The sequence below is a fragment of the Polynucleobacter sp. MG-27-Goln-C1 genome (assembly GCF_018881905.1).
GTDB lineage: Bacteria > Pseudomonadota > Gammaproteobacteria > Burkholderiales > Burkholderiaceae > Polynucleobacter.
The window spans coordinates 737,484-785,841 of the sequence record NZ_JACVPM010000002.1; the positions used below are offsets into that span (position 1 = coordinate 737,484).

Below are 48,358 nucleotides of genomic sequence, written 5' to 3' on the forward strand. Positions count from 1 at the left end.
TGTGACTCACCACGCTGGAAGACAGAGGGTTATTGGTCTGATCGAATCTGTAACGTGGGTAATATTCAAAATCCGCCAAGCATTCAAGAAGTTCTTGATGCATCCTTAAAGCTTCTACAGCAAGCTTAACTTCTACAGTTTTTAGCGCAGTAAAGTATTGATGGATATCAGATCTTCATCTGATAGTGCCGCGGCATGTGCCTTCAACTTGATGGCATTCAGAATGGTGTTGTAGCGTGCTTGCTGTAATTGCGAGCGAGTAGTAATTACGGTATCTAATGCGATCAACACATCGATATTAATCAAGGTCCCCACCTGAAATCCCAGCTTACTGGATTCAAGTGCTGAGGTGGATGAACGCTCTGCAGCCTCATAGGCTTTAACACTTGCCAGGCCGCCGTAGAAACCAGTAAATGCTGCACGAGTGCTTTGAGCTGCAGTACGGCGCGCATTGTCATAGTTTGCTTTAGCTGCATCTAGCAATGCAGCGTTTTGACGAATGAGTGAGCTGTTGTAACCGCCGGAGACCAAGGGGATGGTCATCTGCAGGGCAATGGTGTTGTTGTAAATATTGGTCTGTGACGGGGTTAAGCTATTAGCTGTTCCGTTAGACGTGTTGTAACCCGCCGTACCGACAAAATTAAGTGAAGGGTAGTTCAATGCTTGCGAAGCTTTATAAGTACTTTCAGCTAAGCTGACAGACAGCTGGCCAGCAAGTACGTTAAAGTTTGCAGTCTCCGCTTGGTTGATCCAGTCCTCTAGAGTTTGCCCTTTGGGTAACTGAGGATTAACGCTATCGGCAATCGGAATTCCATTGCTATCTTTGGACTTAGTCCGAGGATCTTTGAGAACGCCATCAATCTTGGCTTCTTTGACGAGTGGCTTTATAGCTCCTACAGGGCGACCCACCAATTGCTCTAAGACACCTCTTTTAACAATCAGATCTGCTTGGGCGGCAATTTCTTGAGAGTTTGCTAAATCAAGAGCAGCTTGTGCGGTATTAACGTCGACAATGGTTGCCAGTCCAGCATCAAACTTGGCCTGAGCAATTTCTAACTGCTGCTTAATTAAACCCTTTTTGTTGCGATAGAGCTCAACGTTGTCTTGGCTGGTAAGTGCATCAAAATAGGCTTGCGATACGCGAATGATGAGATCTTGCTGTGCCAAGTAAAAACGCATGTCAGCAATTTTGGTATTCAAATCACCCTGTTTAAAAGCCTCAAATGCTGCCACATTAAAAACAGGCTGAGTAAGGGTGACGGTATAGTTTTTTTGGTCATATACCCGCGAACCTGTATACGAGTTAGCTGGTTGATTGCCTGCTGTGTGTTGGTAGTAGCGAGTCCCACCAGGAACAGCTGTAGCCTGTGGCAATAAGAGGGATAAACCCTGCCAATAGAGTTCTTTACTGGCTTGATAGTTAAAGCGAGCAGCATTCAACACGGGATCGCTAAATGCCGCCTCTTGGTATAGGCGAATTAAATCAGTTGTTTGATTGCTTCCATTTGCTGCATTAGTGCCAAGATTGGATGGCGCTCCATTGTTCTGAATGGCTTGTCGAGGCAAGGGCGCCATCTGTGGCGGCATATCCAGACCTACTAGAGACTGTGCACTCAAAGGGGTTGGTAATGAAGGTTTAGCCCCATTAGCGCTTTGCGCTAACGCGGTCGACGAATGGATCCCGAGTCCGAGCGCCTGACCCAGGATTAAACCAAAAGCGGTTAACTGAGGGAGGCAAAGGCGGGTCGATGTCATCTAATTCGGGTACTTTTCAATATGCCATGAAGTTTAAGGCTTATTTAGCTCAAGCGCTGGATTTAGGCCTTATTTTGCCAAATCCTAGGATCTACTTCATCTATCTATAAAATTGCGCCTATGGATCTAATTTTGCTAGCTAAAGCGGTAGTGCTGGGGGTGGTGGAGGGCTTAACTGAGTTTTTGCCAATCTCCAGTACTGGTCACCTGATTTTGGTTGGCGACTTACTTAATTTCAATGATGAGCGCGGGAAGGCTTTCGAGGTCATTATTCAGTTTGGCGCCATCCTGGCAGTTTGCTGGGAGTTCCGCGAAAAGCTTTGGAAGGTTGCCTCTACAGTTCGCACGAGTCCCATCTCGCGTCGATTTGTCCTTAATCTATTGATCGCCTCCATACCGGCAATGGGTTTGGCTTTCATATTCGGCAAACATATTAAGGCGGTACTATTTGCCCCCATTCCCGTGGCTAGTGCTTTCATCGTGGGCGCTTTGATTATTTTTTGGGCAGAACGTCGCCAAACCAAACTCACTAACTCAGTAGGTAAATCCTACATTCAGTCAGTAGATGACCTTACTCCAATGGACGCCCTAAAAGTTGGTCTTGCCCAGTGCGCCGCTTTAATCCCAGGAACTTCTCGCTCAGGTGCAACGATTATTGGTGGGATGTTGTTTGGCTTACCCCGTGCAGTGGCTACAGAGTTCTCCTTCTTCTTGGCTATTCCAGTAATCGGTGGAGCAACCGCATATGAATTGCTCAAACTTTGGAAAAATCCAGTTTCACTTTCGGGTGATTTTGTTTGGGCCATTGTGATTGGCTTTATTGCTGCTTTTATTTCCGCTTTCGTTTGCGTGCGCTGGTTAATTCATTACGTTGCAGGACATAACTTCATTCCATTTGCTTGGTATCGTATTGTCTTTGGTGTGCTGGTTTTGTTAAGTGCATATAGTGGTTTAGTTGCTTGGTCTCATTGAGATAAATTTACAAACATAAAAAAGATCGACTGGAATTCCCATGGATGTCTCAATAGATGCAATTACCAATAATATTCAACTGGCCTTAGCCCCAGTATTTTTATTGACTGCTGTAGCCACATTAATCAATGCCATCTCTGCTCGCTTAGCGCGCTCCGTAGACCGTATGCGTGCTATTCAGCATCGCATTCAGGAGGGCGGCATTCAGGATCCAGAAATGCTGGCTCATATGATGACAGAGGCGAATGAGGCAAAGGTCCGGGGTCGTCTTTGTACGGCTGCGATTTTCTTTGACGTATTGAGCGGCGTCTTTATTTCCTTAACTGTTCTTGAGTTATTTTTCTTTCAAGCGGGGGCGGTGCGGTCATTGCAGGGCACGTATGTGATTTTGACATTTGTACTTGGCTTAATGTCATTCATGACATCGCTCTCAATCGTATTGGCCGAGGTCGTTTATGCCTATCGCTCGGCTGGTTGGAATACACCTTTTCCAAAGTAATTCTTCATAAAGATAAGTATTTCGTGAATATCTCAAGAACCGACCGTATTCGCTCTTTTGTTTTAAGGGCTGGTAGAACAACTGCTGGTCAACAACGCGCCATTGAGGAATTAGGTCCTCAGTTTTTGATTCCGTTTCAGGAATCTGTCCTAGATCTTCCGCAAACGTTTAATGGGTCTTTGCGCCCCAAGATATTAGAAATTGGTTTTGGTATGGGCGAGACAACTGCCAAAATTGCTGCCTCTCGTTCTGAAGACGATTTCTTGGCAATTGAGGTGCATCCTCCAGGGGTGGGTGCCTTGCTGAAACTGATTGGCGAGAATAATCTCACTAATTTACGATTGATTCGCCATGATGCTGTTGAGGTTCTGGAGAAAATGATTGCGCCAAATTCCTTGGATGGTATTCATATTTACTTTGCAGATCCATGGCATAAGAAGCGTCACCATAAACGTCGTTTGATTCAAGCGGAGTTCGTGCAGTTGCTGATTGCTCGTTTGAAGCCCAGAGCGTATTTACACCTTGCTACCGATTGGCATAACTACGCTGAACAAATGCTTTTAGTCTTAAATGCCGAACCCGCTTTAGAAAATACCTCTACTGAGCAAATGAGTATTGAAACTTTTTCAGCTGCTGATATTGCTAGCGAGAGTGAACTTACTAAAGAATCCTTTAAAGAATTCAAGCCGACCCTTGAGCAACTCGATGCCAAGCATCCTGGATACGTTGATAGACCTGCTTATAGACCAACCACGAAGTTTGAAACCCGCGGCATTAAGTTGGGACATGGTGTTTGGGACTTGGTCTACAAGAAAAAATAAAGTAGGGATTACAAAAATAAAGCCACTCTTTTAGCTTAAATGAGTGGCTTTATTAGTTTCTGATCTTGACTTACAAACCAAGGCAAACATATTTGAGCTCTAGATATTCATCCATACCGTAGACACTGCCTTCACGGCCCAGGCCGGACTGTTTAATTCCGCCAAATGGACCAACCTCATTTGAGATGATTCCAGAGTTGACGCCCACAATGCCGTACTCAAGGGCTTCAGCAGCCTTCCAGATACGGCCAATATCGCGGCTGTAAAAATAGGACGCTAAGCCAAATTGGCTATTGTTAGCTAACCTGATTGCTTCCTCATCGCTTTCAAATGGAATGATCGGAGCGACTGGTCCAAAGGTCTCTTCGTGGGTGATGAGCATGTCATTAGTGACATTAGACAAAATGGTGGGCTCATAAAAAGTACTACCTAAAGGAGAAGGCTTGCCACCAGCAACGAGTTTTGCACCCTTGCTAATGGCATCAGCTACATGTCTTTCTACCTTCTCTAGGGCGGCCTTTTCAATCAGTGGTCCTTGGGTGCTTCCAGCCTCCATACCATTACCCACTTTGATAATTTCAATGGCTTTCGCAAACTTTTTGACAAACTCATCGTGCACTTTTTTATGCACATAGAAGCGGTTCGCACAAACGCAGGTTTGACCGGAGTTGCGATATTTAGATGCCATTGCACCTGAAACAGCCGCATCAATATCGGCGTCTTCAAAAACAATAAAGGGGGCATGACCGCCGAGCTCTAGACCCAATTTTTTGACCGTGGGAGCGCATTGCGCCATTAAGATTCGTCCAACTTCGGTCGAGCCTGTGAATGACAGGTGGCGGACGGTTGGCGATGCGCAGAGTGTTTTACCAATCGCAATAGATTCATCGGCATCTGCGGTAAGAATGTTAATCACACCAGCTGGTACGCCAGCGCGCTGTGCGAGTTCTGCCAGTGCTAATGCACTCAGTGGCGTGAGTTCAGCCGGCTTGATCACAATAGTGCAACCTGCTGCCATTGCGGGTGCAATCTTGCGCGTAATCATAGCAATGGGAAAATTCCAAGGCGTGATGGCAACACATACCCCAATTGGCTGCTTCATAACGATCATGCGCTTATCACTCCAAGTTGTACTTGGAATGGATCCAGCAACTCGTTTTGCTTCTTCAGCAAACCACTCTACAAAAGACGCACCATAGGCTACTTCGCCAGCTGCTTCAGTTAATGGCTTGCCTTGCTCCAGGGTCATGAGGGTAGCTAGATCCTGGGTATTTTGAATAATCAGATCAAACCATTTGCGCATAACATGAGCACGCTCTTTTCCGGTTTTGCTCTTCCAGCTTTGAAAGGCATGCTCGGCAGCTTCAATCGCTCGCTCAGCATCTTTTGGCTCAAGATTGCTCACATCTGCAATCAACTCACCAGTAGCGGGATTGTGAACCGCAAAAGTTTTTCCTGAATTAGATTTAAACCATTCACCGTTAATGAAAGCCTCTTCTTTAAATAGACTTGGATCTTTGAGTAATTTGCGGATGTCAGTTGTCTGCATGAGGGCGTCTCTTTAGTAAAAAAGTTATTTTTATTTTATCCCTCAGTGTAATTTGGATTGCCTTCTAAGGCTATGCACAAAAATAAACCCCCTGGACCTCTTGGAGGCGCAGGGGGTCGAGTCTTGAGGATATTTTGTTAACTAGCTTGAACCTCAGTGCTACGTAACTGTTGAGCCAGGAGATCCAATACGCCGTTGACGTATTTATGACCATCAGTGCCGCCAAAAGTTTTCGCTAATTCCACAGCTTCATTAATAGCTACTTTGTAGGGAACGGCTAAATCAATAGCTAGTTCGTATGTGCCAATCAGGAGCGCAGCATGCTCTACGGGAGATAGTTCATTAATAGGGCGATCGAGTGCTGGGGTAATAAGGCCCTCTAGCTCATCGGTACGCTCTAGAACGCCAGCAAAAATACCTTGAAACAAATCAAGTTGGCAGCGGCGAAAGCCAGGATCTTCAGCTAACTGCTTGGCGATTGCCGCAGCATTAGGGAGGCTACCAGCGCGGCGCATAACTAGACTTTGATATACACCTTGTAAAGCATACTCACGGGCGCGACGACGTGGCGTGAGTGAGCGCTTAGGTGCGCTGGGTGCACTCGGTGTGCCAGGTACTACCTGTGGATTGGGGGCGTTCTTATTCATTTTGGAAATTACTCTTCTGAAGGATTGATTTCAAAATCAATGTCGGGAGTAAGGGCTAAAGCCAAGTTAGCCATTTCAACAACAGCTCTTGCGCAGTCCGCACCTTTTACCTGAACGCGTACCTGAGCTTGCTCATCTGTCTCGCAGGTGAGAACACCGTTGGCGATTGGCAATCCAGACTCAAGGCAAACGCGGGTAATCCCAGCACCAGATTCATTCGACACGAGTTCAAAGTGATAAGTCTCACCACGGATGATTGCGCCTAGTGCAACTAAGCCATCGAACTCACCTGTTTCAGCTAACTTTTGAAGTGCGAAGGGGATTTCAAGTGCGCCTGGTACGGTTACTAGTTTGATGTCACTTTGGGAGACACCTAGTTTGATCAACTCTTCAATACAAGCATTAGTCAGTGCAACACAATGCTCTTCATTGAAGCGCGCCTGCACAATACCTACGCGGAGATCTTGACCATTGAGATCGGTGGCGAGTACGCCTACTGCAGATTCGTCATTGCTTGTGTTCATATTTTTTGAAATTGCTTATTGATTAGATTCAAATGGGGTATAGCCGGTCACTTCGAGCTTGTATCCAGAAAGGCTTGGTACTGGGTTTGGATTGGCGAGTAAGCGCATTTTTCCAACGCCGATATCTTTGAGGATTTGCGCGCCAATACCATAGCTACGAAAATCAGTTTTGCGAGCCAATGGCTTTTCAGCTGCTTCAGTATGAGTGCCATTCAATTTATGAAACTGGGCTAACCAATCCGCATCATTAGGGGCTGCAATACCGGAAGCGTTCAATAAAACCGCCACTCCCGAAGGTGCGGCTGCCAACTTCTGCAAAGCTTGGGCCAAAGGCCAGGAGTGCGTACTGACATTCGAGTCCAAGAAATCCAATACTGTGACGGGCTCATGAACGCGTACTAACGTTTCTTCAGTCTCTGAAGGCTTGCCATGAACTAGGGCTATATGCATGCACGAGCTTGGTGTATCGCGGTAGATGATTCCCTGAAACTTACCCCAGGGAGTATCGAACTCGCGTTGACCTTCGCGAACCACAATACTTTCATGTTGGCTACGATATTGGATGAGATCAGCAATACTGCCGATTTTTAATTGATGTTCTTTTGCAAACTCGAGCAAGTCAGGCAGTCGCGCCATGCTGCCATCATCTTTCATGATCTCGCAAATGACGGCGGTGGGTGAGCAACCAGCCATCGCAGCCAAATCACATCCAGCCTCTGTGTGACCAGAGCGAATTAATACGCCACCGGGTTGCGCCATTAATGGAAAGATATGGCCCGGCTGGACCAGATCATTCGGTTTTGCGTTTGCAGCAACTGCTGTCTTGATGGTGTGAGCACGATCTGCCGCTGAGATACCAGTAGTCACACCGCTGGCTGCCTCAATCGAAACAGTGAAGTTGGTGCCCATGGAGGTGCCGTTATCTCTCACCATTAAGGGAAGGTTGATTTGTTGGCAGCGCTCACGCGTCAAAGTAAGGCAAATCAAGCCACGACCATGCTTGGCCATGAAATTCACCGCCTCTGGAGTGACGTGATCGGCAGCAAGCACTAAGTCACCCTCATTCTCGCGATCTTCTTCATCGACCAGAATGACCATCTTGCCGGCTTTGAGCTCAGCAACGATTTCTTCTGTGGAGGCGAGGTTATTTTGCATAGCCCTCTATTTTAAGCTGAGGAGGGGGTTTCGGGCTTTAGCCTGGCATACCGTGGTCAATATTGGAGCAATATCCAGTTTTTCTGACAGTGAGTGCCCATGAAAGGCCTATTTTTGCAGCTCCAGTCTCGAGAAAATGCCCTGTGCACTCTCGAATTCAAAAATCCCCAGGCCAGATTGATTTAAATCCGCGGGCGAATGGATTCATCTTATTGGAGGTTCTGGTGGCAATGAGTCTAGTTGCAAGCAGTTGGATGGGTTTGGGCAATACCTACCAGGGGATGATTTTGCGCTTAGGTCAGCTCCAGGAGAAAAGGGCAGAGCTTAGAAAAGAAATGGATCGGCACGAGCTCTCCATATTGAACGCTGCGCAGCTTAATAACCCAAACCAAATTTCACGAAAGCCAGCGAATGAATCTGTTGGAGTGTCTCGTCGGTCTCGCCCTATCCCTAATCTTAGTCGCACCACTCATCAAAAATAGTGGCGAGTTCATCGCTAAGCAAATTGAGTATGAAAAATCACAGTCTATGACTGCAGAAGCAGATCGCGCGATGGAATTAATCGGGCGTGCTATTCGGATGGCTGGTTATCAAAATGCTAATTCAGCGATTGCATCTGTAAGAAAAAATTTCTCCTCGAATCATTACATTCAGATTCAGAAAAATAGTGGATACCGAGGATCAGATTCGCTGATGGTGAAACAGGAGATTTCTCAAGGAGTGGATTTTGATTGCATTGGCAATACTTTGTCAAAAGAGCGCACTAAAAATAATTTAGCGCAGCAAGGATTTTTGGTAGATCGGCAAGCATCCGCACCAAAAGGTGCAAAGGTCAATGGCGGGTCGTTAATCTGCCAATCGCTTGATCGCCAGGGACGTATCCAAAACACAACCTTGATGAATGGCATTCACCATCTTTCCTTTGAGGTACTTCCAGCTAGTGCTGGCAAGGCTTTTAAGGTAATGCTGGAGATGACTGATGACACGTCTATTCACCAGAAGTTTGAGCGAACATTTACTGCCCGTAATCTGCTGTGAGTCTATTGTGATTATTGCTTGGGTCCTATCGCTATTGACGCTACTCTCAATGCTGGTCATTCAGTTGGAGCGCTTAGCTGCACCTGAAGTCATGAGTGTCAATACGTACGCGCAATCCCATAAAGAATTTATTGCTGCCGAACAAGCTCTAATTGAATGTGAGCAACATATTTCTAATATCACTGTCTTAGAAAATCCTACTTGCCAAATACAGTCTGTCGGTAAAAATCTTTGGTTGATATCAAGCAGGTCAAAACCTAGATTGGAGGTTCTCGTATTTCAAGATGAAAAAACCAATATTGCTACACGATTAAATTGGCGGCAGAAATTTGAGTAAGCAAGATCAAGGATATAGCTTGTTAGAGTTGATGGCTGTTGTGTTGATCATTGCCATCATTGCAATATCGACATTACCTTTATTGCATGAGCAAATGGCTGCACGAGAAATCGATAACATTGCGAGACGTTTTATTGCGCATGCTCAATTTGCAAGAGCTCAAGCATTTGTATTGGGTGCGCCTGTTCGCATTACTCCTTTGAATGGGGGTCTTTGGGAGGAGGGTTGGGTGGTTAAAAATGTTTGTGATGAACGTCAGCCAAAATCAACGTGTATTGAACGGCAGTGGATTTCCCAAGGTGATCTTGCGCAGGTCTATTTCAAGGGTGGGGGTAAGCAGTTTATTGACCCTCACACATCCAAGAGGGGCATTTTGTTTAATGCTGCTGGTGCCGCTAAAACGGCCCAAGGTGGCTTCGTAGCTAACCGCCTGATATTGGGTCACGACCGAGATTCTGGGCTCGAGCGGCACCTCATCTTAGGCAGTGGGGGTCGCTGGAGAATTTGCGATCCAAGCAAGGACTCCAAAGCCTGCAAGTAGGAAAGGCAAATTTGCCGCTTTTACCCACAATCGGTTTTAATAGACCCATGTATACCGCAGTCGACCATCAATTTATGAGCCAGGCCTTAGCTGAGGCTCAAAACGCCCTATACCTATCTAACCCCAATCCACGGGTCGGATGCATCATTGTGAAAGATGGAGAGGTAATTGGGCGCGGGCATACCCAAAGGGTGGGCGGACCCCATGCGGAAGTTCAAGCTTTAGTTGATGTGAGGTCAAAAGGATTGGATCCCGCTGGATCAACGATCTATGTCACTTTAGAGCCCTGTAACCACACTGGTAGAACGCCGCCTTGTGTCGACGCCTTAATTGCGGCCAAGCCAGTCTTAGTGATTGTGGCAATGGCAGATCCCAATCCCCTGGTTGGTGGCAAAGGTCTTGAGCGATTAAAGGCTGCAGGCATTGATGTACGTTGCGGTTTATTGGAGTCTGAAGCCCAAGCATTAAACCGGGGATTTATTTCTAGGATGACCCGGGGTTTACCTTGGGTGCGTATGAAGATTGCAGCCAGCTTAGACGGCAAGACGGCTTTACCTAGTGGCCAAAGCCAATGGATTACCGGTCCTTTAGCCAGGGCGGATGGCCATCATTGGCGTGCTCAAGCTTGCGCCATATTGACTGGTGTTGGCACCGTTAAAGAAGATGATCCAAGTCTCAATGTTCGCGATGTCAAAACTGAGCGCCAGCCTTGGAGAATTATTGTCGACTCGAAGCTCGAGACGCCTCTGAACGCGAAGGTATTGAATAACCCCAAATCATCAGGCGTTATTTTGGTTTGCGCCTCATTAGATTCTCGAGAGAGTCAAGATAAGGCGAAAGCATTTGAGGCTCTTGGCGTTGAAGTCATTGCGATGGCTAACGCTAATGGCAAGGTGGATTTACCAAAACTCTTTGCGTATTTAGCAAAAGAGCGTCACATGAATGAAATCCATGTCGAGGCTGGATTTAAGCTCAATGGATCTCTACTGAGGGAGGATTGTGTTGACGAGCTCTTGCTGTATTACGCACCCTTCTTTATAGGTGAGGGAATAGGCATGGCTAACATTTCTCCATTGACAGCCTTGGATCAACGTCAAGATTGGCAAGTCATCGATCAAAGTCTGTTTGGCTCTGATCTTCGTTTGCGCCTGAGTAAGAAATAGCAAATAAGAAGTAACAAGAAAAAACAAGAAGCAAAGATTCAAGAAAATTACAAAACCTATTTAAGATCTCACTATGTTTACTGGAATTATTACTGCAGTTGGCCAAATCAAAAGCGCTCAAGCCAAAGGCGACGGCATGCACTTGGTAGTTGAGGTGCCCTCTGGATATCTCGATGATGTTGCATTGGGAGATAGTATTGCTATTCAGGGTGCATGCATGACCGCTACTGAATTTACAGAGAATACTTTTGCTTTGGACATCTCACGTGAGTCTTTAAACAAGACTATTGGTTTGGACAAAGTGGGTCCAGTCAATTTAGAAAAAGCCTTGCGATTAAATGATCGCTTGGGTGGCCATTTGGTAAGTGGGCATGTGGATGGCGTTGGTAAGGTGGCGCATTTTGCAACTGTCGCTGACGATGCCTATGGCTCTTGGCTTCTACAAATTGAAGCCCCTAAGGCATTGGCGCCATTCTTGGCATACAAGGGATCGATTGTGGTGAATGGTGTTTCATTAACAGTTAATAAAACACAAGACAGTCAAGACGCTTGCTTGGTCGATATCAACATCATTCCCCATACCCTTGAGAACACAACTTTGGGCAAATTAAAGCAGGGTGATGCAGTGAATCTAGAGGTGGATTTAATTGCGCGTTATGTTGCGCGGATGCTAGAGACCCAGAATACTACTTCAGTAAAAAACTGAATTACTTCTTCTGGTAGCGTGTTGGATCGCCTAAGTTGGCTTGTTTGAAGCCTGCCTGTCTCAAACGGCAAGATTCACACTCACCACAAGCTTCACCTAAATCATTCGCCTGATAGCAAGAAACAGTTTGCGAGTAATCGACGCCTAAAGTCGTGCCAAGTTGAATGATTTCCGCCTTGCTCATGCTGATGATGGGTGCATGCACCCGAAAGCGATTCTCATTATTGAGCGCCTCAACACCGGCTTTGGTGGCTAGGTTCGCCATCGTCTCAAACGAAGCGACATATTCTGGGCGACAGTCAGGATAGCCTGAGTAGTCAACGGCATTAGCGCCGTAAAAAATATCCAATCCACCCAATGATTCAGCCCAGCCTAAAGCGAGGGATAGCAAAATCGTATTACGAGCGGGAACATAGGTAACGGGGATTTCTAGATCTTTACCCGGGGTAATTGGAATGTCGATGGATGAGTCTGTCAGAGCGGAGCCGCCAAAGCGCGTGAGGTCTAAATTCACGACCTCGTGACGCACAACTCCCATTTTCTTGGCAATGTGTTTTGCTGCCGCTAGTTCAGAAGAGTGGCGCTGACCGTAACCAACTGACAGAACATAGGGCGCGTAACCAAGATCTTTTGCTAAAGCTAGAATCGTGCTCGAATCCAATCCGCCTGAAAACAAAATGACGGCAGGCGCATTCGGTTTGCGTGGAGCGATGTTCTGAAAGGCAGCAGACAACGATGACATGGCGAAACGTTTCTTTACTTAGCTTATTGAATTACTTCGTTGCAGCGATGAGTTGCTGCGCGTCTTTTGCCGCTTCAGTATCTGGGTACTTGCTGATGATCTCGCCAAAGGTTTTCTTGGCAGCTGCTTTATTGCCACTTTCCAATTGCGCATTACCAAGCGTCAACATTGCTGACGGAATGCGTGGGTGTGTTGGGTAGCGCTTAATGAGACTTTGCAGTTGCGCAATCGCGCCGGTGTAATCCTTATTGGCGTACTTGCTATTACCACTCCAAAAGAGTGCTAGCGGCACGTATGGGCTCTTGGGGTAGCGGTTCACAAAGGCTGAGAAGCCTTCGTCCGCCTTCTTGAGATTGCCTGCTTGAAATGCTTTTAAGGCTTCGTCATAGGCTTTCTTTTCGCCGGGTTGCATTGTGCCGCTAACCCCTTCGATAGTCGCAGTACGAGGCTCAAAATTACCTAAGCGAGTATCAAGATCTTGATAATAGGTCTTCTGGCTGGTGCTGATATCTTCGCCTTGCTTCTCCAGATTTTCAATCTTCCCGCGAAGCTCCGCATTATCTGTCTTGAGTTTCTCAATTTGATTCTGTAAATCCATTTGTGCAGTCGCAAATGATTTACGTAAATCTAGAATGGCTTTGCGTGCATCATCATCTGCGAAGAGCGCCCATGCATTGCTGGAAGCACTTAAGCAAAGAGCCGCTGCACTTAAACAAAACGCTCGTGAGAGCGTTTGTTTAAAAGAGTGTGGAAGAGTGCGCATTAGTTAGTAATGTAAACAATGTCAGCACGGCGATTTTCTGCCCAAGCTGCTTCGTTGTCGCCTTCAGCCTTAGGCTTTTCTTTGCCAAAACTAACGGCTTCCATTTGGTCCTCAGAAACGCCCATCAAATTGAGTGATTTACGCACTGCATCTGAACGACGTTGACCTAAGGCCAAGTTGTACTCTGCGGTACCGCGCTCATCAGTGTTACCTTGGATGATGACTTTTTGCTTAGGGTTGGCTTTTAAGAAGCTTGCATGAGCAGAAAGTTGTTTTTGATATTTAGTTTGAACGGTGTATTCATTCAAATCAAAGTACACACTACGTTGGAAAAGTGGGCTGCTTGGATCATTCCATGGCTGTGAGCCAAAGTTACCGCTACCACCACCATTAGCGCCATCTACATCATCCAATTTGACGCTGGAGCAAGCGGCCAAAAATAATGCTGTTACACCAACGAGGGTGAGGGTTGCGGCACGACGTGCGATAGAAATCTTCATGATCTTTCCTTTTTCCTACAAACTAAGTAACTAAATAAGCTAATAGCCAATATTATGCCCCTAAGAGCCCAATATTGGCTATTTCGCCAGAAAGATCTGGCTGCCGAACCATTGCCTGGTGAGGCTTAGTCCATAAACGGACCCCAGGACGGCTGACGTACATCAGACCCTGGAATGCTTAATATCTGCTTAGAATTTCCGTCTACCGATACCGCTGCTAAGACCCGTTTGCCACCTACTTTGGTGGAATACAGGACATAACGACCGTTTGCCGCAAAAGATGGGGACTCATCAGTAGTGCCATCGGTGAGCGCCTGGGAGTCACCAGTAGCTAGATTGAGAATGTAGAGGCGGAATGCGCCACCAATATTGGCGATATAGGCCAGATACTTACCATCCGGTGAAATGCGTGGTGAGGTCACAAAACCTTGCTTGTAAGTAATGCGCTTAGCCCCTTCGACTTGCTCACCTTCAGCGCTCATCCGGTAAATCTGGGGATTGCCACCGCGATCACTCGTGAAGTAGATGGAGCGACCATCCGCTGAATATTGAGGTTCAGTGTCAATGGTGTAGCCACGGGTAAGGCGATGTAAGCCTGTTCCATCCGCATTGATGCTGTAGATCTGGGTATTGCCATCCTTAGAAAGAGAGATCGCAAGTTTTTTTCCATCAGGTGACCAGGCTGGAGCGCTGTTATTTCCTTTCTGGTTTGACAGGGAGATACGGCGACCAGTTGCCAGTTCGTGAACGTAAATAACTGGTTTGCGATCTTCAAAAGAAACGTAAGCTACTTTCTTGCCATCGGGTGACCATGATGGAGAGATAATTGGCTCTCCGCTATTCATGGCATTGCGAATATTTTGACCATCCGCATCGGATATCACGAGGCGATAGCGTTTACCTTCTTTGATAACGTAGGAGAGGCGGGTTGAGAAGATGCCGCGCTCGCCCAGTAGTTTGAAGATGATGTCATCAGCAATTTTGTGGGCTGCTGCGCGTAAATTATCTGCGCTGGAATTAAGATTCAAGCCACCAAGACTTTCAGATTTACGAATATCAAAAAGCTTGTAACGAATCTCAAACTGACCTGTGCCAGTCTGCACTACAGAGCCTACAGCTAAAGCATCTGCACCGCGAGCTGCCCAGGATTTGTAATTTGGTGTGCCTTCATCGCTTTCGCTGGCATTACCATTTTCAGTATTTTTAAAATATCCACTGCGCGCTAAGTCTTGGCGAATAATGTCAGTCACACTAGTCGGCAGCTTGTTCTCATCCTTAAAGCGCATTACGGCGATGGGATAGAGAGACTGACCTACGCCAGTAATTTGAATATTCATTTGCGCTAGCGCAAAAGAACTTAGGCCAGTCATGGACAGCATCATTACGAATATTGATGCCAACAATGAAGAACCTTGTTTATAGGCAATACGCTTAATCAATTTGGCTACTTGCAACATGCTTTAGTCCTTGGGTTTAAAGGTCAGCTTAACTTCTCTTTGAGGAATTTTGCCATTGTCGTCTTTCGGCAGGCTTTCTGCGCGAGTCAGTGCGAGTAGTACTGCGCGATCCCAACCGGCATTGCCGCTAGAGGTGACAAGCTCTGTACTTAAGATTGCACCATCTGGTGCAAGGTTTACTTTAACGACTGCCGCTGGATTGCCGCTGATAGATTCTGGGTTAAATACGATGAGCGGTTTTACTTTCTTCACCACTTTATCTGTCCAGCCAGGAGGCGCATTACCGCCACCGCCAACGCCGCTACCGCTAGTACCACCGCTACCACCTTCAGCACCAGCAGCTGCGCGTAAGCGCGCCAACTGATCTGCACGTACTTTTTCAGCGGCAGCATTTGCTTTGGTGTCTGCAGGAGTCGCCGCTTTAGGGGCCTCAACTTTTTTAGCAGGCTCCGTCTTTTTGGGCTTCTCTTTTTCCTTCTCCTTAGGCGGAGTCGGTTTTACTGGCTTAGGCATTTCCTTCACAACTTCTTTTTTAGGTGGCTCTTTCTCAACCTGCTTTTTCTTGATCGCGATGTCGGCCGCCTCTTCCTTCATCTCGGTTTTCACTTCAGGCTCCACCGGTGCTTCAACTTGTTGACTCGCATCCCAGAGCTCAACCTCAACACCGGAGGGTGTGGAATTATTCCAGCTAATACCGATGACTAAGAAGGCAAGCAAACCTAAGTGCGCAGCCAGTGAAAAACTAAAAGCACGTTTAGTGCTTTCGTTTTTAGTTGGGCGTCCTCGAGAAAAGTTCGAGTGAAAAGTTTGCGCGCTATTCATGTATGCGGTACAAAGAGGCTTATTGGCTCTTCACGGCAAGGCCAACACGTTTCACGCCATTTTCTTTGAGCTTAGACATGACTTCCATCACAACTTCATATTTGATGGACTTGTCTGCAGCAAGCACAACTGGTTGCTCGGCTGATTTTTCTGCTTGCGAGCGGGCAAATGCACCAAGCTCAAATTTATTTAATGTTTGAACAGGATCACCATCTTTACGAACAATGACATTCTCATTGGCATCGATCGTTAAAAAGACGGGCGGCAAAGATTGCACTTTTGCGCCACCGACAGTTGGCAGATTCACGACACCAGGATTGACCATTGGCGCTGTCACCATAAAGATTACGAGTAATACCAACATCACATCAATGTAGGGAACCACATTGATGTCGGCCATTGCCCGACGCTTTGAAGATTTTCTGAGTGAGCCGGCCATGCTTATTTGCCTGAAGCTTGACGTTGCAAGATGTTGGTGAATTCTTCGATGAAGGTTTCAAAACGAATTGCCAAACGATCCACATCAGTAGCGGCGCGGTTATAGGCAACCACCGCAGGGATAGCCGCAAACAAACCAATAGCAGTTGCGATCAGTGCTTCAGCGATACCAGGGGCTACTGCAGACAAGGTTGCGTTCTGGACGTTAGCTAAGCCACGGAAGGAGTGCATGATCCCCCAAACGGTGCCAAAGAGGCCGATATAGGGTGAGACTGAGCCTACGGAGGCTAAGAAGGGTAGATTGGCCTCCAGCATGTCCATTTCGCGCTGGTAGGTTGCCTTCATGGCGCGGCGGGCAGCGTCGATTTCACGGACTTTCATGAACTCCTGCATACCGGCTTCAAAGATGTGTTCTAAAACAGCATCGCTCCGGGTATTGCGCTGGGCGGCGTCCAAAAGGGTATTTAGGTCGCCCCCAGACCAAAAGTCCCGCTCAAAACGCTCGGTATCCCGTCTGACGCCCCGCAGAATGGCAGTTTTCTTAAAAATGATGGTCCAGGAGGCTACAGACATGCTGAGTAATAACAACATTACTAACTGTACTAATAGGCTGGCATTAAGGACTAGGGAGAGGAATGAGAGGTCTTGAGTAGGTGTCATGGTGGATTTTGTATGATGTAGGTTGATTTTACTAAGTTAATTCACTCAGCAATACAACTTCATCAGGATTATGACCATGTTTGACCGCCAAAACACCTTAGCTAAAACCGACCCAGAATTATGGGCAGCGATTCAGAATGAGAATAAGCGTCAAGAAGACCATATTGAGCTGATCGCTTCTGAGAACTACACCTCACCAGCAGTGATGCAGGCACAGGGCTCTCAGTTGACCAATAAGTACGCTGAAGGCTATCCAGGCAAGCGTTACTACGGTGGTTGTGAGTTCGTCGACGTCGCTGAGCAATTGGCGATTGATCGTGTGAAGGCTTTGTTTGGTGCTGAAGCAGCGAACGTTCAGCCGCATTGTGGAGCGTCTGCTAACCAGGCAGTGTTCTTGGCTTTCTTGAAGCCGGGCGACACATTCATGGGTATGAGTTTGGCTGAAGGCGGTCACTTAACCCACGGTATGGCATTGAACATGAGCGGCAAGTGGTTTAACCCAATTGCTTATGGCTTAGATAAAAATGAAGAAATTGATTACGAGCAGATGGAGCGTTTGGCTCGTGAGCACAAACCAAAACTGATTATTGCTGGTGCTTCTGCGTATTCCAAAAAGATTGATTTCGAGCGCATCGGTAAATTAGCAAAAGAAGTGGGCGCGATTTTCATGGTGGATATGGCGCACTATGCAGGTTTAATTGCTGCTGGCGTATATCCAAATCCAGTGCCACATGCTGACATTGTTACTTCCACAACGCATAAGAGTTTGCGCGGTCCTCGTGGCGGCATCATCTTGATGAAAGCCGAGCACGAGAAAGCAATTAACTCTGCAGTATTCCCAGGCCTACAAGGCGGTCCTTTGATGCACGTGATTGCTGGTAAGGCTGCAGCGTTTAAAGAAGCCCAAGAGCCTGGCTTTATTGATTATCAAAAACAAGTAGTTGCTAATGCCAAGGCTTTGGCAGAGACATTGATTGCTCGTGGTCTACGCATTGTTTCTGGCGGCACAGATTCTCATGTGATGTTGGTGGACTTACGCGCCAAGAAAATGACTGGTAAAGAAGCTGAGCGTGTATTGGGTGAGGCGCACATTACTTGTAACAAAAACGGCATTCCGAATGATCCAGAAAAACCAATGGTGACTAGTGGTATTCGTTTGGGCTCACCAGCAATGACTACTCGTGGCTTCAAAGAAGCAGAAGCGCGTCAAGTTGGTAATTTCATTGCAGACGTTTTGGATAACCCAAATGATGCTGACAATATTGCCAAGGTTCGCGCTCAAGTAGGTGAATTGACTAAGCGTTTCCCAGTCTACGGTTAAGCGAGTATCCATTGCGCTGCCCCTTCTGCCATAACGACGATACCCAGGTTCTAGATACCCGGGTATCGGACGAGGGCGATACGATTCGTCGTCGTCGTCGTTGCGCAAAATGCGATAAACGATTTACGACTTACGAACGTGTTGAGCTCGTATTGCCAGCAATCGTTAAAAAGAATGGCAGTCGCGTTGATTACAGTCATGACAAGCTAGCTAGCTCAATCAAGCTGGCATTACGCAAACGACCTGTCTCATCTGATTCTGTAGATGAAGCGATTGCTCGGATTGAAGAGAAATTACTCAGCCTGGGCGAAAAAGAAATCCCAAGTGAGCGTGTTGGTGAGCTGGTGATGCGTGAGCTCAAGCGCTTAGATAAAGTTGCTTATATCCGTTTTGCTTCAGTCTATAGAAGCTTCGCTGATATTGAGTCATTTGAGAGTGCACTCAAGGAATTGAAGTAATTCCCTTATAAAATAACTTCCAATCCTTTTCTCTCGATTAGGGATAAAAGTTTTAAAGATGCCCCACTAGGCTTTTTATCGCCGGCCTCCCATTTCTGTATTGTCGATAGGCTAGTATTGATTGCCAAGGCAAAGACGGCTTGACTCAAATGGGTTTTACTCCGAAGCTGCTTAATGCGTTTGGCAGTCATAGGCTTTACCTCTAGGTGTCGCAAAGCCTCAAATTCTTCCATGCTTTTCTTGGTAATAACACCGGCTTTATGAAGGCCCTTTACGGTATCCGTCATCTCTTCAATAATTCGACTTTTTGTTTTATTAAGCATTATTTGTTAACTCCTTTAGTTCTCCGGCAAGGATTGCATCTTCAATACCTTTATCGGTTAGGTGTAGCAGTCTATTTGCTGCGCCTTGCAAATGAACTAGCTCACTATCATTAATGTTATCTTTTTCATTTTTCACAAAGCCAAAAATAAAAAACCATCTCCTAAAAATTTTTCCCGCTACCAGCGTTCTTGCCCCAGCCCTTTTACCCATACCTGGTAGGGCAATTCTTTTCTTATATACATTCCCACCAAGATCCGCATCAACTAGACCTGCCTCCATTTCCGCAATAGCAAAAAGTAGATCTTCATCTTTTAAGTCAGTTTTTTTCATCCACTTATTAAAAGTTTTTGTCTTGAAGGTACGTTTTTTGGTCATAAAAAACTATACCACTAAGTACGTTAGTTAAATAATACCCCTTTTCCTAGTAAAGAAAAAGGGGCTGCCAAAGCAGCCCCTTCAATTGGTAAATGTGAAATTTATTTCAAGAGAGCAAAAATAGAAGCTGTAATGTCATCAACACTGCCTGTACCGCTGACCTTGCGATAGGCCGGAGCCTTTACTTTGTCAGCTGCGTTGCTTTGTGTTGCCCAAGTGGAGTAGTACTCCACAAGTGGACGAGTCTGATCGTTGTATACCTGCAAGCGCTTACGAACAGTTTCTTCCTTGTCGTCGTCACGCTGAATCAAGGCTTCACCAGTGACATCATCTTTGCCTTCCACTTTTGGTGGGTTGAAAGTGACGTGATAAGTACGACCTGAAGCTGGGTGAACGCGACGACCGCTCATGCGATCAATGATGGCATCAAACGGTACATCGATTTCGAGAACGTAATCGATTGGTACGCCAGCATCTTTCATGGCTTGCGCTTGAGGAATGGTTCTTGGGAAACCGTCAAACAAGTAACCCTTGCTGCAATCAGGTTGGGTTAATCGATCTTTTACTAATCCAATAATGATGTCATCGGAAACAAGGCCGCCGGCATCCATAATTTTTTTAGCAGCAATGCCAAGTTCAGTTCCAGCTTTAACAGCAGCGCGCAACATATCGCCTGTTGAGATTTGTGGAATGGCAAATTTTTCGCAAATGAACTGAGCTTGTGTTCCTTTGCCAGCACCTGGTGCACCGAGCAGAATCAACCGCATTGTTTTCCCCTTAGAAGACCCTCATTGTCCCGTATTTTTTCGGGATCCTTTGTAACTAATTCCTAGGATTATCCCCGAGAACCCCAGGGTAACCAGATTCTGGGCTAGCTGGCCAAGATGCGGCGTACCCGCTCGAGGTCTTCAGCAGTATCAACCCCGGCCGGTGGGGCTTCGCTGGCTGTGTGGACTGCAATACGGTAGCCATTCCAGAGTGCGCGAAGCTGTTCTAGAGCCTCAGCTTGCTCAGGTGGTGCTGGCTCAAGGCGGGTGTATGCCTGCAGAAAATCAGCTCGATAGGCGTAGATACCCAAATGACGTAAATGAGTGACTACTTGCCTATAGTCTGGATCCCGTACAAACGGAATAGTAGATCTAGAGAAGTAGAGCGCCTCATTGGAACGGTTGAGGATTACTTTGACTACATTAGGGTTGCTAATTTCTGCGGCATCAACAATTGGCACTGCCACAGTCGAAATTGCGCATGCAACATTGTCAGCCAAAGTTTGAGCAACCTGATTGATCAACTCTGGTGGAATAAGTGGCTCATCGCCTTGCACATTGACCACCAAAGTGTCGGCTGGAAGTTTTAACAGTTGGGCAACTTCTGCAATACGGTCTGTGCCAGTAGGGTGATCTGCGCTAGTTAATAAACACTCGATCCGATGCTCATCACACGCCGCTTGAATTTCCGGTGAGTCAGTTGCTACTACAACGCTTTGGGCATGTGATTGCTGTGCACGTTCAGCCACACGAATCACCATCGGCTTGCCGCCAATATCAGCTAGCGGCTTACGAGGTAGGCGAGTAGATCCTAGTCTTGCTGGAATCACCACTAAAAATTCGGGAGGCTTCATGCTCATGAACTGGATTTGACCTGATCAATACTTAATTGATTTCATCAGCAGAAAGACTGCGGGCTTCATCAACGATCATGACGGGAATGTCATTTCGAATGGGGTAAGCCAAACGATCTGCTTTGCAGATGAGCTCATGTTTTTCTGCATCCAAATGCAAAGTGCTTTTGCACAAAGGGCAGACCAAAATTTCTAATAAGCGCTTGTCCATATTTAATCTTTGCTATTTCTTATAAGGTGTATTGATTTGGATCGGGTCTTTGCAAAATCGATTGCAACCATTCTGCCAATGTATTTGAAATCTCTAAACTCATCGGAACTACCCAAATGCGTTCGTCCTGTATTGAGTTGCATTTTACGGCATCCTTCTCTGTAATCAGGATGCACTCAGCATGGATAGCAGAGAAAAATTCCGGGCTGTAGCTGGCGTGGTCAGCTAACCCAATGCATTTTCCAGCAATCCCCTGCTTCAGTAAGTCATCAAAAAAGCGTTGTGGATTACCAATTGCAGCGACAGCGGTAATCTTGTTTGGAAGATAGGTGTCTGCAATGGAAGTTAGGGATTGTGTATTGCTGGGATTATTTAGTTGATAGGGTGTGCCCAATTGACTACCCAGTGTGAAAGCACGTCGCCCTAAAAAATATTCATCAATATGATTGGAGGGCGATATAGCCCCAGTCATTAAAGTGGCATCTCTCTCTCGCAGTGTGGGTTCGCGTAAAGGGCCAGCAGGCAGCAAGAAGCCATTACCTTCGCCTCGTTGATCACGCACTACAAATTCAATATCACGACCTCCTTCGCGGGCAGGCCAACGTAGCAGGCTTCGATGCTGTAAGCCATCGTCACTAATGATGACGTTCACCGAGGGATCCTGTTTTAGCAAAGACTGAATGCTCAGGGTTCGTTTGGGGTGGACCCAAATCGGAAACTGATTGTCAGTCCGCTTAGCAATTAAGACGGGTTCATCACCAACTTCTGCAGGATTGGAATCGCTTTTTACTTGGCGGGGTGCGCTTAATGCAGATGCGCCATAACCCCTGCTAATAATTCCAGGCTTCCAACCCATGCGTGCGAGTTGCTCAGCTAAGGCAATGACGATCGGAGTTTTACCAGTCCCACCAACGCGGATATTGCCAACAATAATGATTGGGGTCGGAGCTGGTTTGCGTCTTCCCAGGTTCAGATCATTTAACAAATCTAAGGCTTGATTTATCCAGCCGTAAATCTTAGACAAAGGCCAGAGGATGAGGCTAGTTGGCCCACGCCTTTCCCAAAACCGAGGAGCCTTATTAAAGAAAGAAGATTTTTTTGGCGATGACATTAAAGGCGACTTGTTTTGCTCAATGCTTCTAGTGTGTTGGATTATTTCTTGGTAGTTTGACTGCTAAATACGATATTAGCTAGGTTGGCATCACGCGCTGCCTCTAAAGCGCTCATAACTGCCTGGTGAGGGGCTTTGGCATCCGCATCAATATTGACTTGTATAGCTTTGTCTTTGTTAAGTGCATTAAGGCTATTGCTCAGTTGGCTACGGTCAGTTACCTTGCCGTTAATAGCAAAGCGTCCATCACGACTGACTGCAATATGAATTTGTTTTACCTCTGATTGACTTGCTGCACCATTGGCAGTCGGCAGGGTGATGGCTAACTCTTGGTAGCGAGTAAATGTTGTGGAGATCATTAGAAAGATCAGCACTACTAACAGCACATCAATAAAGGGAATGAGGTTGATCTCAGGCTCTACCGAAGCTGTGTGCATTCCTAATGAAAATTGACCACGATGCTGAAGCTTATTTTCTAACCAACTCATTTTGTATCCGCAGAATGTGGATAGAGTTTTTTAAATAATTGGCGAGTAAATTCTTCGCACTCATGTTGGCGTTGATTGGCCATCGCACGCAGACCGCGCCATGCGGCCAAAGCAGGAATGGCAATCAGTAAACCAAAAGCCGTGTTGTACAGAGCAATAGAGATGCCATGCGCTAGTTGTTGAGGGCTGCCAACACCTTGACTGCCAAAGATTTCAATCATGCCGACAACGGTGCCAAAGAGTCCCAAGAGGGGGGCAACGGTCGCGATGGTGGCCAAGATTCCAAGATAGCGCTCTAGCTTTAACCAAGTGGATTGAGCGCTAGCTTGTAATTCTTCTAAGGCGGAGTCTGCAGAGCTGCCAGAGGCTTTTTCATGAAGCATGCAGGCAAAGAGGCTGCCTACAGGGGAAAGTTGGCTAAGAGCGCTAATTTCAGGTTCTGAGACTGTGTTTTTCTGGGAAATGTCGTTGGCTAGGCCAAATACCGTTTCCAGGCTATCTTTCGGGAATATGTGAATTTGGCGCAAATACCAAGCGCGCTCAATGACAATAGCGAGACCAATTATGGAGATGAGAAGTAGGGGCCAGATAGGCCAACCAGCAGACAGTAAGATTGAGTACATAAGCTCAGTACTTTAGCTGAATTAAAAATGGGTTTTCACAAAGGCATCCTGTGGATAACTCTGTGCAAAACTTTTCAGTAATCGTGCTGTAAGTCCTTGATTGATGGTGAAGGCACCCTATTTTGGGTAAATTCACTCAAAATCAACTGTAATAATTGTTGATATAAATCAATAGGATAGGGATTATCTGTTGGTTTTATGAGACGTTTTGGGTCAGTAATTACTTACTTATAAGGCTTAGACTAAGGGTGAATAAGCTTCTGTGGATATTTATTGGCTGCAAGGCCTGATGCTTGCGTAGAAAAAGAGAAAAAATGTCGGAAATATCAAGGGAAATCCTCAGTGTTGGCGATCTAAACCGCGCCATAGCTAGCTCTTTGGAAGAGCGCTTCGATACCGTTTGGGTTAGCGGGGAGATTTCCAATTTCAAGGCATATGACAGTGGCCACTGGTATTTCTCCTTGAAGGATGAAGAGGGGCAGATTCGCTGCGTGATGTTCCGCGGCCGCAATGGACAAGTCGGATTTATGCCCCAATCTGGGGATTTGGTGGAAGTTGCCGCCAATCTCGGTTTTTATGTTCCGCGTGGGGACATTCAGCTGACAGTGCAAAGCATGCGCCGTGCTGGTATGGGTGGTCTTTATGAAGCTTTTTTAAAGCTGAAGGCCAAGCTCGCTAAAGAGGGCTTATTTGATGCTGAGAATAAGCGTCCCATTCCAACTCATCCGAGATCGATCGGCATCATTACTTCGCCGCAGGCTGCAGCTCTAAAGGATGTCTTAAGTACGCTTGCCAGAAGAGCGCCGCATATACCGATTGTGATTTACCCAACATTGGTCCAAGGACCGGATGCACCCGCTGGAATTATTTCCTCACTCAAGGCTGCTGAAAAAGAAAATGCTGTTGATGTGATTTTGTTGGTACGTGGCGGCGGCAGCATTGAAGACCTATGGGCATTTAATGATGAGAAGCTGGCTTATGCGATTGCAGAATCACCCATCCCAATAGTCAGTGGTGTTGGTCATGAAACCGATGTCACGATTGCTGACTTTGTTGCTGATTTGCGTGCACCCACCCCTACGGGCGCGGCAGAATTGGCTGCGCCACGACGCGATCAAATGTTGCAAGAGTTAGATGCCATCATGCAAGCCTTACTACAAAGGGTAAATCAGCGAGTAGAGCGTGAGGCGCAAACTTTAGATCAATTAGCCTTGCGTCTTAGCCATGCCTTACCTAACCCTGATCGCATGCGTGAGCAAATTGGCGGTTGGCAAAAACGACTCAATCAGGCATGGCTAGTGAGGGTTGAAAATTGGAAGCGTAATCAAGGCCATTTCCAGTCTCAGCTTGAAATGCTCAACCCACAAAGAACGCTTGAGCGTGGCTATGCGGTAATCCTAAGTAAGGAAGAGCAGGCAATGCATGCAGTGCGCAATCCAAATGAGCTTAATACAAAGAGTGCGTTTCAGGTGCGCTTAGCCGAAGGCCAAGTAGAGGTTGGGTTTGCTAAGGTTGAGTTGCTGAAGTGAGGCTATAGAATATTTGGCTCAATCTCAAGTTGAACGCCGAATTTACTCAATACTTCTTCTTGAATATTTTTTGCTAAACCTAGGATATCTGTTGATGTCCCACCGCCATGATTGACTAGGACTAGGGCTTGTTTTTCATAAACACCTACAGGGCCAATCCGTTTGCCCTTAAAGCCGCACTGATCAATTAACCAACCAGCAGCTAACTTGCGTTTCTCCGGCCCATCGGGGTAGGACACTAAATCTGGGAATTGCTGAATCAGTAGATCATGTTGATCCTTATTTACGATCGGATTCTGAAAAAAACTTCCAGCATTACCAATCACTGCAGGATCTGGTAATTTTTTAGATCGGATAGCGCATACCGCATCAAAAATTTGCTTTGCATTTGGGTTGGAATTTGATTCACTAAATTGCTTTGCCAAATCGGCGTACTGCAACCGTGCTTGCCAAGCCTTGGGGATTTTAAAAATAACCTTTGTCACGATAAATCGATTGGGATTTTGCTTGAAATAGCTATCGCGATAGGCAAACTGACATGCCTCTTGCGGGAGAGTGACCAAGGCATGGGCCGCAGAATCAAAGGCCTCGATGCTATCAATGTATTCACCTATCTCAACTCCGTATGCCCCAATATTTTGAATCGGTGCTGCGCCAACTGTTCCTGGGATTAAGGCAAGGTTTTCCAGGCCTGGTAGGTTTTGCTCCAGGGTCCAGGAAACCAATTCATGCCAATTAACACCAGCGCCCACTGAGAACCAGGTGTTGCTGTCATCCGATTTAATAAGCTCTTGGCCGAGAATATTAATGAGCAGCGTTGCTCCAGGCAAAGACTCCGGAAGAATCACATTGCTTCCGCCGCCTAATGCACGCCAGGCGAGTTTTTTGTCCTTGAGCTCTTTCAAGAGGTCTGGCAACTGTTCTGCGGATGTGATCTCGTAGGCTAATTCGGCTGTGGAATCCAGGCCGAAGCTGTTCCGGTGCTTGAGTCCCAGATTGGAGATCAATTTTGCTGGTTTGGGCGCATTTTTCGCGGAGTTCATGCCACAATCTTATTCGTGTTCGAGTTTCTGTTCGTAATTTATGAAAAAACTTGAAAAGTAACAATGCAATGATTGAATTTGCAGAATTCATTACCCAGATTATTTAAGGAGTTTGAGATGCCCTCATTTGACGTAGTGTGTGAGCCTGACATGATTGAGTTGAAAAACGCAATCGAGCAATCTAATAAAGAGATTACGAATCGTTTTGACTTTAAAGGCTCTGATAGCCGAGTGGAGCAAAAGGATGAGACTTTGATCTTGTTTGGTGATGACGACTTTAAGTTGGGTCAAGTTCGTGATGTTCTCTACGGCAAGATGGCTAAACGTAATGTGGACGTTCGCTACCTCAAAGATGACAAAAAAGAGACCATTGGTAGCGATAAGCGCAAGCAAACCATGAAAATCCAAAAAGGCATTACTTCCGAGTTAGCTAAAAAAGTAGTGCGCATCATTAAAGATAGCAAGATCAAAGTACAGGCCAGTATTCAGGGCGATGCTGTACGCGTAACAGGTACCAAGCGCGATGATTTGCAAGAGACTATGGCATTGCTTAAGAAAGAAGTCAGCGAGGCTCCATTAGGCTTTAACAACTTCCGTGACTAATGTAGTTGTGCCGTCCATCCATCCGGCAAGTCAAGAGGCCATTGAGCGCTTCTGTGATGCTTGTTGGTTGGAAGATGGCTTGGCACAAAATAGTTTGTCTGCCTATCGCCGAGACTTATTGCTCTTGGCTCAGTGGCTTCAAAAAGATTCCGGCACCGATCTCTACGGTGTCACTGAAAAAGATCTCACCGCATACATTGCACATCGCCGAGCCGATAAAGCAACTACCGCTAATCGTCGGCTGACTGTATTTAAGCGCTTTTATCGTCATGCTCTACGCATGAACTTAGTTAAAAGCGATCCCTGTATTGGTTTGCGTGCCGCAAAGCAAGCCTTGCGCTTTCCTAAGACCTTAAGTGAGGATCAAGTTACCGCCTTGCTCAATGCTCCTGATGTTGAGACATCACTGGGATTGCGTGATCGCACTATGTTGGAGTTGATGTATGCCAGTGGCTTGCGTGTCTCGGAGATTGTTTCTCTCAAGACGGTGGCATTGGGTTTAAACGAAGGTGTAGTGCGGATCGTGAACGGTAAGGGTGGTAAAGAACGCCTAGTTCCTTTTGGTGGTGAGGCGGGGCAATGGCTACGCCGATATCTAACTGAGTCTAGAACGCCTTTGTTAGAAGGTAAAACTACAGACGCAGTCTTTGTTGGTCGTCACACTGGGACTGGTCTAACGCGCCAAGCTTTTTGGGCATTAATCAAACGTTATGCCACGATTGCTAATATTCCTGTGGCTTTATCTCCGCATACCTTGCGTCATGCTTTTGCCACCCATTTACTCAATCACGGAGCGGATTTAAGGGTAGTGCAGCTCCTTTTAGGCCATGCTGATATCTCAACTACCCAGATTTATACCCATGTCGCTAGAGAGCGTCTTAAATCAATCCATCAACAACATCACCCCAGGGGGTAGCTGAAGACATATTTGCCTTGGCAACCTTCAACAATGTAATAAGTGATTAAGATATCAATATGAATTTAACCCTAGATCTATTGCTCATTCCGATTGCCTACCTGATTGGCTCCATCTCTTTTGCAGTCGTGGTGAGTAAGTGCATGCGTTTGCCTGATCCCCATTCTTATGGTTCTGGCAATCCGGGTGCAACCAATGTTCTTAGAACGGGTAATAAGCTAGCAGCCGTGCTCACTTTGATTGGTGACGCCTTAAAAGGTTACCTTGCAGTCATGTTGGCGAGAGTATTGCTTGGAGATGAATCTTTGACATCGACACTCAGTTCTTGGTTGTTATGTGGTGTTGTGGTCGCCGTGTTCTTAGGACATCTGTTCCCAATATTCCATGGTTTCAAAGGCGGTAAAGGCGTCGCTACTGCCTGCGGCATTTTGTTCGGCATTAATTGGATTTTGGGCGCAGCAACTTTGGGAACCTGGATCATTGTTGCGATGTTTATGCGTTATTCCTCTTTGGCTGCTTTAGCGGCTGCGGTATTTGGCCCAATCTATTTTGTATTTTTGTTTGGCTTTCAGCCCATGGGCATTGCACTACTTGTAGTTTGTCTTTTGCTGATCTGGCGTCATTGCAGCAACATTCACAATCTAATCAACGGCAAAGAAAGTCGTATTGGCTCCAAGAAAAAAGGACAGTCATGACTATTGCTTATTGGTGTGTGCTGTTCATGGGATTATTCCCATACGTAGCAGCAGGTATCGCTAAAAAAGGATTTGATGGTTATGACAATGCCGCACCACGTCAGTGGTTAGCAAAGCAGACAGGATTTCGGGCGCGAGCTAATGCTGCGCAAGCTAATCTTTTTGAATCTCTCCCATTCTTTTTCGCTGCGGTGATCATTGCATCAATAGCTAATGCACCTCAAGGCAGGATTGATTTATTAGCAATCGGATTTGTTGTAGCGCGCATTTCTTATCTGGTTTGCTATGTAGCCGATTGGCCAACCACTCGATCTATTGTGTGGCTTGCCGGATTATCTTGTGTGGTAGCAATCTTCTTTCAGATTTAAAAGAACAAAAAGTAATTTACAAAATTCATCGAGACAATACATAGAATGCCCATTAAAAAAACCCCCGCTAAAACAGCTACTAAGGCTCCTGTCAAGAAAGCCTCTAACATCAAGCCCGCAAAAAAAGCTGTCGCTAAAAAGAGTGATGCTGGCACACCATTATCTGTAATCATTCGTCGACGCATCGAGGCTCAGAAAGCGCGCTTTCATGCGAATGACAATATCTCTAAATTTATTCAGCCTGGTGAGTTAGAGGGCCTGGTAGATGAGGTAGCAGAAAAGATGCAGGCTGTTTTAGAAAGCTTGGTCATCGACACTGAGAGCGATCACAATACTAAGAACACTAGCCAACGTGTGGCTAAGATGTTTGTGAAAGAAGTATTTAATGGTCGTTATATCGAGCAACCAACGTTGACAAAGTTTCCGAATGTCAGCCGCTTAAATGAGTTGATGATCATTGGCCCTATTACTGTTCGTAGTGCTTGCTCCCATCACCTTTGCCCAATCATGGGTCGTATTTGGATTGGCGTCTTGCCAAGCAAAGAGTCTGCCTTGATTGGGTTGTCAAAGTACTCGCGCTTAACAGAATGGGTCATGTGCCGCCCACAAATTCAGGAAGAGGCGGTAGTAGAGTTGGCGGATATGCTTGAGAAAAAAATCAAGCCGATTGGTGTTGCTATCGTGATGGATGCAGATCACTTCTGCATGCAATGGCGTGGCGTTAAAGATCGCGATTCCAAGATGGTCAATAGCGTGATGCGTGGCGCCTTCCTTAAGGACTCTAATTTACGCAGAGAGCTCTTGTCTCTCCTCGATAAGAGATAGGCGTAAGTGATTAAAACCCTGTTTAGCTGCATTGTTCTATCCAATTTACTTGGATGTTCCTTGTACCCTGATGTCAATACTGACCCCGCTAAAAACAATAAAGTGACTTTTCGCCAAGATGCTCTAGATTGCGCGCAAGCATATCCAGAATCAGGGTCAGGTACTCACGTCAAACAGCGTATTGGCTGTATGAATCTAAAGGGTTGGCATTAGAAAATAGTAGTAAATTCAATTTGAGAACAATTCTCAACAAAATAGCTATATAAATCATATACTTATCTTGCCTATAGTCGACTAATTTGATCTGCTCTATGATCCACTCTGATGCAATCTTTGTTCTATTCACTCTCTGGAGAACGTATGAAAAATAGTCGTCGCCAATTTATGATTTTGTCTGCTGCTGGTGCTTGCACATTGGCTTTGAACGGTAAAGTTCAAGCTCAAGCCATGGTTGCTGAAACTGATCCACAAGCTGCTGCTTTGGGTTACAAAGCTGACGCCTCAAAAGTAGATAAGGCAAAGTTTGCTAAGTATGCTGCTGGCCAAAAGTGCGATAACTGCGCCCTTTACCAAGGCAAAGCGGGTTCTGCTGCTGGCGGTTGCTCACTATTTGCTGGTAAGCAAGTTGCTGGTGCAGGCTGGTGCTCTGCTTACGCTAAGAAGGCTTAATGCCAAATTAGTTGGGAGTTCAATAAAAAAGCTGCTTCGGCAGCTTTTTTATTGGGTGCGTCGATTCGGTCGGTTGAGTGCGGGTTTATGATCGATTGCTCATACCAATAGAAAAAGCATGAGACACCAATATAAGAATCTACTCAAGCGCTACTCTTTTTACTTGGGAGGGGATCAGCCTCACGTGCCTTGGGTTGAGAGAATCCGCTCCGTTGTAGGGGCTTTTATTGGCCTAATGTTAGTGCTCACTATGGCCAAGTTCCTTGGCGAGCTGAGTGGTCTTAATGAATGGTTGATGGCCTCCTTGGGCGCAAGCGCTTTGCTGGTCTTTGCTTTGCCTCAGAGTCCCATGGCTCAGCCCTGGGCTGTTATCGCTGGCAATACCCTGTCAGCATTGGTTGGTATATCGATTATTCATCTAGTGCATGAGCCTCTATTGGCCATGCCATTAGCCGCCAGCCTTTCAATCTTAGGCATGTTTGTATTGCGTTGCTTGCACCCTCCAGCAGCAGCCGTAGCCTTAATAGTGGTGCTAGGGCATGTTATGCACTACCGGTACGCCTTCTTCCCAGTAATGGTCGATTCGATATTGCTTGTGATGGCTGGGGCGGTTTACAGCAACCTAACAGGTAAACGCTACCCCAATAGGCCAATTTAATCTTTTAAAAACAAGGACTTGTTACTATTTTTGCTTAGTTGCTGCTATTGAGGCAATACAGTCTTTAATGCCATAGTTGTGATATTTGCCGACATTTTCCTTTTTAAGTGATTGGCCGCACTCTGTAACGGAATTACGTAGGTTGATTTTTGGTGTGTTGCTTACAGTCATAATGAAATCTCCTGATATTTTTTAATTAATGGTGGCAGGCACCTTTTCATATTCTAATAAATATGGATTAACTTCATAAGCCTTTAAAATTACCATCTATTTTTATAAGAGCGATAAGTATTTTCACTACATGACTCAAGTCACCCCAGTTATTCTCTGTGGCGGATCCGGCACTCGTTTGTGGCCTTTGTCACGCTCAGGTTTTCCGAAGCAGTTTTTAGTGCTTTCAGGGGATGATTCGAGCCAGAGTCTCTTTCAGCAGGCCGTTCAAAGACTCCATGTAATTAAGGGCGCCAATATTCAGTTGGGTGATGCCTTAATTGTGACTAATGAAGACCATCGCTTCTTGGCTTTAGATCAACTACGTGAGTTAAAAAACACATTAAAGAACTTCGAGGCTACTTTATTACTCGAATCTTCGGGTCGCAATACTGCGCCTGCTTTAACTTTGGCAGCATTTCAGGCAAAGGGTGGGGAGCATGACCCCATCTTGGTAATTGCACCAGCTGATCAGACTGTAAAAAATTCAGAAGCGTTTACCAAGGCGTTGCAGGATTGCATTGCCTTGGTTGATGCTGATGTCTCTAAACAAACGATTGCGATCTTGGGTATTACACCTACGTCCCCAGAAACAGGGTATGGCTATATTCGGCGGAGCGCCACAATGGGTAATCATCATGAATACACCGTTGAGCAGTTTGTCGAAAAACCAGATGCTAAAACTGCTCAGGCGTATTTGGAGAGTGGCAACTACCTTTGGAATAGCGGTATGTTCGTGCTACGTGCGAGCACATGGCTTAACGCCTTAGAAGAATTTCGTCCTGATATTTTTGGCGCTACGGAAACAGCTTGGCAAGCAAGGTCAACCGATCAATCCGATGCCGCAACTTTTATTCGTCCGGATAAAGCGCTGTTCGATGCCATTCCGAGTGAGTCCATTGACTATGCGGTGATTGAAAAGTGCCCAGGTAGTAAGTATCCAGTCAAGATGGTTGAGTTGGATGCTGGCTGGAATGACTTAGGCGCCTGGGATGCAGTTTGGCAAGTGGGTAAGCAAGATGAGCAGGGCAATGTCACTAGTGGCGATACTTTGTTAAGCAGCACAAACAATTCATTAGTCCACGCAAGTAGCCGCTTAGTCAGTGCAGTAGGTATAGAAAACCTCATCATCATTGAGACGGCAGATGCGGTGTTAGTAGCTGATCGTAAAAATAGCCAGGACGTAAAACATATCGTTAATCAGTTAGAAGCACAAAAACGCGCAGAAAAGAATTTACATCGCAAAGTCGCCAGACCTTGGGGTTGGTATGACTCGGTTGATGAGGGTGAACGCTTTAAGGTAAAGCGTATTCAGGTTAAGCCTGGAGCAAGCCTCTCCCTACAGATGCATCATCACCGCGCAGAGCATTGGATTGTGGTTAAGGGTATCGCCGAGATCACCAATGGTAATCAGGTGATCACACTGACTGAAAATCAAAGTACTTACATTCCACAAGGGCAAACTCATCGCTTGTCGAACCCTGGAAACGCTCCTCTAGAGATTATTGAGGTGCAGTCTGGCGCTTATCTTGGTGAAGATGACATTGTTAGGTTTGAAGATACATACGGCAGAAATTAAGAAAGACATGCAAAGATGAGTATTAAGAAAGTTGCGTTAATTACTGGTGTCACTGGGCAGGATGGTTCTTATTTAGCAGAGTTTTTGTTGAACAAGGGTTATGAGGTTCACGGCATAAAGAGGCGTACATCTTTATTTAATACAGATCGTATTGACCATCTTTTTCATGATCCACATGAGAAGGGTTATGACTTCACCTTGCATCATGGAGATATGACAGACTCATCCTCTTTGATACGCATCATTCAGCAAGTGAAGCCAAATGAAATCTACAACCTTGCAGCCCAAAGTCATGTGGCGGTTAGTTTTGAAGAGCCTGAGTACACGGCGAATAGTGATGGACTCGGTGCCTTGAGGATTTTGGAGGCCATTCGTATTTTGGGGTTTGAAAAAACAACTCGCTTCTACCAGGCCTCTACCTCTGAGTTATATGGCTTGGTTCAGGAAATTCCTCAGAAGGAAACTACGCCTTTTTATCCAAGAAGTCCCTATGCTGTAGCTAAGTTATATGCCTACTGGATAACCGTGAACTATCGTGAAGCTTATGGAATGTATGCTTGCAACGGTATCCTTTTTAATCACGAAAGCCCAAATCGCGGGGAAACCTTTGTTACTAGAAAAATTACACGCGCTTTAGCCCGCATTAAGTTGGGAATTCAGGATTGTTTATATCTGGGAAACCTAGATGCTAAGCGCGACTGGGGGCATGCCAAAGATTACATTGAGATGCAATGGCTAATGCTGCAGCAAGAGATTCCCGATGATTATGTGATTGCTACTGGCATTCAATATAGCGTGCGTGAATTTGTAGATGCTGCCGCTAAAGAGTTGGGTATGTCCGTTCGTTGGGAGGGTACTGATGTAGATGAAAAAGGCTATGACTCTCAAGGAAAGTGCATTGTTGCGGTCGACCCGCGCTACTTTAGACCTACCGAAGTAGAGACTTTGTTGGGCGATGCTACGAAGGCGCATCAAAAATTAGGCTGGAAGCCAAAAATTACCTTTGACCAGCTTGTTTCAGAAATGGCTAAGGCCGACATGATTGAGGCTGAATTTGATCTGCAGGTCAAAAAAAACGGCCATAAAGCCCTTAGGAATCAAGGTTAGTAAGCGTGGTGAGTAAACTGCTTATTCTTATCACCGGTGGCCGTGGAATGGTGGGGCGAAATATTCTGGAGCATCCGAAGGCGAAGCTGTATTCATTTTTGGCCCCCACCAGTGCTGAATTAGATTTACGTGATTTCTCAAAGGTGCAGGAATATATTTCAACTCACTCCCCGAGCTACATCATTCATGCTGCTGGCCGCGTAGGGGGTATTCAAGCCAATATGGCACACCCGGTCGATTTTTTGGTTGAGAATGTGGATATCGGGCGAAATGTCATATTGGCAGCCCGCAATGCTGGGGTGAAAAAACTATTAAATCTTTCAAGCTCCTGCATGTACCCTCGCAATGCACCCAACCCATTGAGTGAGGACCTCATCCTTAAAGGTGAATTAGAGCCAACTAATGAAGGCTATGCACTAGCTAAAATTTTTGCCATGCGCTTGGGGCAGTACATTCATCAAGAAGATCCATCTTTTCGCTGTAAAACTTTCATTCCCTGCAATCTTTATGGGCGGTTTGATAAGTTTGACCCAAAACATTCTCATCTCATTCCTGCAATTATTCATAAAGTGCATCAGGCTAAAGTGGATAAACAGCAGGCTGTTGAAATTTGGGGTGATGGCAATGCTCGCCGTGAATTTATGTATGCTGGGGATTTGGCAGACGCTGTTTTAAGGGGCATTGAATCGTTTGATGAGATGCCCGATTTAATGAATATTGGACTTGGTTCAGACTTTAGTATTAATGAGTATTACCGGGCCGTTGCAAAAGTCATTGGTTGGGATGGGGAGTTTATTCACGATCTATCTAAGCCTGTAGGAATGAAACAAAAGTTAGTATCTATTGATCGCCAAAAGAACTGGGGTTGGACGGCATCCAGCACTTTGGAAGAAGGTATTGCTAAAACGTATGATTTTTATTTAAAGAGTGTTTAATGAGTATTAAATATCCACTAGCTACCGCCACTTGGGATAAGGCTGAATATCAAGCATTGCAGGATGTAATTGCCAGCGGGATGTTTACGATGGGCCCGAAAGTCGCTCAGTTCGAGCGAGACTTTGCTGCGTACATTGGTAGCAAATACGCGGTAATGGTTAACTCTGGATCTTCTGCAAATTTATTGATGGTGGCAGCTCTTTTCTATACAAAAAATTCCCTCCTCAAGCTAGCTCCTGGGGACGAAGTGATTGTGCCTGCCGTTTCATGGAGTACGACCTACTACCCTTTGTATCAATATGGGCTAAAGATTAAGTTTGTTGATATTGATCTTCATACCCTGAACTATGATTTGGAGCAACTTCGTGATGCAGTGAGTCCCCAGACCCGCGCGATCATGGCAGTAAATCTACTTGGAAATCCGAATGATTTTGCGCAAATAAAACAAATTATTGATGATAGAAATATTATCTTGCTTGAGGATAACTGCGAGTCATTGGGCGCTGAATTTGAAGGAAAAAAAGCCGGCACCTTCGGTGTGATGGGTACATTTAGTAGTTTTTTCTCACACCACATATCTACCATGGAGGGCGGCCTCATCGTTACGGATGATGAGGAGATTTACCAGATACTGCTTTCCTTGCGCGCGCATGGTTGGACAAGAAATCTACCAAAAGAGAATTTAGTATGCGGCACTAAAAGCGATGATCCGTTTGAGGAATCTTTCAGATTTGTATTGCCTGGATATAACGTTCGCCCCTTAGAAATGTCGGGCGCACTCGGTATCGAGCAGGTGAAAAAATTACCTATGCTGATTGAAGAGCGTCGTAAGAATGGTGTCTTACTTCAGCAAGCTTTAAAAGATCACCCAGACCTTCTCATTCAGTCGGAAATTGGCGAAAGTAGTTGGTTTGGCTTTAGCTTAGTCATTAAGCCAGGCTCAAAGCTCAGTAGAAAAGAGTTGGTTAAGAAATTAACCGAACTAGGCTTTGAATGTAGGCCGATTGTTGCTGGTAATTTTGCAAAAAATGAAGTGGTGAAATATTTCAACTCCGAAGTTCATGGAGATCTAAAAAATGCTGAGCATATAGATCAAAATGGACTGTTTATTGGTAATCATCACTACCCGATTACGGATGCTATTAAAGCTTTGAATAGAGTTCAGCTGTAAATACCCATTCGGGTATTTTGCTCCACATAGAAATGAAAAAAACTAAAAAACTAAAAGAAAATCAAATTGACTTTCTTTTAGTTTCTTCCGGAAGACTATTGGTTGCATTATTGACGCTTGTATCAATAAGGATGGTGACTACTTATCTGGATCCTGTGCAATTTGGAGAGTTGGCGATATTAATAAGCCTTCAGACCTTCTTTGGACTATTGTTTATTAACCCCGTGGGGCAATACATCAATTTGAAAACTCATCAATGGTGGGAAGATGGAGTAGTTGTAGGGCATTTGAAGTTATTTAGAATTTATTTTTTATTAATAGCTCTTATTGGATTTGTAGTTGCATTTATTGTAGGAGAGCGCTTTAGTGGGTCTGGATTCCATTACGCGATTGTTATTTTATTAATGATTTTGATGGCCTCATGGAACGGAATCTTAATTTATTTATTAAATATGCTTGGATTTCGCTTGGCGTCAACCAGCATGATGGTGATCACCGCTCTGATTAGCCTGTGTGCATCAGTATTTTTGGTTATCAATAAGCCAAGTGCCCCTGGATGGTTTTTGGGGCAGTCTGTAGGGATGTTTGTTGGGGCTCTTGTTGCAATTTTATTTTTGATAAAACAGCAACATCAGCGGACTACAAAAAAAGAGTATCACCCTGTTATAGATAAAGTTGCCTTGTGGCGCTATTGTTTTCCACTGGCAGCAGCTACAGCATTTATGTGGTGTCAGTTAAGTGGCTATAGGTTTTTTATTGAGCATTATTGGGGTTTAGCAGCATTAGGTCTTCTTTCAATAGGGTTGCAGATTCCTAGTCAAATAGCTGCGTTGATTGAGTCGCTGGTAATGCAATATCTATACCCTTATTTCTATAGCAGTCTTAATCGGGATAAGACTCAAGAAGGCCTCGAAAAATCAATGTCTGATTTGATTAATTTAGCAATCCCAATCTATATATTGGTTTGCGGAGGAATAATGCTTGGAGGGCCTTATTTGGTTAAGATGCTTGTTGGGCCGCAATTTTATATCAGCTCTGGCATCCTCTCAATAGGTGCGCTGATTGAGTTCTTTAGAATGTCTGCGAACTTATTTGGTAATGCCGCTCACGCAAAATTGAAAACAGGATTATTGGCGATGCCATATTTTATAGGGGCCAGTACAGTTTTTATTCTATTGCTAGCATCTGAAAAATTTGGGGCTGATATCAGTATTGCTGCAGTTTCACTGGTAATAGGTGGCATCCTCATGTTCGTCACCATGCTAAAAAATACTTGTTCCAATTTAACCATCCACTTAAATAAAAAAACATTAATTACCTTCTTTGTTTTAGCAGTATTTATGGCAATAGGCTCTCTTTTCCTGCCAAGAATTGATGACATCTTCGCAAATTTATTTGCATTGTGCATAGTTGGAATACTGATCCTTTCCATATTATTTGTTTTTTTGAAAAACAATAGCGCACTAAAGAGTATGTTGAGCGGACAATTGAGGGCTAATTAGAGTGGTCATTTCAAACATTATTGGCGGTCTTGGAAATCAAATGTTTCAGTACGCTGCAGGCAGGGCTCTCGCTGTAAATTCCGCTACGGATTTTAAGTTAGATATTTCTGAATTTGAGGGCTATGGGCTTCATCAGGGTTTTGAATTAGGTAATGTGTTCTCGTGCCCAATTAGCATTGCTGATCAGAAGAGCATAAAGTCGATCTTAGGGTGGCAAGAACCTAAATTTATCAGGAGGACCCTGTCTCGCAAGAGTTTCTCTATATTTAGAAAGAGGTCCCTAATATTTGAGCCTAACTTTAATTACTGGAATGGACTAGAGCAAAATGCAGGTAACGCATACTTAACCGGGTATTGGCAGTCGCAGCGATATTTTGAGACTATTGAGAATTTAGTTCGTCAAGATTTCACCTTTAAATTGCCTTTGAGTAATGAAAATAAGATCTTAGCAAGCCGAATTCAGGAAGTTAATTCTGTGAGCATTCACATAAGGCGGGGGGACTATATACATAATCCTAGTGCTAATGCAGTACATGGAATTTGTACATTGGATTACTACTCAAAAGCAATTAGCATATTTTTAAAAGAAGTGGATGCACCTCAGTTCTTTATTTTTTCTGATGATATTGATTGGGTTAGGCTTAATTTAGAGGTACCAGGCAGCCCCACCTTTATTGGTCATAATGTTGGCAAGAATAGCTTTGTGGATATGCAGCTGATGAGCCTATGTAAGCATAATATTATTGCTAATAGCTCATTTAGTTGGTGGGGTGCTTGGCTTAATCCAAATCCACATAAAGTTGTTATTGCCCCTAGTCAATGGTTTAAAAGTCTTATTAATACTGAAGATCTAATACCATTAGCATGGAGAAGAATTTAATTGATTCTCAAATCTTCTCCTGTGGTGACTGTGGCGCTTCCCGTATTTAATGCAGAGAAATATTTGGCAGAATCAATCGAATCCATTCTTAATCAGACTTTCACCAACTTTGAACTCATTGTCATCAATGATGGATCAACCGATAATTCATCAGACATCCTCAGGTCTTATGCTGCAAAAGATGCGCGCATCAGGTTGATTGAAAGAGAAAATGCTGGCCTAAGCAACACGCTGAATGAAATTATTGGGCTCTCTCGAGGCAAGTGGATCGCAAGAATGGATTCTGATGATATTGCGGTTTCAACCCGTCTTGAGAATCAGCTTAGCTGGCTTGAGAGTACATCTGCAGATATTTGCGGGGGATGGATGGATTGTTTTGGCTCTGGAACTTTGACGGTTAGAGAGCAGCCCGAAAATGATGAGGCCATCAAATATGGGCTTTTATTCGGATGCGTATTGGCTCACCCCACTGTCATGATGCGGTCTGATCTCATTAAAACCCTTTGCTACAGCCCCAATTGGGATAAAGCTGAAGATTATGAGTTATGGACAAGGGCGGCGCTTGCTGGAGCAAGGATAACTAATATACCAAGGGTAGTTTTGAAGTATAGGCAGCATCCAGCACAAATTTCATCTGCCTCTAATATTCAGCAAAAAAATCTAACACAATTAGTTAGGCGATCCTACTGGAAGTACTCAGAACTGGTGCGCAACATAGGCGATGATCTTGTGGAAGAGCTGCTAAAGCTTTACGAACCCGTACTATCGCAAATTAATATGGATAAGGTAGATGCCTTGATCTTTAAGATTTTGAGTCAGGCGTCGCAAGAGTCACGGCTTGTTATCTTGGGTTTTGCTGAGATTTTATATTTGAAGGCTTGCCAAGTTGACCAGTCGGCGCCAAAAAGATGGAAACGCATTTGTGTAATTCATAATTATCCTTACACCCTGGGAGTACGTATGATGATGTTTGCCTCCAGTAAATTTAGGATGCTTGAAAACCCCCGACTTTTAGGGTGGGCTAAATATATTCACTCATACTTGGGTAAATAGACTCAATGTTAGATAAAAAAATTATTCCAATTGTGTTACTGCACCATGATCAAGCGGATGTTCTTTTGCGCGCAGTTAAGTTGATTCATGAGAGAACGATTTACCCGTTTCGCATATTTATTATTGATAACAACTCTCCAGATTCTGAGGATCTAAGAAATACATTCCAAATTCTGGAGGCAGAATTTCAAGCCCAGATTATTCATAATTCGAAAAATAACTGGATTTATGGGTTTAATTTGGCCCTTGACCATCCCGCGTGGCCACAATCTCAACTTTATGCTTTCTCTGATGCAGATATTTATGTGCCCTTATCTATCAATGGTGTCTGCTGGTTGACTCATTTGGCTCAAGAAATGAACTCATACTGCGCAATCGGAAAATTAGGGTTAGCCTTAGATCATGAGAATTTAAAGGGCAATCCGAGTTTGGTGAGATCTTTGGGGATTGAAGAGTCTTATTTGAGGGGGCCGAAGATTGGCTCAAATATCGTTGCCCCTGTTGACACCACCATGGCCTTATACAGAAGTGACTATTTCATCACAAAGTTTAGATTTCAGATTGGACATGCTTCGCTTGCTAAGCCTCAATATTTCACTTGCAGAACCGGCGATGATTTTAAGGCAGTGCATGTTGGCTGGGATTACTATCCAAATAATGGGGCACAGTCCTATTCACCTATTAAGCAATGGAATAAATCGCTAGCAATGGTGAGGGCTGGAGCATATGTTGCTCCAGAGTTAATGGGGGAGTTCAGACCCCTTCAAAGAATTTTCTTGCTAGTAATCCAATTTGGCATCCGTTCGCTGCATGCCTTTAAAGTAAGTGCACTAATGTTTTGGTATTTAGCGATGCATTTCCCTAGGCGGATAAACGAAATTCAGGCGGGCGTCCGTAAGTAAGGCCCTCATTATGAAAAAAATTAGCGCCTCTCTTGTTTTGTATAACACTTCAGTTGATCAGATTAAGCGGGTCTTGGATTCTCTTGAGGCATCTGAGTTGATAGAGATTTTATATGTTGTTGATAATTCGCCAAAGGATAGTTTGCAGGATTTATTCGGCGCGAACTGGATTAAATATTCTCACATTGGGAGTAATCCCGGCTATGGCGCCTCTCACAACATGGCAATGAGACAAGCAATAGATTTTTTTGATTACCACCTTGTTTTAAATCCAGATATATATTTTGATTCCGGAGAGTTAAGAAAAGCAATTGAGCGCATGAATCAAGATGAGAAAATTGGTCATCTCATGCCAAGGATACTGAATACGGATGGAAGTATTCAGTGTCTCTGCAAGTTGCTGCCAACGCCCCTGGATTTGATTATTAGACGCTTCTCTTTTTGGCCCTTAGTCAGCTTTTTTAGAAAGCGAGAAGCTCGATATGAGCTGAGATCCTCTGGGTATGAAAATGAAATGAATGTACCCAATCTATCTGGATGCTTCATGTTGCTCAGAACCAGTGCGCTGAAGGTGGTGGGCTTATTCGATGAGCGTTTTTTCATGTACGGAGAAGATGTAGATCTCACACGCAGGATCCATGAAAAATTCATTACTCTTTACTATCCTGGCGCCATAGTAACCCATCATCATGCGAGAGACTCTTATAAATCCCTGAAAATGCTATGGATTCACAGTGTTAATTTATCCAGATACTTTAATAAGTGGGGTTGGTTTTTAGATAAGAGACGCGCTCAAATAAATCGGGAACTATTGAACCACCTTTCATCGAAGGCTGGTAAACGCTATTACCAGACATAGCCTCTTTAAGGAAATCCTACCGTGAGCGGCGCGCCACGATTTCTATTTGGTAGATTTATCTCGACACACGAATTTTGGGAATATGAGGTGATGCCTAGCTTCTGGAGAGCAGTCAATTCAAGGGCGGCCTTGGCCAAATGGGAGGTATAGAGATATGCAATTCTTCTTAGTGAAGAAAACATTTATTCACTAACGTGCTAAAAGCAGGGGATTGCTAATATCAACGAGCCCAGTTCCGCTCCAATGTGCTAGGGATGAAATATCAAGTTTCGGTGATTTGATGCTTCTCCATAAGTCAATCATATTCACAAATCTAATGTCATCAATTATTAGTAATTTATTTTCCTTGGGCTTTAATGCTTGAATAAGTGATAGAAATTTATATTCGAAATCCCCATCTTTAGGCGCATCCATAAAAATAATATTTGCATTATTTAATAGCTCGGAGTGTTTATTAAAGGTGTCAATATCGGATAGGTCTCCCAAGATCTGTATAACTTTTTTGCTATCAATTAATTCTTTATTAAGGTGGCTGCTAAAAAGGTTCCAGGCCTTTATATCAAAAGTATGAATGGTGCCCCCCTCATCTATGCCTTGAGAAAAAGCTATCGAACCCATGCCGGTATATGTACCAATTTCAACTATAGCTTTAGCATGCAAAGTGCAGGCAATGGACTTTAAGAGCCTATAGTGCTCCCCGGGAAGCACATTGAAATAATGCGCATCCTCAAGTTCTGGATTTGGAACTTGTACAGAGCTTTCCCAAGCCAGCTTATAGGCGCTAAGAAATAACTCTACAAGAAATATGTTTGGCCCAATATCATCGTCTACAGAATGAATAAGCGAGGGTTCAAAATGTCGAATCGATTGATTTTTCAAAATTAATCGCGAGATTTTTGAATATAAGTTCCTTGCTATTACTATTTCGTTATCTATTTGATGGGGGTTCAAGCCCTCGGCGCTGAAGTTAATGGCATCAGTGGCTCTTATAAGTTCTTCAACACCCCAGGCGTATGACTTGGAAGTTTCGGTGACTTTATTTAACTTCAATGTATTAAATAATTTTTGCAACATAGTTTACCTACCTTCAAATGAATAGCAGTACCAATATCGATTGGGGTGTTTGCGAGTGTTGGTATTGCGTACATGGCCCTTAGGAAGTCGAATCATTCGATTTAATAATAGCCCTAAGGCGATCGACAACTTGGAGTTTGTATTGTAGTTATTTATTGAGTAAAGGTTTTCGAAGGCTGCCGGAGTTAATATCGTTATCATATGACCGCTAGTAATATCCAGGTCCACCTTGGGAAAAACTTTTGTAGGCATTTTCATTGCTGGTAAATGACTGTATTTATTCACTTTAAACGCTTACTATTATGGTCTATTAGTAGCTGCCATCATTTTTTATTAAATTAGATCGATTTTTCTCCGCACAAGATTGTTATAATAAGAGGTTGAAAAAATATTATTCATTTAAAAGGTATTTTGTCTTTTAATCGCAGGCTACAATTTCTTAGTTTAAAATTTAAGTGACTGATTTCATTGGTAAAAATCTGTATTTAAACGCCCCAGCCATTCCTTTAGTCACGATCTTGTTATGCACCTATAACGGATCCCGCTTTTTGGCCGAACAATTGGATTCTTTGGAGGCTCAAACTCATCCAAATTGGGTGGTGATCGTCAGTGATGACGGATCAACGGACCAAACCCTGGAAATACTGCGAGACTATCAAGGGAGGTGGCCTTCCGGAAAATTGATTATCCGTAGCGGTCCGCAAAAAGGTTTTTGTCGGAATTTTTTGTCGCTAGCATGCGACTCAAGGATCAAGGCTGACTTCTACGCCTTTTGCGATCAAGATGACGTGTGGTTGCCAACAAAAATATCCGTTGCCCTTGAAAATATTTTAGCCAATCACGTTACACGTGTTCCTTACGTATATTGTGGGCGTACGCTGTATGTAGATTATCAGTTAAATCCCTGTGGCATCTCCCCCTTATTTGTTTTTCCAAGAAGCTTCCGTAATGCGCTGGTGCAAAGTATTGCAGGTGGTAATACGATGGTCTTTAATCAAGCGGCCAAATCTTTAATCGAACAGGCTGGAGTATTGGACGTTGCCTCGCATGACTGGTGGGTCTATCAACTGGTTAGCGGTGTGGAGGGCGACGTTTTTTACGACCCTGTTCCGCAGTTACTATATCGTCAACACGAGTATGCGCTTGTTGGCGGAAACAGATCTTTCTCCGCCAGAATGGAACGAATTTGGATGTTGCTGCAGGGACGTTTCCAGGATTGGAATACGCAAAATATTAACGCCTTAAAGCAAGTTAATCACTTGCTAGCAAAAAATCACCAAGATATTTTGATAATGTTTGAGTCATTAAGGGGCGCGCGTATCAAAGATAGATTCCGTCTAATGGAGGTATGTGGCTTATATCGTCAAACAAGGCGCGGCACCTTCAGTCTATTTTTAGCGACCTTAATTAATAAAGTTTAAAAGAGATTATTTGAATTTATAAATTATGAATCCCTTATCAATTAGAAATTTATTTAAAAGTATTGCTACTAATCGAGAACTCATTTATCAGATGACGGAAAGAGAGGTTCTTGGGCGTTATAGGGGTTCGATCTTCGGAATTGCATGGTCTTTTCTTAACCCGATCTTAATGCTTGTGATATACACATTAGTTTTTTCGGTTGTATTTAAAGCAAGGTGGGGATTCTCTACATCGGAGAGTAAGGTTGAATTTGCATTGATTCTATTCACGGGAATGATTGTTTTTAATTTTTTCGCCGAAGTAATAAATAGAGCTCCATTTTTAATTATCCATAATGTCAATTATGTAAAGAAGGTGGTCTTTCCACTGGAAATATTATCAATAGTTAGCATTGGTGCTGCATTAATTCATGCATTTATTAGCTTTCTTATTTTATTTGTGGGATTGGTAGCACTCGATGGACCTACTAATTTAACGATTCTCTATGTGCCTGTAATTTTTATCCCATTTATAGTAATGTCCTTAGGCATTTCTTGGATATTGGCTTCATTAGGTGTTTACATACGTGATATTAGCCAGGTGATTGGAGTGTTTACTTCTGTGTTGATGTTTCTTTCGCCAGTGTTTTACCCGCTGGACTCCTTGCCAGCGGAACTCCGAATTTGGGTAATGCTAAATCCTGCGACTTTTATCATTGAGCAGGTTAGACAGGTAGTAATTGTGGGCGACCTGCCTGACTGGGGTGGGCTCGGGCTATATGCCGTTATAGCAATTTTCCTAATGTATGGTGGTTATGTATGGTTCCAAAAAACAAGGAGGGGCTTTGCCGATGTCCTCTGAAGATTTTGCTATTAAAGTTGAGAGTCTAAATAAATGGTATGAGATCTATTCAAGACCTCATGACCGACTTAAACAATTTTTTGTGAATAGATTAGCTGCTCTTAAGTTAATCAAAAAAAGAGCTTACTTTCATGAATTTAAGGCCCTCACGAATGTTTCATTTGAGGTAAAAAAAGGTGAGACGGTTGGGATTATTGGAAAAAATGGCTCGGGTAAGTCTACCTTGCTGCAGTTAATTTGCCAAACAGTGACCCCTTCTGGCGGAGCTATTGTTACCAACGGGAGAATTGCCGCCCTACTGGAGTTAGGAGCTGGATTTAATCCAGAGTTCACTGGTCGTGAAAATCTCTATTTAAGCGCATTGATAAGTGGTCTTTCAGTCGCTGAGATTGATTCTAGGATTTCTGAGATATTAAGTTTTGCTGATATTGGTGAGTTTATAGATCAGCCTGTAAAAACTTATTCAACGGGTATGTTTATGCGCCTTGCTTTCTCCGTGCAAGCTCATATTGACCCTGAAATCCTAATTATTGATGAGGCTCTTGCTGTGGGCGATGCTTTCTTTATTCATAAATGTATGAGCAGATTTCATGAGTTGAAAAAGAAAGGCGTAACAATTTTGTTGGTCACGCATGATTCAACAGCTATAAAAACTTTATGTGATAGAGCTATTTGGTTAAAAAATGGTGAAGTAGCAGGTATCGGATTTGTAGATGAGGTGGTAGAGGAGTATTTGGCTGATATAAATGGGATGGAGAAGGTCTCAGATATTAATGTTGGATTGAGTAACATTGATACTAATCTGGAATCCATTGTTGAAGAGGCTGTTTCCCATGTCAATCCAACATCAAGACGAGGGACCCAAGATATCTCAATAATTCAGGCTAGAATTTTTGGGGACGGGATTGACTCTAATCTAGTCATTGCAGGTGAGCTATTAAAAATTAGGTTATTAGCTAAAGTTAATGTGCATAGGAGCAACCAAAAAATTATTGTGGGCTATATATTGAGAAATATTAGGGGAATTGATATTGCCAGCAGCAATAATGAGGTGGAGGGATGTATCTTGGATGCCGAAAACATTCAAGACATGTTAGAAGGGAGTATTCAATTTACTATTCCATACTTGCATCCTGGACAGTATTCATTGACCTTGGCTATCACTTCAAAAGATACATCAGGAAAATTAACTTCACTTGACTATTGCGAAAACATTATTCAATTTAATCTGGTATCCGCCAAGGAGTGTCATGTCCTAATGGCCTTACCAACGGAATATAAATTTAAATGAAGAATATTCTGTCCAAATTATTGCGGGGATGGAAAATACTATTTGAGGCAATAAAAAAATTAAGGCGTAATGATGCTTATTGATTCATTTATTTTTTTTAATGAATTGGATTTATTGGATATTCGGCTTAATATCTTGGCTGACAAGGTAGATTTATTCGTATTGGTAGAAGGTAAAAAAACTTTTCAAGGTGCAGATAAACCGCTTCACTTTAGTGAAAATAAAGACAGGTATGGAAAATTTCTAAATAAAATTGTTCATATTGTTGTTGACGATTACCCTGGATGTGGAACTCCGTTTGAGCGAGAGCACTTTCAGAGGGAGGCAATATTAAGGGGTATTGAAGGTATTCCCAGTGATAGTTTATTCATGCTCTCTGATGTAGATGAGATCCCCAATCCAGACGTCATACCTTCAATCGTAGATAAAAATTCAATTGTGCTGTTCAATCAAAAGCAGTTTTACTACAAACTAAACCTTCAGTGTGTTGAGAGAGGTCTTTTGCCAGGATCAGTCTTGATTAATCTTGTCGACCTAGTCTCCCCATCTAAATTAAGAATTGATTTGTTTAATTTTCAATCGAGATATATTACGGGAACATTAGTTGATGCAAATGTTACCCTTATTGAGAATGGTGGTTGGCACTTCAGTTTTCTTGGGGATGTTAAAAAAATTCAAGAAAAAATTGAAGCGTTTTCTCATGATGAATTCAACCTTGAGGAGATTAAGGAGGATAAAAATCTTTCGGAAAGTATCCAAAAAGGGTTAGATATTTTTGGGCGAAATTTCACCTATAAAAGAGTTGAGTTGATGGAGATGCCTTTTTATATTTCCAAGCATTTGGATGAATATGAGGGGTTAGGGTTTTGGAGTAAAGGGCAGCAATCATGCGCCTCAAAAGATATATTTAGCAAAGATGTAAAAAATTCTCTACCACTTGATTTCTCAAGAACCTCTAGCGATAGTGAAATGAATGAGAGAAGGCGGGGGCTAATAAAGTCTTTAAATGAAACAATCAGCAACTGGGAGGCTTGGAATGCCGATCTTCAAAAAATAATTTATCAAAGGGACTCTCGAATTATAGATTTACAAGATAGAGCGCATAATTTATCCGTATGGGGTAAAAATTTACAGACTACTATCGATGCAAGAGATAATCAGATTATTAATTTAATGCAGGATATTGAGCGTGTCTCAAAATGGGCTCTAGACTTACAGTATCAATACGATCAGAAACATTCCGAGTTAATGAAGATGTCTGATTGGGCTGCCAGTATGCGTCTTGAATTAGAAAAACGAAGGTTATCTATTAAATTCCAATTTACATCATTAGCTAAACTTGTTCTCAGGCGATCATTCCAAAAGCTAAAAATTGCAAAACTAGTTGCTCGTATCAAGCAAGCTTTCCTAAGATGGAAAAAAAATACAAAGATAGGCGAGCTTAAGGCAATTTTGAAAGGTGCCAATGGGGGGTTAATAATCGTTTTTCCTGTGATTGTTTGGGATTTTCGTTGGCAGAGACCGCAGCATTTGGTTTCACGTTTTTGTAAGCGTGGGTATGCGATCCTTTATTCGGCCATGTCTCTCATTCCAAATGGAAATCGTTTTGCCTCTAGATCTGAGGCGTCTTCCAAGATGACCTTAGATGAGCTGCAAAAGGGAATCTTTCAATTTTGGCCATCTAGCAAGGAGCATGTCAACATTTATCAGGATCAATTGAAAGACGATGATGTAAAGAACATTGCCGATGGCATTGCAACACTGATTCTGGATCTTAATCCTAAGTCAATATCGTATGTAGTTCATTTCCCGAGTTGGTGGCCTATTGTAGAGAAGTTGCAAAGTGAATTTGGAGGAAAAATAATTTTTGATTGCATGGATGATCATGGGGGATTTTCTACAAACTCAATTTCAGCTCTCGAGGCTGAAAAAATACTCATTGAAAAAGCAGATCTGCTGATTACATCCTCGCAGTTACTTTACGATAAGATGAATGAAAAAAATGGCAACTGTATCCAAGTAAAAAATGGAACTGAATTTGAGCATTTCTACGGATGCATGCCCAATGGTGAGTTGGATTTTCTTGGTGGTGGACCCATTATTGGATATTTCGGCGCCATCTCAGATTGGTTTGACGTGGAGTTGATCGCTCACTGCGCTCGAATGAGGCCTCAATATAACTTTGTATTAATTGGTTCCACATTTGGCGCCGAGATAAATGAGATAGAGGATCTAGAAAATGTATTTCTTTTGGGGGAGAAAGCTTACCAGTCATTACCTGGGTACCTAGCGTATTTTGATGTGTGTTTGATTCCTTTCAAACTTATTCCTTTGACTATGGCAACAAACCCAGTGAAGTTTTATGAGTACTTGAGTGCTGGGAAGCCCGTTGTATCTGTAAGATTGCCTGAGCTAATTGAGTATGTCGATTGTTGCTATCTAGCCGATAATGCCGAGGAATTTGTGGCTCAAATAGATGAGGCATATCAATCAAAAGATGATTTTGAGCTGAAGAATATGAGATTGGAATTGGCTAGAAACAATTCCTGGGACTCCAGGGTAGATGCGATTTTGAAAAATTCTTGTTTTGAGTGAGATTAAGATT

Annotated in this window: 55 protein-coding genes (1 of these 55 running past the window's edge); 32 read left to right on the forward strand and 23 right to left on the reverse strand. The window is 44.1% G+C overall.

Annotated elements, in window-relative coordinates; all coding sequences use genetic code 11:
- Positions 1–129, forward strand: partial view of a lipopolysaccharide heptosyltransferase I gene (gene waaC / locus ICN14_RS07850; RefSeq protein WP_216225868.1) — the final stretch only. It extends 903 nt beyond the left edge of the window; only the last 129 of its 1,032 coding nucleotides appear in the window; its start codon lies off the left edge, out of view; its stop codon occupies positions 127–129.
- 12 nt (positions 130–141) lie between these two features.
- Here the strand turns inward: waaC and ICN14_RS07855 are convergent, their stop codons facing one another.
- On the reverse strand, positions 142–1,755 hold the full coding sequence (locus ICN14_RS07855; protein WP_216225869.1) for a TolC family protein: 1,614 nt from the start codon (positions 1,753–1,755) through the stop codon (positions 142–144).
- Between the two features lie 120 nt (positions 1,756–1,875).
- On the opposite strand from ICN14_RS07855, the gene ICN14_RS07860 reads away from it, so the two are divergent.
- Genes ICN14_RS07860 through trmB form a run of 3 tightly spaced genes read left to right on the forward strand, consistent with a single transcriptional unit; the run spans position 1,876 to position 4,047 of the window.
- Positions 1,876–2,727: an undecaprenyl-diphosphate phosphatase gene (locus tag ICN14_RS07860; protein ID WP_216225870.1), complete on the forward strand. Its 852-nt coding sequence runs from the start codon at positions 1,876–1,878 to the stop codon at positions 2,725–2,727.
- A 40-nt stretch (positions 2,728–2,767) separates the two neighbouring features.
- On the forward strand, positions 2,768–3,226 hold the full coding sequence (locus ICN14_RS07865) for a DUF2721 domain-containing protein (protein WP_216225871.1): 459 nt from the start codon (positions 2,768–2,770) through the stop codon (positions 3,224–3,226).
- Positions 3,227–3,249: 23 nt separating this feature from the next.
- Positions 3,250–4,047, forward strand: coding sequence for a tRNA (guanosine(46)-N7)-methyltransferase TrmB (gene trmB, locus ICN14_RS07870; RefSeq protein WP_370624821.1), 798 nt, complete (start codon positions 3,250–3,252; stop codon positions 4,045–4,047).
- A 70-nt stretch (positions 4,048–4,117) separates the two neighbouring features.
- Here trmB and ICN14_RS07875 read toward each other — a convergent pair whose 3' ends face one another.
- From ICN14_RS07875 to ribBA, 4 genes are all read right to left on the reverse strand, one after another.
- Positions 4,118–5,596 (reverse strand): NAD-dependent succinate-semialdehyde dehydrogenase, encoded by a 1,479-nt coding sequence (locus ICN14_RS07875; protein WP_216225872.1) that lies wholly within the window; start codon positions 5,594–5,596, stop codon positions 4,118–4,120.
- Between the two features lie 137 nt (positions 5,597–5,733).
- Positions 5,734–6,243, reverse strand: coding sequence for a transcription antitermination factor NusB (gene nusB, locus ICN14_RS07880; protein ID WP_216225873.1), 510 nt, complete (start codon positions 6,241–6,243; stop codon positions 5,734–5,736).
- An 8-nt stretch (positions 6,244–6,251) separates the two neighbouring features.
- A complete protein-coding gene (gene ribH, locus ICN14_RS07885) occupies positions 6,252–6,767 on the reverse strand; it encodes a 6,7-dimethyl-8-ribityllumazine synthase (RefSeq protein ID WP_216225874.1) in 516 nt (171 codons plus the stop codon).
- A gap of 15 nt (positions 6,768–6,782) precedes the next feature.
- On the reverse strand, positions 6,783–7,922 hold the full coding sequence (ribBA, locus tag ICN14_RS07890; RefSeq protein WP_216225875.1) for a bifunctional 3,4-dihydroxy-2-butanone-4-phosphate synthase/GTP cyclohydrolase II: 1,140 nt from the start codon (positions 7,920–7,922) through the stop codon (positions 6,783–6,785).
- A gap of 411 nt (positions 7,923–8,333) precedes the next feature.
- Here ribBA and ICN14_RS07895 point away from each other — a divergent pair, with 411 nt between their 5' ends.
- From ICN14_RS07895 to ICN14_RS07915, 5 genes are all read left to right on the forward strand, one after another.
- Positions 8,334–8,960 carry a PilW family protein gene (locus tag ICN14_RS07895; RefSeq protein ID WP_255536003.1) on the forward strand — a complete coding sequence of 209 codons (627 nt, stop codon included), beginning with the start codon at positions 8,334–8,336 and terminating at the stop codon, positions 8,958–8,960.
- Positions 8,926–9,297, forward strand: a complete 372-nt coding sequence (locus ICN14_RS07900) for a hypothetical protein (RefSeq protein WP_216225876.1) — start codon at positions 8,926–8,928, stop codon at positions 9,295–9,297. Before ICN14_RS07895 ends, ICN14_RS07900 begins: the two co-directional genes overlap by 35 nt.
- Positions 9,290–9,838 (forward strand): GspH/FimT family pseudopilin, encoded by a 549-nt coding sequence (locus ICN14_RS07905; protein ID WP_255536004.1) that lies wholly within the window; start codon positions 9,290–9,292, stop codon positions 9,836–9,838. Before ICN14_RS07900 ends, ICN14_RS07905 begins: the two co-directional genes overlap by 8 nt.
- A gap of 47 nt (positions 9,839–9,885) precedes the next feature.
- On the forward strand, positions 9,886–11,001 hold the full coding sequence (gene ribD / locus ICN14_RS07910; RefSeq protein WP_216225877.1) for a bifunctional diaminohydroxyphosphoribosylaminopyrimidine deaminase/5-amino-6-(5-phosphoribosylamino)uracil reductase RibD: 1,116 nt from the start codon (positions 9,886–9,888) through the stop codon (positions 10,999–11,001).
- A 73-nt stretch (positions 11,002–11,074) separates the two neighbouring features.
- The gene (locus ICN14_RS07915; RefSeq protein WP_216225878.1) at positions 11,075–11,707 is read left to right on the forward strand and encodes a riboflavin synthase; all 633 of its coding nucleotides are present in this window, start codon (positions 11,075–11,077) and stop codon (positions 11,705–11,707) included.
- A 1-nt stretch (position 11,708) separates the two neighbouring features.
- Here the strand turns inward: ICN14_RS07915 and queC are convergent, their stop codons facing one another.
- The 7 genes from queC to tolQ all read right to left on the reverse strand — a co-directional run bounded on the left by queC (position 11,709) and on the right by tolQ (position 17,089).
- Complete coding sequence (gene queC, locus ICN14_RS07920; protein ID WP_216225879.1) at positions 11,709–12,449, reverse strand: 7-cyano-7-deazaguanine synthase QueC; 741 nt, start codon at positions 12,447–12,449, stop codon at positions 11,709–11,711.
- Positions 12,450–12,480: 31 nt separating this feature from the next.
- Entirely contained in the window at positions 12,481–13,212 is a 732-nt protein-coding gene (ybgF, locus tag ICN14_RS07925) for a tol-pal system protein YbgF (protein ID WP_216225880.1), read from the reverse strand.
- Complete coding sequence (gene pal / locus ICN14_RS07930; RefSeq protein ID WP_216225881.1) at positions 13,212–13,712, reverse strand: peptidoglycan-associated lipoprotein Pal; 501 nt, start codon at positions 13,710–13,712, stop codon at positions 13,212–13,214. The genes ybgF and pal overlap by 1 nt, the downstream gene beginning before the upstream one ends.
- A 125-nt stretch (positions 13,713–13,837) precedes the next feature.
- Positions 13,838–15,094, reverse strand: coding sequence for a Tol-Pal system beta propeller repeat protein TolB (tolB, locus tag ICN14_RS07935; protein ID WP_370624831.1), 1,257 nt, complete (start codon positions 15,092–15,094; stop codon positions 13,838–13,840).
- Positions 15,095–15,172: 78 nt separating this feature from the next.
- Positions 15,173–15,991 (reverse strand): cell envelope integrity protein TolA, encoded by an 819-nt coding sequence (gene tolA / locus ICN14_RS07940; RefSeq protein ID WP_216225882.1) that lies wholly within the window; start codon positions 15,989–15,991, stop codon positions 15,173–15,175.
- Positions 15,992–16,010: 19 nt separating this feature from the next.
- Complete coding sequence (locus ICN14_RS07945) at positions 16,011–16,430, reverse strand: ExbD/TolR family protein (protein ID WP_015420456.1); 420 nt, start codon at positions 16,428–16,430, stop codon at positions 16,011–16,013.
- Positions 16,431–16,432: 2 nt separating this feature from the next.
- Positions 16,433–17,089, reverse strand: coding sequence for a protein TolQ (gene tolQ, locus ICN14_RS07950; protein ID WP_216225883.1), 657 nt, complete (start codon positions 17,087–17,089; stop codon positions 16,433–16,435).
- Positions 17,090–17,165: 76 nt separating this feature from the next.
- Here tolQ and glyA point away from each other — a divergent pair, with 76 nt between their 5' ends.
- Both glyA and nrdR read left to right on the forward strand, forming a co-directional pair.
- On the forward strand, positions 17,166–18,410 hold the full coding sequence (gene glyA, locus ICN14_RS07955; RefSeq protein ID WP_216225884.1) for a serine hydroxymethyltransferase: 1,245 nt from the start codon (positions 17,166–17,168) through the stop codon (positions 18,408–18,410).
- An 11-nt stretch (positions 18,411–18,421) separates the two neighbouring features.
- Positions 18,422–18,868, forward strand: coding sequence for a transcriptional regulator NrdR (gene nrdR, locus ICN14_RS07960; protein WP_215365132.1), 447 nt, complete (start codon positions 18,422–18,424; stop codon positions 18,866–18,868).
- Between the two features lie 5 nt (positions 18,869–18,873).
- On the opposite strand, the gene ICN14_RS07965 is transcribed toward nrdR, so the two are convergent.
- The 8 genes from ICN14_RS07965 to ICN14_RS08000 form a co-directional block, all read right to left on the reverse strand.
- The gene (locus ICN14_RS07965; RefSeq protein WP_216225885.1) at positions 18,874–19,191 is read right to left on the reverse strand and encodes a DNA-binding transcriptional regulator; all 318 of its coding nucleotides are present in this window, start codon (positions 19,189–19,191) and stop codon (positions 18,874–18,876) included.
- Entirely contained in the window at positions 19,184–19,567 is a 384-nt protein-coding gene (locus tag ICN14_RS07970; protein WP_216225886.1) for a type II toxin-antitoxin system RelE/ParE family toxin, read from the reverse strand. Before ICN14_RS07970 ends, ICN14_RS07965 begins: the two co-directional genes overlap by 8 nt.
- 101 nt (positions 19,568–19,668) lie before the next feature.
- The gene (gene adk, locus ICN14_RS07975) at positions 19,669–20,334 is read right to left on the reverse strand and encodes an adenylate kinase (protein WP_216225887.1); all 666 of its coding nucleotides are present in this window, start codon (positions 20,332–20,334) and stop codon (positions 19,669–19,671) included.
- Positions 20,335–20,438: 104 nt separating this feature from the next.
- On the reverse strand, positions 20,439–21,188 hold the full coding sequence (gene kdsB / locus ICN14_RS07980; protein ID WP_216225888.1) for a 3-deoxy-manno-octulosonate cytidylyltransferase: 750 nt from the start codon (positions 21,186–21,188) through the stop codon (positions 20,439–20,441).
- Positions 21,189–21,219: 31 nt separating this feature from the next.
- Positions 21,220–21,399, reverse strand: a complete 180-nt coding sequence (locus ICN14_RS07985; protein ID WP_216178914.1) for a Trm112 family protein — start codon at positions 21,397–21,399, stop codon at positions 21,220–21,222.
- A gap of 19 nt (positions 21,400–21,418) precedes the next feature.
- Positions 21,419–22,510 (reverse strand): tetraacyldisaccharide 4'-kinase, encoded by a 1,092-nt coding sequence (gene lpxK, locus ICN14_RS07990; protein ID WP_216225889.1) that lies wholly within the window; start codon positions 22,508–22,510, stop codon positions 21,419–21,421.
- Between the two features lie 41 nt (positions 22,511–22,551).
- On the reverse strand, positions 22,552–22,998 hold the full coding sequence (locus tag ICN14_RS07995; RefSeq protein ID WP_216225890.1) for a biopolymer transporter ExbD: 447 nt from the start codon (positions 22,996–22,998) through the stop codon (positions 22,552–22,554).
- Entirely contained in the window at positions 22,995–23,621 is a 627-nt protein-coding gene (locus tag ICN14_RS08000) for a MotA/TolQ/ExbB proton channel family protein (protein ID WP_216225891.1), read from the reverse strand. The genes ICN14_RS07995 and ICN14_RS08000 overlap by 4 nt, the downstream gene beginning before the upstream one ends.
- A 314-nt stretch (positions 23,622–23,935) precedes the next feature.
- On the opposite strand from ICN14_RS08000, the gene xseA reads away from it, so the two are divergent.
- A complete protein-coding gene (xseA, locus tag ICN14_RS08005) occupies positions 23,936–25,150 on the forward strand; it encodes an exodeoxyribonuclease VII large subunit (RefSeq protein WP_216225892.1) in 1,215 nt (404 codons plus the stop codon).
- A 2-nt stretch (positions 25,151–25,152) separates the two neighbouring features.
- Here the strand turns inward: xseA and murB are convergent, their stop codons facing one another.
- Positions 25,153–26,193: a UDP-N-acetylmuramate dehydrogenase gene (gene murB, locus ICN14_RS08010; RefSeq protein ID WP_216225893.1), complete on the reverse strand. Its 1,041-nt coding sequence runs from the start codon at positions 26,191–26,193 to the stop codon at positions 25,153–25,155.
- A 117-nt stretch (positions 26,194–26,310) separates the two neighbouring features.
- Here murB and ICN14_RS08015 point away from each other — a divergent pair, with 117 nt between their 5' ends.
- The 7 genes from ICN14_RS08015 to ICN14_RS08045 all read left to right on the forward strand — a co-directional run bounded on the left by ICN14_RS08015 (position 26,311) and on the right by ICN14_RS08045 (position 30,927).
- Positions 26,311–26,796, forward strand: coding sequence for a YajQ family cyclic di-GMP-binding protein (locus ICN14_RS08015; protein WP_215305825.1), 486 nt, complete (start codon positions 26,311–26,313; stop codon positions 26,794–26,796).
- The gene (gene xerD / locus ICN14_RS08020; protein WP_216225894.1) at positions 26,789–27,712 is read left to right on the forward strand and encodes a site-specific tyrosine recombinase XerD; all 924 of its coding nucleotides are present in this window, start codon (positions 26,789–26,791) and stop codon (positions 27,710–27,712) included. Before ICN14_RS08015 ends, xerD begins: the two co-directional genes overlap by 8 nt.
- 59 nt (positions 27,713–27,771) lie before the next feature.
- Positions 27,772–28,407: a glycerol-3-phosphate 1-O-acyltransferase PlsY gene (gene plsY / locus ICN14_RS08025; protein ID WP_216225895.1), complete on the forward strand. Its 636-nt coding sequence runs from the start codon at positions 27,772–27,774 to the stop codon at positions 28,405–28,407.
- Positions 28,404–28,775 (forward strand): MAPEG family protein, encoded by a 372-nt coding sequence (locus ICN14_RS08030; RefSeq protein ID WP_216225896.1) that lies wholly within the window; start codon positions 28,404–28,406, stop codon positions 28,773–28,775. Before plsY ends, ICN14_RS08030 begins: the two co-directional genes overlap by 4 nt.
- A gap of 45 nt (positions 28,776–28,820) precedes the next feature.
- The gene (gene folE, locus ICN14_RS08035) at positions 28,821–29,600 is read left to right on the forward strand and encodes a GTP cyclohydrolase I (RefSeq protein ID WP_216225897.1); all 780 of its coding nucleotides are present in this window, start codon (positions 28,821–28,823) and stop codon (positions 29,598–29,600) included.
- Positions 29,601–29,960: 360 nt separating this feature from the next.
- On the forward strand, positions 29,961–30,269 hold the full coding sequence (locus ICN14_RS08040) for a high-potential iron-sulfur protein (protein WP_216225898.1): 309 nt from the start codon (positions 29,961–29,963) through the stop codon (positions 30,267–30,269).
- A 118-nt stretch (positions 30,270–30,387) separates the two neighbouring features.
- Entirely contained in the window at positions 30,388–30,927 is a 540-nt protein-coding gene (locus ICN14_RS08045; protein ID WP_216225899.1) for an HPP family protein, read from the forward strand.
- A 24-nt stretch (positions 30,928–30,951) separates the two neighbouring features.
- Here ICN14_RS08045 and ICN14_RS08050 read toward each other — a convergent pair whose 3' ends face one another.
- A complete protein-coding gene (locus ICN14_RS08050) occupies positions 30,952–31,098 on the reverse strand; it encodes a hypothetical protein (RefSeq protein WP_216225900.1) in 147 nt (48 codons plus the stop codon).
- Between the two features lie 130 nt (positions 31,099–31,228).
- On the opposite strand from ICN14_RS08050, the gene ICN14_RS08055 reads away from it, so the two are divergent.
- From ICN14_RS08055 to ICN14_RS08095, 9 genes are read left to right on the forward strand one after another with little or no spacing between them, the layout of a single operon-like run.
- Positions 31,229–32,716: a mannose-1-phosphate guanylyltransferase/mannose-6-phosphate isomerase gene (locus ICN14_RS08055; RefSeq protein WP_216225901.1), complete on the forward strand. Its 1,488-nt coding sequence runs from the start codon at positions 31,229–31,231 to the stop codon at positions 32,714–32,716.
- 15 nt (positions 32,717–32,731) lie between these two features.
- A complete protein-coding gene (gene gmd / locus ICN14_RS08060; protein ID WP_216225902.1) occupies positions 32,732–33,823 on the forward strand; it encodes a GDP-mannose 4,6-dehydratase in 1,092 nt (363 codons plus the stop codon).
- 8 nt (positions 33,824–33,831) lie between these two features.
- Positions 33,832–34,758: a GDP-L-fucose synthase family protein gene (locus tag ICN14_RS08065; RefSeq protein ID WP_370624822.1), complete on the forward strand. Its 927-nt coding sequence runs from the start codon at positions 33,832–33,834 to the stop codon at positions 34,756–34,758.
- Entirely contained in the window at positions 34,758–35,930 is a 1,173-nt protein-coding gene (locus ICN14_RS08070) for a DegT/DnrJ/EryC1/StrS aminotransferase family protein (protein ID WP_216225903.1), read from the forward strand. The genes ICN14_RS08065 and ICN14_RS08070 overlap by 1 nt, the downstream gene beginning before the upstream one ends.
- Before the next feature lie 32 nt (positions 35,931–35,962).
- Positions 35,963–37,432, forward strand: a complete 1,470-nt coding sequence (locus tag ICN14_RS08075; protein WP_216225904.1) for a lipopolysaccharide biosynthesis protein — start codon at positions 35,963–35,965, stop codon at positions 37,430–37,432.
- A gap of 40 nt (positions 37,433–37,472) precedes the next feature.
- Positions 37,473–38,312 carry an alpha-1,2-fucosyltransferase gene (locus ICN14_RS08080; protein WP_216225905.1) on the forward strand — a complete coding sequence of 280 codons (840 nt, stop codon included), beginning with the start codon at positions 37,473–37,475 and terminating at the stop codon, positions 38,310–38,312.
- Complete coding sequence (locus ICN14_RS08085; RefSeq protein ID WP_216225906.1) at positions 38,313–39,365, forward strand: glycosyltransferase; 1,053 nt, start codon at positions 38,313–38,315, stop codon at positions 39,363–39,365.
- A gap of 5 nt (positions 39,366–39,370) precedes the next feature.
- Positions 39,371–40,267 carry a glycosyltransferase gene (locus ICN14_RS08090; protein WP_216225907.1) on the forward strand — a complete coding sequence of 299 codons (897 nt, stop codon included), beginning with the start codon at positions 39,371–39,373 and terminating at the stop codon, positions 40,265–40,267.
- A 10-nt stretch (positions 40,268–40,277) separates the two neighbouring features.
- The gene (locus tag ICN14_RS08095; protein WP_216225908.1) at positions 40,278–41,126 is read left to right on the forward strand and encodes a glycosyltransferase family 2 protein; all 849 of its coding nucleotides are present in this window, start codon (positions 40,278–40,280) and stop codon (positions 41,124–41,126) included.
- Between the two features lie 189 nt (positions 41,127–41,315).
- Here ICN14_RS08095 and ICN14_RS08100 read toward each other — a convergent pair whose 3' ends face one another.
- Positions 41,316–42,200 (reverse strand): methyltransferase, encoded by an 885-nt coding sequence (locus ICN14_RS08100; protein ID WP_216225909.1) that lies wholly within the window; start codon positions 42,198–42,200, stop codon positions 41,316–41,318.
- A gap of 455 nt (positions 42,201–42,655) precedes the next feature.
- On the opposite strand from ICN14_RS08100, the gene ICN14_RS08105 reads away from it, so the two are divergent.
- The 4 genes from ICN14_RS08105 (at position 42,656) to ICN14_RS08120 (ending at position 48,348) form a co-directional block, all read left to right on the forward strand.
- Complete coding sequence (locus tag ICN14_RS08105; RefSeq protein WP_216225910.1) at positions 42,656–43,621, forward strand: glycosyltransferase; 966 nt, start codon at positions 42,656–42,658, stop codon at positions 43,619–43,621.
- Between the two features lie 25 nt (positions 43,622–43,646).
- Positions 43,647–44,462: an ABC transporter permease gene (locus tag ICN14_RS08110; protein ID WP_216225911.1), complete on the forward strand. Its 816-nt coding sequence runs from the start codon at positions 43,647–43,649 to the stop codon at positions 44,460–44,462.
- Positions 44,416–45,753 carry an ABC transporter ATP-binding protein gene (locus tag ICN14_RS08115; protein WP_216225912.1) on the forward strand — a complete coding sequence of 446 codons (1,338 nt, stop codon included), beginning with the start codon at positions 44,416–44,418 and terminating at the stop codon, positions 45,751–45,753. Before ICN14_RS08110 ends, ICN14_RS08115 begins: the two co-directional genes overlap by 47 nt.
- Before the next feature lie 69 nt (positions 45,754–45,822).
- Positions 45,823–48,348, forward strand: a complete 2,526-nt coding sequence (locus tag ICN14_RS08120; RefSeq protein ID WP_216225913.1) for a glycosyltransferase — start codon at positions 45,823–45,825, stop codon at positions 48,346–48,348.
- Positions 48,349–48,358: the final 10 nt, after the last annotated feature.

Coding starts and splice junctions, on each gene's coding strand:
- ICN14_RS07855 (WP_216225869.1), bottom strand. CDS start 1,755: ATGACATCGACCCGCCTTTGCCTCCCTCAGTTAACCGCTTTTGGTTTA.
- ICN14_RS07860 (WP_216225870.1), top strand. CDS start 1,876: ATGGATCTAATTTTGCTAGCTAAAGCGGTAGTGCTGGGGGTGGTGGAG.
- ICN14_RS07865 (WP_216225871.1), top strand. CDS start 2,768: ATGGATGTCTCAATAGATGCAATTACCAATAATATTCAACTGGCCTTA.
- ICN14_RS07875 (WP_216225872.1), bottom strand. CDS start 5,596: ATGCAGACAACTGACATCCGCAAATTACTCAAAGATCCAAGTCTATTT.
- nusB (WP_216225873.1), bottom strand. CDS start 6,243: ATGAATAAGAACGCCCCCAATCCACAGGTAGTACCTGGCACACCGAGT.
- ribH (WP_216225874.1), bottom strand. CDS start 6,767: ATGAACACAAGCAATGACGAATCTGCAGTAGGCGTACTCGCCACCGAT.
- ribBA (WP_216225875.1), bottom strand. CDS start 7,922: ATGCAAAATAACCTCGCCTCCACAGAAGAAATCGTTGCTGAGCTCAAA.
- ICN14_RS07895 (WP_255536003.1), top strand. CDS start 8,334: ATGAATCTGTTGGAGTGTCTCGTCGGTCTCGCCCTATCCCTAATCTTA.
- ribD (WP_216225877.1), top strand. CDS start 9,886: ATGTATACCGCAGTCGACCATCAATTTATGAGCCAGGCCTTAGCTGAG.
- ICN14_RS07915 (WP_216225878.1), top strand. CDS start 11,075: ATGTTTACTGGAATTATTACTGCAGTTGGCCAAATCAAAAGCGCTCAA.
- queC (WP_216225879.1), bottom strand. CDS start 12,449: ATGTCATCGTTGTCTGCTGCCTTTCAGAACATCGCTCCACGCAAACCG.
- ybgF (WP_216225880.1), bottom strand. CDS start 13,212: ATGCGCACTCTTCCACACTCTTTTAAACAAACGCTCTCACGAGCGTTT.
- pal (WP_216225881.1), bottom strand. CDS start 13,712: ATGAAGATTTCTATCGCACGTCGTGCCGCAACCCTCACCCTCGTTGGT.
- tolB (WP_370624831.1), bottom strand. CDS start 15,094: ATGATGCTGTCCATGACTGGCCTAAGTTCTTTTGCGCTAGCGCAAATG.
- tolA (WP_216225882.1), bottom strand. CDS start 15,991: ATGAATAGCGCGCAAACTTTTCACTCGAACTTTTCTCGAGGACGCCCA.
- ICN14_RS07945 (WP_015420456.1), bottom strand. CDS start 16,430: ATGGCCGGCTCACTCAGAAAATCTTCAAAGCGTCGGGCAATGGCCGAC.
- tolQ (WP_216225883.1), bottom strand. CDS start 17,089: ATGACACCTACTCAAGACCTCTCATTCCTCTCCCTAGTCCTTAATGCC.
- glyA (WP_216225884.1), top strand. CDS start 17,166: ATGTTTGACCGCCAAAACACCTTAGCTAAAACCGACCCAGAATTATGG.
- ICN14_RS07965 (WP_216225885.1), bottom strand. CDS start 19,191: ATGCTTAATAAAACAAAAAGTCGAATTATTGAAGAGATGACGGATACC.
- ICN14_RS07970 (WP_216225886.1), bottom strand. CDS start 19,567: ATGACCAAAAAACGTACCTTCAAGACAAAAACTTTTAATAAGTGGATG.
- adk (WP_216225887.1), bottom strand. CDS start 20,334: ATGCGGTTGATTCTGCTCGGTGCACCAGGTGCTGGCAAAGGAACACAA.
- kdsB (WP_216225888.1), bottom strand. CDS start 21,188: ATGAAGCCTCCCGAATTTTTAGTGGTGATTCCAGCAAGACTAGGATCT.
- ICN14_RS07985 (WP_216178914.1), bottom strand. CDS start 21,399: ATGGACAAGCGCTTATTAGAAATTTTGGTCTGCCCTTTGTGCAAAAGC.
- lpxK (WP_216225889.1), bottom strand. CDS start 22,510: ATGTCATCGCCAAAAAAATCTTCTTTCTTTAATAAGGCTCCTCGGTTT.
- ICN14_RS07995 (WP_216225890.1), bottom strand. CDS start 22,998: ATGAGTTGGTTAGAAAATAAGCTTCAGCATCGTGGTCAATTTTCATTA.
- ICN14_RS08000 (WP_216225891.1), bottom strand. CDS start 23,621: ATGTACTCAATCTTACTGTCTGCTGGTTGGCCTATCTGGCCCCTACTT.
- xseA (WP_216225892.1), top strand. CDS start 23,936: ATGTCGGAAATATCAAGGGAAATCCTCAGTGTTGGCGATCTAAACCGC.
- murB (WP_216225893.1), bottom strand. CDS start 26,193: ATGAACTCCGCGAAAAATGCGCCCAAACCAGCAAAATTGATCTCCAAT.
- ICN14_RS08015 (WP_215305825.1), top strand. CDS start 26,311: ATGCCCTCATTTGACGTAGTGTGTGAGCCTGACATGATTGAGTTGAAA.
- plsY (WP_216225895.1), top strand. CDS start 27,772: ATGAATTTAACCCTAGATCTATTGCTCATTCCGATTGCCTACCTGATT.
- ICN14_RS08030 (WP_216225896.1), top strand. CDS start 28,404: ATGACTATTGCTTATTGGTGTGTGCTGTTCATGGGATTATTCCCATAC.
- folE (WP_216225897.1), top strand. CDS start 28,821: ATGCCCATTAAAAAAACCCCCGCTAAAACAGCTACTAAGGCTCCTGTC.
- ICN14_RS08040 (WP_216225898.1), top strand. CDS start 29,961: ATGAAAAATAGTCGTCGCCAATTTATGATTTTGTCTGCTGCTGGTGCT.
- ICN14_RS08045 (WP_216225899.1), top strand. CDS start 30,388: ATGAGACACCAATATAAGAATCTACTCAAGCGCTACTCTTTTTACTTG.
- ICN14_RS08050 (WP_216225900.1), bottom strand. CDS start 31,098: ATGACTGTAAGCAACACACCAAAAATCAACCTACGTAATTCCGTTACA.
- ICN14_RS08055 (WP_216225901.1), top strand. CDS start 31,229: ATGACTCAAGTCACCCCAGTTATTCTCTGTGGCGGATCCGGCACTCGT.
- gmd (WP_216225902.1), top strand. CDS start 32,732: ATGAGTATTAAGAAAGTTGCGTTAATTACTGGTGTCACTGGGCAGGAT.
- ICN14_RS08070 (WP_216225903.1), top strand. CDS start 34,758: ATGAGTATTAAATATCCACTAGCTACCGCCACTTGGGATAAGGCTGAA.
- ICN14_RS08075 (WP_216225904.1), top strand. CDS start 35,963: ATGAAAAAAACTAAAAAACTAAAAGAAAATCAAATTGACTTTCTTTTA.
- ICN14_RS08080 (WP_216225905.1), top strand. CDS start 37,473: ATGTTTCAGTACGCTGCAGGCAGGGCTCTCGCTGTAAATTCCGCTACG.
- ICN14_RS08090 (WP_216225907.1), top strand. CDS start 39,371: ATGTTAGATAAAAAAATTATTCCAATTGTGTTACTGCACCATGATCAA.
- ICN14_RS08095 (WP_216225908.1), top strand. CDS start 40,278: ATGAAAAAAATTAGCGCCTCTCTTGTTTTGTATAACACTTCAGTTGAT.
- ICN14_RS08100 (WP_216225909.1), bottom strand. CDS start 42,200: ATGTTGCAAAAATTATTTAATACATTGAAGTTAAATAAAGTCACCGAA.
- ICN14_RS08110 (WP_216225911.1), top strand. CDS start 43,647: ATGAATCCCTTATCAATTAGAAATTTATTTAAAAGTATTGCTACTAAT.
- ICN14_RS08115 (WP_216225912.1), top strand. CDS start 44,416: ATGTATGGTTCCAAAAAACAAGGAGGGGCTTTGCCGATGTCCTCTGAA.
- ICN14_RS08120 (WP_216225913.1), top strand. CDS start 45,823: ATGATGCTTATTGATTCATTTATTTTTTTTAATGAATTGGATTTATTG.